Here is a 53,242-nt window from a genome sequence, read left to right as displayed (position 1 = left end):
TTCAATCCCACGACGCCGGGCCAGCGCCAGCTGGTCATGGTCGATCGTTCGGCCCTCTACAAGGGCAAGCCGGTCAAGGCGCTCACCGAAGGCAAGCACTCCTCGGGCGGTCGCAACAACACCGGCCGCATCACCGTGCGCTTCCGTGGCGGCGGTCACAAGAAGACCCTGCGTACCGTCGACTTCAAGCGCGACAAGGTCGATGCTCCCGCGACGGTCGAGCGTCTGGAATACGATCCGAACCGCACCGCGTTCATCGCGCTGGTCAAGTATGAGGACGGCACCCAGGCCTATATCCTGGCGCCGCAGCGCTTGGCCGTCGGCGATTCCGTGGTTGCCGGCAACTATGTCGACGTGAAGCCGGGCAACGTCATGCCGCTCGGCAACATGCCGGTCGGCACGATCATCCACAACATCGAGGTCAAGATCGGGAAGGGCGGCCAGCTCGCCCGTTCCGCCGGCACCTACGCTCAGCTCGTCGGCCGCGACCAGGACTACGTGATCATCCGCCTGAACTCGGGCGAGCAGCGCCTGGTGCACGGCCGTTGCCGCGGCACGATCGGCGCGGTGTCGAACCCGGATCACATGAACACCTCGATCGGCAAGGCCGGCCGCAACCGTTGGCTGGGCCGCAAGCCGCATAACCGCGGTGTTTCGATGAACCCGATCGACCATCCGCACGGCGGTGGTGAAGGTCGTACCTCGGGCGGCCGCCACCCGGTCACCCCGTGGGGCAAGCCGACCAAGGGCAAGAAGACCCGCACCAACAAGTCGACCAACAAATTCATTCTCCTAAGCCGCCACAAGCGGAAGAAGTAAGGAACGCCGGACATGGTTCGTTCAGTCTGGAAAGGCCCGTTCGTCGAGGGTTCTCTGCTCAAGAAGGCAGATGCCGCGCGCGCGTCCGGCCGTCACGACGTCATCAAGATCTGGAGCCGTCGCTCGACGATCCTGCCGCAGTTCGTCGGCCTGACCTTCGGCGTCTACAACGGTCAGAAGCACGTGCCGGTGGCCGTCAACGAGGAAATGGTCGGTCACAAGTTCGGCGAGTTCTCGCCGACCCGGACCTTCCATGGCCACTCCGGCGACAAGAAAGCCAAGAAGGCTTGAGGATTAAACGATGAGCAAACCTAAGCGCGAACGGAGCCTCGCCGAGAACGAGGCCAAGGCGGTCGCCCGGATGCTGCGGGTGAGCCCGCAGAAGCTCAACCTGGTCGCCCAGCTCATTCGCGGCCGGAAGGCAGCTGCTGCGCTCGCCGATCTGCAGTTTTCGCGCAAGCGGATCGCGGTCGACGTGAAGAAGTGCCTGGAATCGGCTATCGCCAATGCCGAGAACAACCACGACCTCGACGTCGACGATCTCGTCGTGGCGCAGGCCTTCGTCGGCAACGGCCTCGTGATGAAGCGCTTTGCCGCCCGCGGCCGTGGCCGCTCGGGCCGTGTCTATAAACCATTTTCGCAGCTGACGATCATCGTTCGTCAGGTCGAAGCCGAAGCAGCGGCTTAAGGGACGCAGGAGAAAACGATGGGTCAAAAGATCAATCCGATCGGTCTGCGTCTCGGCATCAACCGGACCTGGGATTCCCGCTGGTTCGCCGGCAAGCAGGAATACGGCAAGCTGCTGCACGAGGACGTCAAGATCCGTGAGATCCTGCACAAGGAGCTCAAGCAGGCGGCCGTCGCCCGCATCGTGATCGAGCGTCCGCACAAGAAGTGCCGCGTCACCATCCACTCGGCTCGTCCGGGCGTGGTGATCGGCAAGAAGGGCGCCGACATCGACAAGCTGCGTAAGCGGGTCGCGGACATCACCTCGTCCGACGTCGTCATCAACATCGTCGAGATCCGCAAGCCGGAGCTCGATGCGACGCTGGTGGCCGAGTCGATCGCGCAGCAGCTGGAGCGCCGCGTGGCGTTCCGCCGTGCCATGAAGCGCGCCGTGCAGTCGGCGATGCGTCTCGGCGCGGAAGGCATCCGCATCAACTGCTCGGGTCGTCTGGGCGGTGCGGAAATCGCGCGCATGGAGTGGTACCGCGAAGGTCGCGTGCCGCTGCACACGCTGCGCGCGGACATCGATTACGGCGTTGCGACCGCGTTCACGACCTTCGGCACCTGCGGCGTCAAGGTCTGGATCTTCAAGGGCGAGATCCTCGAGCACGATCCGATGGCCCAGGACAAGAGAATGGCCGAAGGCGAGACGGGCGGCAGTGGTGATCGTGGTGGCCGTCAGCGCCGCGATACGGCTGCAGCCTAAAGCCGCACAGGAATTTGAGGGCTTAAAGCCATGATGCAACCTAAGAAAACGAAGTTCCGGAAGGCGCATAAGGGCCGCATCCACGGCGTTGCGTCTTCGGGCGCGACGTTGGCGTTCGGCCAGTTCGGCCTGAAGGCGACCGAGCCTGAGCGCGTCACCGCGCGCCAGATCGAAGCCGCTCGTCGCGCGCTGACCCGTCACATGAAGCGCGCCGGCCGTGTCTGGATCCGCGTGTTCCCCGACGTTCCGGTGTCGAAGAAGCCGGCCGAAGTCCGAATGGGCTCCGGCAAGGGTTCGCCGGAATTGTGGGTCGCGCGCGTCAAGCCGGGCCGGGTGCTGTTCGAGATCGACGGCGTCAACACCCAGACGGCGCGCGAAGCGCTGACCCTGGCGGCCGCCAAGCTGCCGATCAAGACGCGCTTCGTCGAGCGCATTGCGGAGTAATGGCCATGGCACAGATGAAGATCGAAGACATCCGCGCGATGAGCCCCGACCAGCAGGATGACGCCATCCTGAACCTGAAGAAGGAGCGCTTCAACCTGCGCTTCCAGCGCGCCACCGGGCAGCTCGAGAACACCTCGCGCCTGCGCGAGGCTCGCCGTGACATCGCCCGGATCAAGACCGTCGCCGCGCAGACGCGCGCGAAGAAGAAGTAAGAGGCTTACGAAGATGCCGAAACGTACTTTGCAGGGCGTGGTCGTCAGCGACAAGCAAGCCAAGACCATCGTGGTGCGCGTCGATCGCCGCTTCACGCACCCGATCTACAAGAAGACGATCCGCCGTTCGAAGAACTATCACGCGCACGACGAGAGCAACGAGTTCAAGCCGGGCGACATGGTGTGGATCGAGGAATCGAAGCCGATTTCGAAGTTGAAGCGCTGGGTCGTGATCCGGGGCGAACACAAGAAAAGCGCCTGATCTGTTGGCTTTAGCCGACTAACTTCAGGGAAATGTTGAGCGCCGGCTGGGCTGGCGCAATTAGAAAGAGGACGAGGTGCATCAATGATTCAGATGCAGACCAACCTCGACGTGGCCGACAATTCTGGCGCACGCCGTGTCATGTGTATCAAGGTGCTCGGGGGCTCCAAGCGCCGCTACGCCACGATCGGCGACATCATCGTCGTCTCGATCAAGGAAGCGATTCCGCGTGGCAAGGTGAAGAAGGGCGACGTGATGAAGGCCGTCGTGGTGCGCGTCCGCAAGGACATCCGCCGCGCCGACGGTTCGGTCATCCGCTTCGACCGCAACGCCGCCGTCCTGATCAACAATCAGTCCGAGCCGGTCGGCACCCGTATCTTCGGGCCCGTGCCGCGCGAGCTGCGCGCCAAGAACCACATGAAGATCATCTCGCTCGCGCCGGAGGTGCTGTGATGGCTGCGAAGATCCGCAAGGGCGACAAGGTCGTCGTGCTGACCGGCCGCGACAAGGGCCGCACCGGCGAAGTGTTCGAAGTGCGTCCCGCCGCCGGCACGGCGCTGGTGCGCGGCATCAACATGGTCAAGCGTCACCAGAAGCAGACGCAGGCCCAGGAGGGCGGCATCATCTCGAAGGAGTCGCCGATCCAACTGTCCAACATCGCGTATGTCGGCAAGGACGGAAAGCCGACCCGCGTCGGATTCAAGATTCTGGCGGACGGCAAGAAGGTCCGCATCGCCAAGAGCTCGGGAGCTGAGATCGATGGCTGAGGCCGCTTACACGCCGCGCCTGCGCGCGGAATACGATGCGAAGATCCGCACGGCGATGACCGAGAAGTTCGGTTATGAGAACGTCATGCAGGTTCCGCGCCTGGACAAGGTCGTCCTGAACATGGGCGTTGGCGATTCCGTCAACGACCGCAAGAAGGCCGAGAACGCCGCTGCCGAGCTGACCCAGATCGCCGGCCAGAAGGCGATCGTGACCTACTCGCGTATCGCGATCGCGACCTTCAAGCTGCGTGAGAACCAGCCGATCGGCTGCAAGGTCACGCTGCGCAAGGCCCACATGTACGAGTTCATCGATCGCCTGGTGACGGTCGCGCTGCCGCGCGTTCGCGACTTCCGCGGCCTGAACCCGAAGAGCTTTGACGGCCGCGGCAACTACTCGCTCGGCATCAAGGAGCACATCATTTTCCCCGAGATCGACTTCGACAAGGTCACGGAAGCCCGCGGTATGGACATCACCGTCTGCACCACGGCCAAGACCGACGAAGAGGCGAGGGCCTTGTTGACCGCTTTCAATTTCCCGTTCCGGCAGTGAGACGCTGACCTAAAGCCTCTCAAACGCGGATACCCAGGAGCCAAGCATGGCAAAGAAGAGTTCAGTCGAGAAGAACAACCGGCGCAAGCGGATGGTGAAGAACGCCGCCCCCAAGCGCGAGCGGTTGAAGGCGATCATCGCCGACAAGACGCTGCCGATGGAGGAGCGGTTCGCCGCGACCCTGAAGCTTGCGGAAATGCCGCGCAATTCGTCGGCGACCCGCATCCGTCTGCGTTGCGAGCTGTCGGGCCGCCCGCGCTCGAACTACCGCAAGAACAAGCTGTCCCGTATCGCGCTGCGCGACCTTGGCTCCAAGGGCATGGTCCCGGGCCTCGTGAAGTCGAGCTGGTAAGGAGGGTCGTTTAGATGTCTACGCACGATCCAATCAGCGATCTGATCACCCGCATCCGCAACGCGCAGATGCGCTCGAAGACCAAGGTGTCCACGCCTGGTTCGAAGATGCGCGAGAACGTGTTGGAGGTCCTCAAGTCCGAGGGCTACATCCGCGGCTACGCCACGCTCGAGCACTCCTCGGGCCGCAGCGAGATCGAGATCGAGCTGAAGTATTTCGACGGCGAGCCCGTCATCCGCGAGATCGAACGTGTCTCCAAGCCCGGGCGCCGCGTTTACGCCTCGGTGAAGAACCTGCCGCGCGTCAACAACGGGCTCGGCATTTCGGTGTTGTCGACGCCGAAGGGGATCATGGCCGACCACAGCGCGCGCGACGCGAATGTGGGCGGTGAAGTCCTCTTCACGGTGTTCTGAGAAGGATTTTTGATCCATGTCACGTGTTGGCAAAAGGCCTGTGGCGGTTCCGTCGGGTGTTACCGCGACCGTCGATGGGCAGACCGTCAAGATGAAGGGGCCGAAGGGCCAGCTTCAGTTCGTCGTCCATGACGACGTCGAGGTGAAGCTCGAGAGCGGCCAGATCAAGGTCAAGCCGCGGCTCGAGACCAACCGCGCGCGGGCCCTGTACGGTACCGCTCGCGCCCAGGTCGCGAATCTGGTCGAAGGCGTCACCAAGGGCTTCGAGAAGAAGCTCGAAATCACCGGCGTCGGCTACCGCGCCGCGATGCAGGGCAAGAACCTGCAGCTCGCGCTCGGCTACAGCCACGACGTGGTCTACGCGATCCCGGAAGGGATCACGATCACGGTGCCGAAGCCGACCGAGATCACGGTGACCGGCAGCGACATCCAGCGCGTCGGCCAGGTCGCGGCCGAAATCCGCGCCTATCGCCCGCCGGAGCCCTACAAGGGCAAGGGCGTGAAGTATGTTGGCGAATTCATCTTCCGCAAGGAAGGCAAGAAGAAGTAACGGAGCCGGTCATGTCCAAAGCCAAGGTTACGAATGCCCGGCGCAAGCGGAGTGTGCGGCTGAAGCTGCGCCGCTCCGGTGGCGGCCGTCCGCGCCTGTCGGTGTTCCGCTCGTCCAAGCACATCTACGCCCAGGTCATCGACGACCTGAAGGGCGAGACGCTGGCCTCTGCCTCGTCGCTCGAGAAGTCGATGCGCGACGGCGGCAAGACCGGCGCCGACATCGATGCGGCGAAGGCGGTCGGCAAGCTGCTGGCCGAGCGCGCCGCCGAGAAGGGTGTCAAGGAAGTCGTGTTCGATCGCGGCAGCTACCTCTATCACGGGCGCGTCAAGGCTCTTGCCGACGCAGCGCGTGAGAGCGGGCTGAGCTTCTAACAGAATTTGAGGATTGAGGCGCAAGCCTCTGAAGGATTGGAAAAACCATGGCAGCTGAACGCGAACAACGTGGTGGACGCGATCAACGCGGCGGCGGACGTGAACGCAGGGAGCGCGAGGAGCGCGACAGCGAGTTCGTCGACAAGCTCGTCCACATCAACCGCGTGGCCAAGGTCGTCAAGGGCGGCAAGCGCTTCGGTTTCGCAGCGCTGGTCGTGATCGGCGACCAGAAGGGCCGCGCCGGCTTCGGTCACGGCAAGGCGCGCGAAGTGCCCGAGGCGATCCGCAAGGCAACCGAGTCCGCCAAGCGCAACCTGACCCGCGTCTCGCTGCGCGAGGGCCGCACGCTGCATCATGACATCGCCGGCCGTCACGGCGCGGGCCGCGTCTATTTGCGTGCAGCCCCGGCCGGTACCGGCATCATCGCCGGCGGCCCGATGCGCGCCGTGTTCGAGACGCTCGGCGTCCAGGACGTGGTGGCGAAGTCGATCGGCTCGTCGAACCCGTACAACATGGTTCGCGCCACCTTCGACGCGCTGAAGCATCAGGATTCGCCGCGCTCGGTCGCAGCCCGCCGCAACATCAAGGTGTCCACCCTCCAGTCCCGCCGTATCGGTGGTGACGCCGAGGCGGCTGCCGACTAACGGAAGCTTTTCGGAGTAGACTCCCATGGCCAAGGCCGCAAAGACGATCAAGCTCGAGCAGACCGGCAGCGCGATCCGCCGCCATCACTCGCAGCGTTCGACGCTGATCGGGCTCAAGCTCAACAAGATCGGCCGCACCAGCGAACTGCCGGACACCCCGGCAGTCCGCGGCATGATCGAGAAGGTTCACCATCTCGTCCGCATCGTCGACGAGAAGTAAGAAGCGGCGCACGGTCCCGAAGAGCGGTCATCGGTTTTCGGTGAAGATCGCGCGCAAGATACAAGGAGAAGGGCGATGAAGCTCAGCGATATCGCCGACAACGCCGGCTCGCGCAAAAAGCGTATGCGCGTCGGCCGCGGCATCGGTTCGGGTAAGGGCAAGCAGTCCGGCCGCGGCGGCAAGGGCCAGACCGCGCGTTCGGGCGTGCGCATCAAGGGTTTCGAAGGCGGCCAGATGCCGATGCATCGCCGTCTGCCCAAGCGCGGCTTCAACAACATCTTCCGCGTCGAGTTCGCCGAGATCAATCTCGACCGGCTCCAGGAAGCGGTCGATGCCAAGAAGATCGACGCCGGCAGCGTCGTGAACGTCGAGGCCCTGGTGAAGGGCGGCGTGCTGCGCCGCGCCAAGGCCGGCCTGCGGCTGCTCGGCCGTGGCGAGCTCAAGTCGAAGCTCAACATCGAAGTGCATGGTGCCACCAAGACCGCGATTGCCGCGGTCGAGAAGGCCGGCGGCTCGGTGAAGATCCTCGCCCCCGCCAAGGAAGAAGGCGAGGCGGCGTAACAACTGCGTCATTGGCCCGCGGCTCGCGGGCCTTTACGCATGCGGGACGTGGACTTATCGAAGCCGAGCCCCAGATAATGTCCGGCGTCCGCTAGAGTAGCCCGGCCGCGGGCATAACGGCGCAAAAGGCGGCGGGAGAAAGTCCAAGATGGCCTCTGCAGCGGAACAACTGGCAGCCAATCTCAATTTCGGTGCGTTTGCCAAGGCTGACGAACTGAAGAAGCGCATCTGGTTCACCCTGGGTGCGCTGCTCGTTTATCGGCTCGGGACCTACATCCCGCTGCCCGGCATCGATCCCAACATCTGGGAGCAGGTGTTCCGTTCCCAGGCGGGCGGCATTCTCGGCATGTTCAACATGTTCGCCGGCGGCGGCATCCACCGCATGGCGATCTTCGCGCTGAACATCATGCCGTATATCTCGGCCTCGATCATCATCCAGCTCCTCACCACCGTCTCGCCGCAGCTCGAGGCGCTGAAGAAGGAAGGTGAGTCCGGCCGCAAGCTGCTGAACCAGTACACCCGCTATCTCACGGTGATCCTGGCTGCGTTCCAGTCCTACGGCATCGCGGTGGGTCTCGAAGGCGCCGGCAACGTCGTCAGCGACCCCGGCATGTTCTTCCGCCTGTCCACGGCGATCACGCTGACCGGCGGCACCATGTTCCTGATGTGGCTGGGTGAGCAGATCACCTCGCGCGGCATCGGCAACGGCATCTCGCTGATCATTCTCGCCGGCATCGTCGCCGAGCTGCCCGCGGCGCTCGCCAACATGCTCGAGCTCGGCCGTCAGGGCGCGATGTCGACCGGTCTGATCCTGGTCGTCATCATCATGGCGGTCGCCGTGATCGCCTTCATCGTGTTCATGGAGCGCGCCCAGCGCCGGCTGCTGATCCAGTATCCGAAGCGCCAGGTCGGCAACAAGATGTTCGAGGGCCAGTCCTCGCATCTGCCACTCAAGCTCAACACCTCCGGCGTGATCCCGCCGATCTTCGCGTCCTCGCTGTTGTTGCTGCCGACCACGGTTGCGAACTTCAACGCGGGCAGCGGGCCGGAATGGTTCCAGTGGATCACGACCCAGCTCGGCCACGGCCGTCCGCTGTTCCTGATCATGTATCTCGCGCTGATCGTGTTCTTCGCGTTCTTCTACACCGCGATCGTGTTCAACCCGACCGAGACCGCGGACAATCTGAAGAAGCACGGCGGCTTCATCCCCGGCATCCGTCCGGGCGAGCGCACCGCCGAATATATCGACTACGTGCTGTCGCGCATCACCGTGCTCGGTGCGATCTACCTGGCGATCGTCTGCTTGATCCCGGAAATCCTGATCTCCTATGCCTCGGTGCCGTTCTACTTCGGCGGCACCTCGCTGCTGATCGTCGTCAGCGTTACCATGGACACGGTGGCGCAGGTGCAGGGCTATCTGCTGGCCCATCAGTATGAGGGCCTGATCCGGAAGTCGAAGCTGCGCGGTCGCCGTAGATGAGTTGTGAGCTTGCGCGCCGAATCGCTTTCACGATTGGCGCGCTGCTCCTTTTCAGACTCGGCACGCAGATCCCGTTTGTCGGGATGGGCCAGCCGAGCCTGTCGTTCTCGGCCAACGAGATGGTCCGCCTGTCGATCTTCGCGCTCGGCATCCTTCCTTATCTGAACGCAGCGATCGTCATTCGGCTGCTCACGCTGGTGTGGCGGCGCCTGAATGCGCTCGAAAGATCCGGCGAACGCGGCCGGCGCAGCATCGCGCGCTATACGCTGATCCTGACGCTGGTGTTTTCCACCTTCCAGGCCTACGGCTACGCCTCGGCCATCCAGACAATTCCGGCGCTGGTCCCTGATCCGGACGAATGGCCGGTCCTCGCCGCGACCACGTCGATCGTTGGCGGCGTCTTCGTCCTGGTTTGGCTCAGCGAGCAGATGACCCGCTACGGGATCGGCAACGGGCTAGCCCTGATCTTGAGTGCCAACTTTCTCGTCTCCATTCCGCGCAACATCGCCGGCATCATGGAACTTCTCCAGCAGGGGGCGATCTCGGGCAACCTCGTCCTCGGCCACGTCGTATTCTGGATCGTGACCGTCGTCGTGATCGTGCTCGTCGAAGGCGCGCGGCGAAATATTCGGGTCCAGTTCGGTGCACGCAGCGTCGGCACGCGGCAACTGCCGGTGCGCGATGCGATGCTGCCTATCAAGCTCAACAGCGCCGGGTTCTTGCTTCCGGTCACCGTGGCGCCGTGGATTTTCTTCCTGCCGCTTGCCTTCGCCGGCTTCGTTGTGGGTGGCGATCATCCCCTGGTCGCGGCGGCCTACCAGCACCTCCAGCTGGGGCAGCCGGTGCATATGATCCTCGTGTCGATCGCCGTATTCGTGCTCGCGTTCGTCTACACGGCCTATGTCGTCGATCCCGAATACACGGCCAAATCGCTGGCGCAGCGTGACGGCGCAATTCCCGGTGTCGCGCCTGGCGAGGCGACGGCCGACTATCTCGATCGCGTCGTGTCATTGACGACGGTCGTCGGAGCCGTCTACCTGACTGCGCTGCAGTTGATTCCGGAGGTCTTCGAGCTTTACGGGATGGCTCTGCCTTATAGTATGGTCGTCAGTGGTGGTGCGCTGCTCGTTGTGGTTTGCACCGCGCTTGATATCAAAACACAGGTGCGCGACGTATCGCTCACCAATCCGGGGGGCGTACGCCGATGAGAATTATACTGCTGGGACCGCCGGGGTCGGGCAAGGGGACCCAGGCGCAGCTGCTGGTGCAGCGCTATGGCATCGTCCAGCTATCGACCGGCGAGATGCTGCGCGCGGCCGTTGCGGCGGGAACGCCGGTCGGGCTGAAAGCCAAGGAGATCATGGCCAGCGGCAGCCTCGTGCCCGACGAAGTCGTGGTGGGAATCATCTCCGATCGGATCGACCAGCCGGACGCCAGGAACGGCTTCATCCTCGACGGCTTCCCGCGCACCGTGCCGCAGGCCGAAGCGCTGGATGAGCTGCTCAGGCACAAGCATCTCAAGCTCGACGCCGTGATCGAGCTCCGCGTCAACGAGAGCGCGCTCCTGAGCCGCGTCGAGACTCGCGTCGCCCAGATGCGGGAGCGTGGGGAGGAGGTCCGGGTCGATGACACCCCGGAGGTCCTGACCAAGCGGTTAGCCAACTACCGCAACCAGACGGAACCGCTGATTCACTACTATTCCGAGCGGCGGAAGCTCTCGACCATCGACGGCATGATGGCCATCGACGAGGTCACCCGCGCCATTCACCGCCAGCTCCTGGCGCTCGGGGCGGTCGAGCCCAAGACGCACGCCCGGAGCGCGGCCAAGGCGGCGCCGGCCAAGAAGGCCAGGGGAACCAAGACGTCAGCGAAGAAATCGGCCAAAAAGCCGGCAAAAGCGGCCAAAAAGGCTGCCAAATCGGCCAAAACTGCCAAAAAGGCCGCCAAGAAGGCCGTGAAGGGCGCCAAGAAGACAGCCAAGAAGACAGCCAAGAAAACGGCCAAAAAGGCGGTCAAAAAGACCGCCAAGAAGGCCGTCAAAAAAGGTTCGAAGAAGGGACCAAAAAAGGTCACGAAAAAGCGAGCCAAACGCTAGCAGCGGTTGACGAAAGCCCCCTGAATCCCCTAATAAGCCCCGCATCCAAGTCGGATAGTTTCAGACGATGCCGGGCCCCAGGAAGACCGGGGGTGGGCGTCGTGTTCGCGTTTGTGAACACCTGCCCGAGAACACAAGCACTTAAAGCCCGGCCCTGACGAGGACCGGCGACAGGAGAGAAGGCCGTGGCCCGTATTGCCGGCGTGAACATTCCCACCAACAAGCGCGTGCTGATCGCGCTTCAGTACATCCATGGCATCGGTCAGAAGATCGCCGGTGAGATCCTGGAGAAGGTCAAGATCCCCGAGGATCGTCGCGTCAATCAGCTCAGCGACGCCGAAGTGCTCCAGATCCGCGAAGTGATCGACCGCGACTATCTCGTCGAGGGCGACCTGCGTCGTGAGGTCGGCATCAACATCAAGCGTCTGATGGACCTCGGCTGCTATCGCGGCCTGCGTCATCGTCGCGGTCTGCCGGTGCGCGGCCAGCGTACCCACACCAATGCGCGCACGCGCAAGGGGCCGGCCAAGGCCATCGCCGGCAAGAAGAAGTAAGTTTTCGAATTCAGTCGCGGCGTGCGGCGAACAGGGGATAGCCCGTTCGCCGCGCGCCTTTCGTTCCACAGGTGTAGCCGCTGGCATTACGGCGGCGTTTGAGATCTTCAGGAAAGGTAGTCTATGGGCAAGGAAGCCACCCGCGTTCGTCGTCGTGAGCGCAAGAACATCGCCTCCGGCGTCGCGCACGTGAACTCGTCGTTCAACAACACGACCATCACCATCACCGACGCACAGGGCAACACGATTGCCTGGTCCTCCGCCGGCACGATGGGCTTCAAGGGTTCGCGCAAGTCGACCCCGTATGCCGCGCAGGTTGCCGCCGAGGACGTGTCCAAGAAGGCGCAGGAGCACGGCATGCGCACGCTGGAAGTCGAAGTCGCTGGTCCCGGTTCGGGCCGCGAGTCGGCGCTCCGCGCGCTCCAGGCCGCGGGCTTCACCGTTACCTCGATCCGCGACGTGACCACGATCCCGCACAACGGTTGCCGTCCCCGCAAGCGTCGGCGCGTTTGATACGGCATTGCGGGCGCATTGGCGCCCGCGATGACTTTTGCGAAGCCGCGGGAATGATCTGCGGCCTTTCTCCAACGCCAGTATTTGAACTGTCAAATTGACTGGCCTGTATGGGTGAAACAGTGACGATCCAGAAAAATTGGCAAGAACTGATTCGACCGAACAAGCTGCAGGTCACGCCCGGCAGCGATTCGAACCGTTTCGCGACCATCGTCGCCGAGCCGCTCGAGCGCGGCTTCGGCCAGACGCTCGGCAACGCGCTGCGCCGCATCCTGCTCTCCTCGCTCCAGGGCGCGGCGGTGCAGTCGGTGCACATCGACGGCGTGCTGCACGAGTTCTCCTCGATCGCGGGCGTCCGTGAGGACGTCACCGACATCGTGCTCAACATCAAGGACATCTCGATCAAGATGCAGGGCGAAGGCCCCAAGCGCATGGTCGTGAAGAAGCAGGGCCCGGGCGTCGTCACCGCCGGCGACATCCAGACCGTGGGTGACGTCGTCGTGCTCAACCCCGACCTCCAGATCTGCACGCTCGACGAGGGCGCCGAGATCCGCATGGAGTTCACGGTCGCCACCGGCAAGGGCTACGTGCCTGCCGAGCGCAACCGTCCCGAGGACGCGCCGATCGGCCTGATCCCGGTCGACAGCCTGTACTCGCCGGTCCGCAAGGTCTCCTACAAGGTCGAGAACACCCGCGAGGGCCAGATCCTCGACTACGACAAGCTGACCATGACGATCGAGACCAACGGCGCGATCTCGCCGGATGATTCCGTGGCTTACGCCGCGCGCATCCTGCAGGATCAGCTTAACGTGTTCGTCAACTTCGAAGAGCCGCGCAAGGAAGTCGCCCAGGAGATCATCCCGGACCTCGCCTTCAACCCGGCCTTCCTCAAGAAGGTGGACGAGCTCGAGCTCTCGGTGCGTTCGGCAAACTGCTTGAAGAACGACAACATCGTCTACATCGGCGACCTCGTGCAGAAGAGCGAAGCGGAAATGCTCCGCACTCCGAACTTCGGCCGCAAGTCGCTGAACGAGATCAAGGAAGTGCTGGCCCAGATGGGTCTGCACCTCGGCATGGAAGTGCCGGGCTGGCCGCCGGAGAACATCGACGAGCTCGCCAAGCGCTTCGAAGATCACTACTGATCCGCTTTTCACCGTCGCGGCCGGACATTCCGGCCGCGATTTTTATGGGCGAACGCAGGAAGCCCACCTGAGCAACTGGTCCGACGAACCGTCGCGGCAGTTCATACGTAAGGAATAGTCACATGCGTCACGGCAAGGTTCATCGGAAGCTCAACCGCACGGCCGAGCATCGCCGCGCGATGTTCGCCAACATGTGCGCCGCGCTGATCAAGCACGAGCAGATCGTCACCACGCTGCCCAAGGCCAAGGAGCTCCGTCCGATCGTCGAGAAGCTCGTCACCCTCGGCAAGAAGGGTGGGCTGGCCATGCGCCGCCAGGCGATCTCCGAGATGCGCGACAAGGACCAGGTCAAGAAGCTGTTCGATGTATTGGCGCCCCGCTACAAGGATCGCCAGGGTGGCTACACCCGCATCATCAAGGCCGGCTTCCGCTACGGCGACAACGCCGCGATGGCCGTGATCGAGTTCGTCGATCGCGACGTCGATGCCAAGGGGCAGGACTCCGGCCCGGTGCTGGAGAAGGAAGCCGAGGCGGCGTAAGCCGACCGGTACCGAGTTTTCAGAAAGCGGCGCCCCTGGGCGCCGCTTTTTTGTATGGCGCGGCGGCATCTCATGCTGCGCATCGTTTTGTTGAACGCGATTCCGGCCGGGGGGCTCTCGATGAGGATTGTGTCTGGGATTGCGCTGGCGCTGCTGATGTCGCCGGCCTCGGGCGAGACGCTGGTCGAGCGCGGCGCCTATCTCGTCAACAGCGTGATGGTCTGCCACAACTGCCATACGCCGCGCGGGCCGCAAGGGCTCGATCTCTCGCGTGCGCTGTCGGGCGGCAGCCAGGTTTTCGACGAGCCCGCGTTCAAGGTCTCCGGCTCCAACATCACGCCGGATCAGGACACCGGCATCGGCAAGTGGAGCGATGCCGAGCTGAAGCGTTTCCTCGTCAGCGGCATCAGGCCTGATGGCACCAAGGCCGCGCCGATCATGCCGACCGCGTTCTACACCGTGCTCACGGGCCGCGATCTCGACGCGCTCACAGCTTATTTGCGCTCGGTACCATCCGTGCGCCACGAGATGCCGGCGCCGGAATACAAGATTGCGCTGAAGCCGGAGATGCCGACCTATGCCGGCAGGCAGGCGAGCGAGCAGGAGCTGTCCGACAAGCTCGCGCGCGGCCGTTATCTGTTGACCATCGCCCATTGCCTGGAATGCCATACGCCGGAAGGCCCGTCCGCCGTGCACGATTTCGCCGCAGCGAGCGGCAAGGGCGGCCGGACGTTCAGGGGGCCGTGGGGCGAGTCCGTTTCTCCCAACATCAGCCCCGATCGAGCGGTCGGCCTGGGCCAATGGAGCGACGAAGAAATCAAACGTGCGATTACGCAAGGCATCGCGCGCGATGGTCACAAGCTCAAGCCGCCGATGGCTTATGCTGCCTATGCCAGCATGACGGCCCAGGATCTCGATGCGATCGTCGCCTTTCTCAGGACGCTGCCACCGCGCAGCTAAATCCTCACGCATCAGTGAGGGACGATTGAAGCTGCGAGTGCAGCGCACGATATCTCCGTCAACATCAATGGAGATAATTCATGAAGATCGACCTTTCCGGAAAGACCGCGCTCGTGACCGGCTCGACCGCCGGCATCGGCCACGCCATTGCAAAAGGCCTTGCCGGCTCGGGTGCGAGCGTCGTGATCAACGGTCGCGGCCAGGATAAGGTCGATGCCGCCGTGCGCAAGCTGGAAGGGACGGGCGCCAAGGTCCGCGGCATCGCCGCCGACGTTTCGACCGCGGCGGGCTGCAAGGCGCTCGTGGCGGCGCTGCCCGAGGTCGACATCCTCATCAACAATGCCGGCATCTTCGAGCCGAAGGATTTCTTCGACATCCCGGACGAGGACTGGAGCCGCTTCTTCGAGGTCAACGTCATGAGCGGCGTGCGGCTGTCGCGTGCCTATATGAAGGGCATGCTGAAGCGCAACTGGGGCCGCATCGTCTTCATCTCATCGGAGTCCGGGCTCAACATTCCCGTCGAGATGATCCACTACGGCATGAGCAAGACGGCGCAGCTCTCGGTCGCGCGGGGCCTCGCGCAGCTCACCCGTGGCACCGGCGTCACCGTCAATTCCGTGCTGCCGGGCCCGACCATGTCGGAAGGCGTCGAGACCTTTGTGAAGGATCTCGCGAAACAGAACGGCCAGTCGGTCGATGAGGCTGCGGCCAATTTCGTCAAGCAGCATCGCCCGAGCTCGCTGATCCAACGCTTCGCCAGCGTCGACGAGATCGCCAACATGGTGGTTTATGTCGCCTCGAAGGAAGCATCCGCCACCAACGGTGCGGCGCTTCGGGCCGAGGGCGGCATCGTCAATACGATTGCTTGAGACTGCGTTTATGCCGGCCTATGTGATCTCCGAGGTCGAGGCGCGCGATCAAGCCGCGATGGAGGCGTATCGCACGCTCGCCGCCCAAACCATCGCGCAATATGGCGGTCGCTATCTCGTGCGCGGCGGTGCTGCGGAAGTGGTGGAGGGCGGCCCGCCGCCGAAGACCATCGTCATCGTGGAATTTCCGTCGATGGCTCGCGCGCGGGAATGGTACGACTCGGCGGAATATGCCGAGGCGCTCAAGCTGCGGCAGACGGCGCTGGAGCGCCGGCTGCTGTTCGTCGAGGGCGTGTTACCGTCCTAGGCAAGCGTGCGGGGAGGGCTAATCCTCCTTGATCCCCGCGGTCTGCGCAATCTGCTTCATCTCCGCGGTCTCCTTGTTGACCGCCGAGGCCCAGTCGTTGTAGCGGGCGAAGCCCGGCTCGAAGCCGACCTTGGAGAAACGCTCGACCACGGAGGGATTGTTGATGGTGTCTTCCAACGTGGCTATCAGCTTGTCCCGCACGGCTGGCGGAAGCCCCTTCGGCGTGACGACAGCTCCCCAGGACGAGAAATCGATGCCGGAATAGCCGAGCTCGGCGAGGGTCGGCACGTCAGGCAGGAAGGGCGTGCGCTTGGCCGAGAACGCCGCGAGCACACGCACCGTGCCGGCGTCGAGTTGCGGCTTGACCGCAATCACGGTGTCGACGTGATACTGGATGTGCTTGCCGATCAGATCGTTCATCGCGGGCGCGCTGCCCTTGTATGGCAGATGCACCATCTTGATGCCTGCGCTCGACTTGAACAGCTCACCTGCGAAGTGCGACACCGTCGCGGCACCAAAGGACGCGAGCGACAGCTTGTCCGGATTGGCCTTGGCTTCCGCGACGAGCGCGGCCAGATCCTTGATCGGATTGTCCTTGTAGGTGACCAGCACCAGCGTGATCTTGCCGACTTGCCCCAGCGGCTCGAAATCCTTGGCCGCATCGTAAGGCACGCTTTCCTTGACGGCCGCCGGCAGGGTGAAGGTCGAGTTGGAGCTGAAGAACAGGGTGTAGCCGTCGGGGGCGGCGCGCGCGACCTCCTTGCCCGCGATCGTGGTGCCGCCGCCCGGACGGTTCATGACGATGACGGGCTTGCCGAGCCGGGCCTCGAACTCGCCGCCGATGATGCGCGCGACGACGTCGGAGGCGCCTCCAGGCGGAAACGGCACGACCAGTTGCAGCGGTCTGTCGGGATAGTCGTCGGCAAGAGCCGGCTTTGCTCCGTCGAGCATCGCGGCAGCAGCGAAGGCGGTCGCAAGAATCGTTCTTTTCGCCCAGAAGCTCATTCAGCTCGTCCCTCACAATCGTCGCCCGGCTCAGCGGGCGAGCGATCGTAACAGAGAGGGCCGGCCGCTTGGAAGCGGCCGGGTGCTGAAAACTACCACCCCTCCAGCACGATCTTCCCGCGCGACTTGCCGCTCTCGAGCAGCGCGTGCGCGCGCTTGAGGTTGGCGGCACTGATCGTGCCAAAGGTCTGGTCGAGCGTGGTGCGCAGCACGCCCTTGTCGATGAGATCGGCGACGTCGTTGAGCAGATAATGCTGCCCGATCATGTCTGATGTCTGGAACGAGGAGCGCGTGAACATCGATTCCCAGTGCACCGAGATCGCCTTGCCTTTGAACGTGCTCATGGCGAATTCCGGGGGATCGTCGATCAGGCCGAACCGGCCCTGCGGCGCCATGAACTCGGCGATCGCCTTGTAATGCTGATCGGTGAAGGTGAGGCTCGCCACCAGCGCGACCGGCGGCAGCTTCAGCTTCTCGATCTGCTCCTTCATCGGCTTGCCGTGGTCGATCACCGCATGCGCGCCGAGATCGAGGCACCACTTCTGCGATTCCGGCCGCGTCGCGGTCGCGAGCACCGTGAGCCCGGTGAGGCGGCGCGCAAGCTGGATCAGGATCGAGCCGACGCCGCCGGCGCCGCCGGTGATCAGGAGCGTGCGTGGATCGACACTCTTGCCCGGCACCGCGCCGAGACGATCGAACAGCAGCTCCCAGGCGGTGATGGAGGTGAGGGGGAGGGCTGCGGCCTGCGCGAACGACAGGCTCTTCGGCTTGTTGCCGACGATGCGTTCGTCGACGAGATGGAATTCGGCATTGGTGCCCTGGCGCAGGATCGAGCCGGCGTAAAACACCTCGTCGCCCGGCTTGAACAGCGTGACCTCGGGACCCACGGTATCGACGACGCCGGCTGCGTCATAGCCCAGGATCTTGGTCTCACCCTCGGGCGGGGCGGCGCGCTTGCGCACCTTGTAATCGACCGGGTTGGCCGAGATCGCCTTCACGGCGACGCGGATGTCGCGCCCTTTGGGCTCGGGTTTTGCGGTCTCGAAGTCGATCAGCGCGTCCTGATCCTCGATCGGAAGCGACTTTTTATAGCCGACGGCCTTCATGGCTTGTCTCCATCAGATGGCGTGCTCGCCTGCGGTCCTAACTGTCGCTCTAGCTCCGATTTGGCAAGTACTGTAAATTCGGGGATATAGTCCCTGTTTGGATACTATTGGGAAAACACGCATGAAACGGCGCGACTTTGCCCGTCGTCCCGGCTGCTCGGTCGAGGCGACGCTGGATCTGATCGACGGCAAGTGGAAGGGCGTGATCCTCTATCACCTCCAGGACGGCACCCAGCGCTTTGGCGAATTGCGCCGCCGGATGCCCGGCATCACCCAGCGCATGCTGACAAAACAGCTTCGCGCACTGGAGGAGGACAAGCTCGTCATCCGCAAGGTCTATGCCGAGGTGCCGCCGCGCGTGGAGTATTGCCTCTCCGAGCTGGGCGAGAGCCTCAAGCCGGTGATCGATATTTTGAAGGCCTGGGGCGAGAGCCATCAGCAGCGGCTCTCATGTGTGCCGGCACCGGAGGTCGCGAAGAAGCCGAAGCGCGCGGCGTGACTTTAGAGACGCTGTTGCCAACCTCTCCGTGTCGTCCCTGCGAACGCAGGGACCCATACCGCGTGATCTTGCGGTTGTGATTGGTCGCAGTACCAACGAAGAGTCTTCGCCAAACCGCTCCCTGTGGTTATGGGTCCCGGGTTCGCGCTTCGCGCGCCCCGGGACGACAGTTGTGTCTCAGAACGCGAACTGCGTGCGCATCGCGACCGCGTCGAAGTTCGAGCCGACATTGGCGGTCGAGACCGGCGAGGCCTGCCTCGACACCGTGCCATGCAGATAGTCGAGCATGAAGCGGACATTGCCGTTGACGTACCAGTTGAGCGCGAGCGTGTAGACCGTCTGCCGTCCGCCGGCGACGCCGTTGGCGGTTGCGAGCTGATCGTTGAGGTCGATCGTCGAGAATCGCCCCGCGATCTCCCAAGCGCCCCAGCCGCCGCCGTCGAGCGAGAACGGATGTGCCGGCTTGACGCCGTTATAAGCCGCATTCGCTGCGTTGTAGGTCCGGCCTTCGCCCGTCAGCACGTAGCCGGCCTGCGCATAGCCGCCCTGGAATTTCAGGCTCGGCAAGCCGGTCGGTAGCACCGATGTATTCGCACTGCGGTCGATATTGTACCAGAAGTACTCGCCCTGAACGATGAGCGGACCGTACGTCGCCGCCGCTTCGACGCTGTAGACCTGCGCGCCCGAGACGTTGGCCATCGCGCCGGTCGAGATCAGCGTCGTCGGATCGATGCGCAGCTCCGGACGATCGCTGAGCGTCAGCGTCTGTGTGTTCGCGATCAGATTGCGCGGCGGCTGGATCAGCCATTCCGCATCGACGCCGATATGCACCGAATAGTCCTTGCCGCTGATCGGATTGCCGGCAATGCGCGCCACGGCGCCATATTGCTCGCTGGTGCCCGCCGGTGCCGCGCTCGAGGCCGAGTGGATCGCACCGGTCGACGGTCCCGTGACATAGCCGCCGATCCAGAGCTGGTCGTTGTACCAGCGCGTGCCGGCCGCGGAGCGGAAGTCACCGGCGGCGATGTTCGTGGCGATGACGCCGGGCGAAGCACGCTCCATGAACATGATGTCGTTGGAGCTCGTGGCCTCGTCCAGAGTGTAGGGCAGGTCCATGATGCCGGCCTCGATCGCCATCCTGCCGCCGAACGGTTTCAGGCCGGTATAGCTCAGATAGGCATTCTCGACGCCGGAGACGCCGCCGCCCGGCAGCGAGCCCGGGGCCGCGCCGCCAAATCCGTCGGAGGAACCGCCGAAGTCGTAGACCAGCGCGAAATTCCAGTCGTTGAAGAACTTGCCGGCGACGCCGATGCGCGCGCGCCGGACGTTCTCGCCGCTGTCGAGCTTCTGCGGCACGGTGGCTGCTGTATTGGGACGATAGTCATAGCCGCCGACATCCCAATGCAGGCGTCCGGTGATGGCGACGCAGTTGGCCTGGTCGGCGGTGCAGATGGTCGGCCGGTTGTTCGGCATCGTGACGATGACGCCGGGTGCTGGCGGGGCGCCCTTGATCGGGAATGTCGCGTTCGCATTGGCCACGACCGCCTTGGCCTCCGAGCGCGCCTCGGCCTTCGCTTCGGCCTTTGCTTCGGCCCTGGCCTTCGCCGTGGCCGCCGTGTTCGCGGCGGTCTGGCTCTGAAGCTTGTCGAGCTTCTGCTCCAGCATCTTCAGCTGCTGCTTCAGCAGCGCGATCTCCTGGTCGCTGCTGCTTGCCGTTTGGGCCTGGGCTTGCGAGGCCGCCAGCGCGCCGGCGAGACCAATCGCCGTGGCTGCAATTCTTGTTCTACTCACGTTACGCCTCCATCGTTAGACGAACTTCCCCAAGTCGCTGGCGGAGAGCCTAGGTGTGATCGATGACTGCCCCGCGACGCTACGCCCAATTGCGCGGTTCCCACTGATGTAAATTCGCCGCAACCGAATCCGCTCGGCACCACCATGCAAGATGACGCGCATCATGCCAATTGGCCGCTCGGGCAAATTGCCGATTCGCACGCTGGGCTTGCATGCCGGTCACACGGGAAGGGGCCTGAAAATGCCGCCTGGCGCCCTTCTATTGGCGGGCGAACGCGCCTATATTCCGGCGTCTTTTCCGAGAGGTAGGAATGTTTCGATCGACCCGGACCGCCGTCGTCACGGCGTTGTGCATTGCGTTTTCAGCCCACTTCAATCCGGCCGCCGCGCAGGACCGCCGAGTTCCGTCCTCACCCGCCGAACTGCGGCTGTCCTATGCACCGATCGTGCAGCGGGTGCAGCCGGCCGTCGTCAACGTCTACGCGGCCAAGGTGGTGCAGAACCGCAACCCGCTGCTGGACGACCCGATCTTCCGCCGCTTCTTCGGCGTACCGGGCCAGCAGCCCGAGCAGATGCAGCGCTCGCTCGGCTCCGGCGTCATCGTCGATGCCTCGGGCCTCGTCGTTACCAATGTCCACGTCATCGAGGGCGCGGACCAGGTGAAAGTGTCGCTGTCGGACAAGCGCGAATTCGAGGCCGAGATCCTGCTGAAGGATACGCGCACCGATCTCGCCGTGCTGCGCCTGAAGGACACCAAGGAGAAGTTTCCGACGCTGGACTTCACCAATTCCGATGAGCTGCTGGTCGGCGACGTCGTGCTCGCGATCGGCAATCCCTTCGGCGTCGGCCAGACCGTGACCCACGGCATCATCTCGGCGCTCGCGCGCACCCAGGTCGGCATCACCGACTACCAGTTCTTCATCCAGACCGATGCGGCGATCAATCCCGGCAATTCCGGCGGCGCGCTGGTCGACATGGGCGGAAAGCTCGCCGGCATCAACACCGCGATCTATTCGCGCTCGGGCGGCTCGCAAGGCATCGGCTTTGCGATCCCCGCCAACATGGTGCGCGTCGTCGTTGCCTCCGCCAAGAGCGGCGGCAAGGCGGTGAAGCGTCCCTGGCTCGGCGCGAAACTCCAGGCGGTGACGCCCGAGATCGCCGAAAGCCTCGGCCTGCGTTCGCCGACCGGCGCGCTGGTCGCGAGCGTGGTCTCGAGCGGCCCCGCGGCCAAGGCCGGTCTGAAATCGTCCGATCTCATCACCGGGATCGACGGCCAGACCGTGGATGATCCCAACGCTTTTGATTATCGCTTCGCGACGCGTCCGCTCGGCGGCACCGCGCAGATCGACGTGCAGCGCGCCGGCAAGCCGCTCAAGGTCACGATCGCGCTCGAGACCGCGCCCGACACCGGCCGCAACGAGCTCGTGATCACCGCGCGTTCGCCGTTCCAGGGCGCGAAGATCTCAACCATCACGCCGGCGGTCGCCGACGAGCTGCATCTGGACGCCGACACCGAAGGCGTCGTGGTCACCGATCTCGGCGGCGACAGCGCGGCGGCGAATGTCGGCTTCCAGAAGGGCGACATCATCCTGGCCGTCAACAACCAGAAGATCAGCAGGACCGGCGACCTCGAAAAGGCGGCGGGCGAACGCCCGCGGATCTGGCGCATCACGCTGGTGCGCGGTGGCCAGCAGATCAACGTCACGCTGGGCGGATGAGCCCGAAGCGACCCCAGGAGACGCCAACTCTCTTCGCCGCGGCGGGGCTCGACCACGAGGCTCCGCATCCGCTGCCGGACCGGCTGCGCCCGCGCGCGTTGTCGGAGGTCGTAGGCCAGGACCACATCCTCGGCCCCGACGGTGCGCTGACGCGCATGCTGGAGACGCGCACGCTGGGATCGCTGGTGTTCTGGGGCCCGCCCGGCACCGGCAAGACCACGGTGGCGCGGCTGCTCGCGGATGCGACGGACCTGCATTTCGAGCAGATCTCCGCGGTGTTCTCCGGCGTTGCCGATCTGAAGAAGGCGTTCGATGCCGCACGCGCCCGCCGCGAGATGGGCAAGGGTACGCTCTTGTTCGTCGACGAGGTGCATCGCTTCAACCGCGCCCAGCAGGATTCGTTTCTGCCGGTGATGGAGGACGGTACGGTGGTCATGGTCGGCGCCACCACCGAAAACCCGTCCTTCGAGCTCAACGCGGCGCTTCTGTCCCGCGCGCGCGTGCTGGTGTTTCGCTCGCTCGACGCGGCCGCGATCGAAAAGCTGTTCGCGCATGCCGAGGAGGTCGAGGGCCGCAAGCTGCCGCTCGACGCGGAAGCGCGCGCGGTGCTGGTGCGCATGGCCGACGGCGATGGCCGCGCATCGCTGACGCTCGCCGAGGAGGTCTGGCGTTCGGCGCGGGCGGACGAGATTTTCAATGCCGCACAGCTGCAGGACATCCTGCAACGCCGCGCGCCGATCTACGACAAATCGGCCGATGGCCATTACAATTTGATCTCGGCGCTGCATAAGTCGGTGCGCGGCTCAGATCCCGATGCCGCGCTGTATTACCTCGCGCGCATGCTCGACGCCGGCGAGGATCCGCTGTTCCTGGCCCGCCGCGTGGTACGCATGGCGGTCGAGGACATCGGGCTCGCCGACCCGCAGGCGCTCGTCATCGCCAACGCCGCCAAGGACGCCTTCGATTTCCTCGGCCACCCCGAGGGCGAGCTCGCGATCGCCCAGGCCGTGGTCTATCTCGCCACCGCGCCGAAATCGAATGCGGTCTACACCGCCTTCGGCACGGCGATGCAGGTCGCAAAGCAAGCGGGCTCGCTGCTGCCGCCAAAGCACATTCTCAATTCCCCGACCAAGCTGATGAAGTCGGAAGGCTACGGCGCAGCCTACGAGTATGACCACGACGCCCCCGACGCCTTCTCCGGCCAGGACTACTTCCCGGAGGCCTTGGGCCGTCAGACCTTCTACGACCCGCCCGAACGTGGTTTCGAGCGCGAGATCAGGAAGCGGCTGGATTACTGGTCAAAGCTGCGGAAGGAGCGGGGCGGCTCGCGCTAGAAACGGCCATTTCGCCGTGACGGCAGCCGGCTTTTAGGGTAGGCAGGCAACCATGAGCCGCCGCATCAAAAGAACCGATCCTAAGCCCCGTTCGCGCGACGAGCGCAAGGAATCGCGCCCGTTCAAGGCGCGCAGCGCGAAGACGGCCGGGCCGCGACCGGGCGGCAAGCCCGGCAGCAAGCCGCCGCGCTTTGCGGGCGAGCGTGCCGAGCGGCGGCTGCCCAAAGCCGAGCCGGAACGGGCTGCGCCGGAAAAGCCCGTCGAAGCCTTGCTGCCGACCAAGGTGCAGACCGTCAAAGTGACGGCCGACGAGAACAACATGCGCGTCGATCGTTTTCTCGAAGCGCGCTTTCCCGGCCTCTCGTTCTCCCACATCCAGCGCGTCGTGCGCAAAGGCGAGCTGCGCGTCGACGGCAAGCGTGTCGACAGCAAGGACCGCCTGGAGGAGGGCCAGAGCGTCCGCATCCCGCCGCTGAAGCTCGACACGCCGAAGACGGCCGGCCCGCTGTCGGAAGCCGCGCAGAAGACGCTGGCCGCGCTCAAGGAGATGACGATCTGGGAGGACGACGACGTCCTCGTCCTGAACAAGCCCGCCGGTCTTGCCGTGCAGGGCGGCTCGGGCATGACGCGGCACATCGATCAGATGCTGGAGGTGATGCGCGATTCCAAGGGCCAGAAGCCGCGGCTCGTGCACCGTATCGACAGGGAGACCTCGGGCTGCCTCCTGATCGCCAAGACGCGCTTTGCCGCCTCGCATCTGACCGGCGCGTTCCGCTCGCGGTCCGCGCGAAAGACCTATTGGGCGCTGGTGCCGGGGCTGCCGAAGCCCAAGCAGGGCCGCATCTCGACTTTCCTTGCGAAGGAGGAGAGCGAGGACGACACCATCATGCGCATCGCGCAGCATGGCGACGACGGCGCCAGCCACGCGGTGACGTACTATGCGGTGGTCGAGACCGCCGGCAACAAGCTGACCTGGGTATCGCTCAAGCCCGTGACGGGCCGCACCCACCAGCTGCGCGCCCATATGGAACATATCGGCCACCCCATCGTCGGCGATCCCAAATATTTCAACATCGAGAACTGGCAGCTGCCGGGCGGCCTGCAAAACCGGCTCCATCTGCTCGCGCGTCGCATCGTCATTCCGCATCCGCGCGGCGGCGTAATCGACGCCAGCGCGCCATTGCCGCCGCACATGCAGCAATCGTGGAATCTGCTCGGGCTCGACGCAACCAGGTTCGATCCGATCGAGAACGCGCCCGAAGAATAGCCGGGTTGAACAGAGGCGGCCGAAGCACAACATCTGCTCCATGAAACGGATCTCGATCCTCTTCGTGGTTGCGACGGCGCTGCTCGCGGGGCAGGGCGCCCAGGCGCAGTATCTGCTGCCCGGCGCCTCGCGGTACAATCTTCCGCCATCTTCACCCCCACCGCCGCCGAAGATCGAGGTGCCGAAGATCCCGCAGTTCGACGCGCCGCCGAACTACAATTACCGGCCGCTCCCCCGCAATTCATTCAGCGACCGCGTCACGAGGTGTCTCGACGATGCCGCGGCCGCGGGGCTGGGTCCCGCCGATCGGGCCACCTATGCGCGCAGTTGCGCGAACTAGCAGGATCTGGGCCTGTTCGCGCGCCTCTATCCCCCGGCTCCGGGGTGTGGAAGATGCCGCAAGTTCCCTCATACCTGCCGCTCGCTTTATCGGCAGCCGGTCTTATCTTAGAACCCCGGCATTCAGCGGCGGAGCCCGAAGACTCAAGATGCGCGAATTGTTCGATGAAGCTGCGGGGCGATCCCCGCTCGATCCGCAGGAATCGGTCCGCCAGGCCGCGCGCGCGCCGCAGCGCAAGCGCTTCTACAAGGAGGCGGGCGTCGCTGATGCGGAGGGCGGCTTCGCCATCACGCTCGACGGCAAGCCGATCCGCACGCCGTCCGGCCGCCAGGTGGTGATCCCGTCGCGCGCGCTGGCCGATGCGGTCGCCTCGGAATGGGCGGCTCAGGGCGAGACGATCGATCCCGTGACCATGCCGCTGACGCGGATCGCCAACAGTGTCGTCGAGGGGGTCATCGATCGCGTCGAGCTCGTCAGCGACGACCTCGCAAAATACTTCGAGACCGACCTGCTGTTCTATCGCGCCGGGAATCCCGAAGGGCTGGTCGCCCGCGAGGCCGCGCATTGGGATCCCGTGCTGTTCTGGGCTGCGCAGACGCTGGGGGCGCATTTCATCCTGTCCGAGGGCATCATGCATGTGAAGCAGCCGGAGGAGGCGGTTCAGGCCGCCCGCGCGGCGCTGCCCGGGGATGCCTGGTCGGTGGCGGCGCTCCATGTGGTCACGACCCTGACCGGCTCGGCGCTGCTGGCGCTGGCGCTCGCCCATGGCGTCCGCGATGCCGGCCAGGTCTGGGCCGCAGCCCATGTCGACGAGGACTGGAACGCCGAGAAATGGGGCGTGGACGAGGAGGCAGCCAGCCGCCGGGCCGCGCGCTTCAGGGATTTCGAGGCCGCCGTGACGGTTTTGGCAGCGGCGAAGCCGCAAGCGGCCGAAGGTCCTTAACGAGAGGTTTACGAGGGGGGCCTTAGGGTGGGGCCAGCGTTCTCTGGGCCCCTTCAGATGCCGGCGCCGATAAGCTCGATCATTCCCGTCAGTGCTGCCAGCCCTGTTGCTGATGCGGCGACGCCCGATCTCGTGCTGCAGGCCGGCAGCGTCGTCGACGCCCGGGTCGTCAGCGTGCTCGCCGACAATCTGGTGCGGATCGCGATCGCCAATCTCACGATGGACGTGGCGTCGGAGGTGGCGCTGACATCAGGGCAAAATCTCCAGCTCGCGGTATCTCAGAACGACGGCACCATCCGGCTGGCCGTCATGAGCGGAGCAGGCGAGGCGACGGCCGATCAGATCATGCTGACACCGCGTGCGGCCGCGCTGGTGGAGAGCCCGTCGCTTGCGCCGTCAGCGAGCGCGGCACGCAATACGCTGACGCCATTGGAGCAGGTCGCTGTCACCGCGGCTTCGGCCGAGGCGGTCACAAAACAGGGCAGCCAGGCGCCGCTGTTCGCCAATCTGGCCGCCGTCGTCACCGGCAGCGATCTGCCGGCGGGACTGAAGCAGGCGGTCCTGGATGTGCTGGCGCAGCAGACGCCGCTCAACACCGGGCTCGATGGCGGCGACATCGAATCCGCCTTCCAGAAGTCGGGCCTGTTCCTCGAGGCTTCGCTGGCCGCAGGCACGACGCCGTCGGCCGGCACGATGCCTGACCTGAAGGCGGCACTGCTGGTGCTGCGCCAGACGCTGGCCACGCTCGAGACCGCCGGGCCGCAGGGCGCCGCGATCTCCGCTGGCGCCACGGCCGCGCCGCAGGTCGCCGCCGCGCCGGTTCGGACTGCAGGTGAGGCCGCGCAAGCCGCATTGCCGTCAAACGAACCTGAGATCGCCCAACAGCCGCAAATGCCGCGCAGCGCCAATCTCGCGGCCGCTGTGCTCGCCGACATCGCCGGCAACGCCCCGCAGGCCGCGATGCCGCGAACCATGTCCGCCGGCCTGGCGGCGAGTCTCTTGCAGGAGGTCACGCAAAACCTGCCGCGCATGACGGGCAATGTGCCCGGCTCGAACAAGGCCGTGCCCGACGGACATATCTTCGAGGCGGCCGCGCGCGCGACGCCACCGCCATTCCGCGGCGCATTGCCGGCGCCTCAGTCCATCGCCTCGCCATCGCTCGCGCCGGATACGCCGCTGACGACGACCGTGCATCGCCTGCTCGACGACACCGATGCCGCGATCGCGCGGCAGACCTTGCTTCAGGTCGCCTCGCTCCCGGACCGCGTCGACGCCAGTGGCCATCGCATCGACCCGGCCGTGCCGCAGTGGAATTTCGAGATTCCCTTCGCAACGCCGCAGGGCACCGCGATGGCGCAGTTCGAGATCTCGCGCGACGGCGGCAACGAATCCGGCGATCCCGCCAAGCGCGCCTGGCGCGCGCGCTTCACGCTCAATGTCGAGCCGGCCGGTCCCGTGCACGCCTTGATCACTCTGAACGGCGACAAGACTTTTGTGCGGATGTGGGCGGAGCGGCCGGCGACGGCGCAGCAGCTACGTGCCGGCATCGGCGAGCTCAACCAGGCCCTGACGCGAGCCGAGCTCAAGCCCGGTGACATCCTGGTCCGCGACGGCACGCCGCCGCAGCCTGCACCGGCTCGCGCCGGCCACTTCCTGGATCGCGCCACATGAGCGACCAGACCAAGCTCGCGATCGCGCTGCATTACGAGAAGGGCACCAATGCCCCCGTCGTCGTCGCCAAGGGCAAGGGCACGATCGGCGAAAAGATCGTCGAGATCGCGAAGGCCAACGACATCCCGATCGAGGAGAACGAGATTTTGGCCGGCGCGTTGTCCAAGGTCGAGCTCGGCGAGGAGATTCCGCCCGACCTCTACAAGGCCGTCGCCGAAGTGCTGGTGTTCGTGCTGCGGCTGTCGGGCCGGGGGCGCTAGAAACAAGCTGTCATCGTTTCACCACGATAGCGGCTGCATGGTCGCGCCGACTCCCATGGCTCAACGGACATCGCCCTTGCTCACCCGCCGTTCCACCCTTGGCCTTCTCGCCGCAACTGCGTTCCTGCCGCAGCGTGCGTTCGCCCATGTCGCGCCGCCGCGCAACGAGATCCGTGACAGCCTCGCAAAGCGCTTCACCGACCTCGGCACGTCAGGCACCTTCATCGGCTACAAGGTCGAGGACTATCTGATCGTCGCCAGCGACAAGGAGCGTTCGGGCGAGGCGAAGCTGCCGGCCTCGACCTTCAAGATCCCGAACTCGCTGATCGCGCTCGAGACCGGCGTGGTCACCGATCCCGACAAGGACGTGTTCCCGTGGGACGGTGTGAAGCGTCCGATCGAAGTCTGGAACAAGGATCACACGCTGCGCAGCGCGATCGCGGTCAGCGCCGTGCCGGTCTATCAGGAGATCGCGCGCCGGATCGGCCAGGAGCGCATGCAAAAGTATGTCGATCTGTTCGACTACGGCAATCGCGATATCGGCGGCGGCATCGACCAGTTCTGGCTCACCGGCAACTTGCGCATCGATCCGGTCGAGCAGGTCGATTTCGTCGACCGGCTGCGCCGCCGCGCGCTGCCGGTCAGTAAGCGCAGCCAGGATCTCGTCGCTGACATTCTGCCGGCGACCAAGGTTGGCGATAGCGTCATTCGCGCCAAGTCCGGGCTCTTGGGCGCCGAGCGCGGCGAGCCGTCGCTCGGCTGGATGGTGGGCTGGGCCGAAAAGGGCGAGGCCCACACCGTGTTCGCGCTCAACATGGATTGCAAGGAGCCGCGTCTCATCGGCGAGCGCATGCCGCTGACGCAAGCCTGCCTTGCCGAGATCGGCGCGATTTAGCGTGACCGCGCTGGTGCGCGCGAACCCGCTCGACTAGCATCGTCCCGACCAAGCAAGAAAAAAGGTCGGGAGGATAATAATGAACTCAACGCCGCTCTGGTTGTCGTCACTCACGCTGGCCGCAGCTGGCGGCTGGCTCGCCGCAACGATGTTTGCCGCGCCCGCCACCAGCAAGGAGCCGCGCTTTCCGCAGCTCACCATGGCTCAGTTGGATGCCAAGCAGAAGCCGCTCGGCGAGCAGATCATGAAGGTGTCGAGCGTCGGGATCGGCGGGCCCTACAATCCCATGATCCGCAGCCCCGTGCTCGGCCAGCGCCTGTTCGACCTGTTCTATTATCTGCGCTGGGAAACCTCGGTCCCGACCAAGCTCAACGAGTTTGCGATCCTGATCATCGGGCGGCAGTGGCGTTCGCAGGTGGAATGGTTCGCGCACGCGCCGCTTGCGGCCAAGGCGGGATTGTCATCCGACATCATCGCGGAGCTGAAGGCCAACAAGCGCCCGTCGAAGATGGCCGAGGACGAGACGGCGGTCTACGACTTCGTCACCGAGCTCACCACGACCAAGAAGGTTTCTGATGAGACCTACGCGCGTGCGAAGAAGCTGTTCAACGATCAGCAGATCGTCGACCTTACCGCGCTTGCCGGCAATTACGTGATGGTCGCGATGCTGCTGGCGATGGCGGAGGAGACCGTGCCGCCGGACAAGCAGGAGCCGTTCAAGCCGGGTGAGCCGTAGGAATTCGCGACAAACTTGCGAAGCCGTAGGGTGGGCAAAGGCGCGTAGCGCCGTGCCCACCATCTCTCCATGCCGGGATCTGCAATTTGGTGGGCACGCTTCCGCCTTCGCTCTTCGAGCTACGGCGGACAAGTCGCTTTGCCCACCCTACGGCATCTCGTCTCGGACCCACTATCCCAGCTTGAACAGCGCCTGCAAGAAATCCTCCACGGCCTTCCGCGACTCCGCCGCCGTCGCGGGATTGCCGCCGACATGCGGGTTCAGCTCGACGCAGGAATCCTTGTAGGTGAAGGGCGCGTTCGTATCGCCATTCATCAGCACACCGCCGTCGCCTTCCTTGATCCGGCAGTTGCGCACGGTTTGCGCATTGGCCGACACCGCAACGGTGCTGACGCCGAGCAGGCCGCTGTCAAAACCGTGGGCGCTGTCGGGATATTCGGTCAGCACCACGTCGCGGCCGGCTGTCTTGAGCCGTTCGACGAACGCCTTGCAGCTCTTCACGGGATTGTAGTCATCCGGCGTGCCGTGGAAGATGCGGATCGGGCGCGCGGCGACCTCGGCGTCGCTCTGATACGTTGTCGAGCAATCCGGATAGAACGGGATGTAGGCGGCGAACTGGATGCCGGACTTGTTCCAAAGCTTGTTGAAGCGTTCCAGGCTCGCATAAAGCGTCGCCTGACCACCGCGCGAAAACCCCATCAGCACGATGCGGTCAGGATCGACGCGCGGATGTTTTGCGAGGATCTCCAGCGAACGGTAGATGTCGACGATCAGGTTGAGCCGGCCGAGCAGCGCCTGGTTCGGCCCGACCACCGTCAGCCCGCGGCCGGTGAAGCCGTCGATCACGAAGGTGGATATGCCCATGGCGTTGAACGCGTGCACCCAGGCCTCGGTGGTCGCGCCGACGCCGCTCGAGCCGTGCATCAGCACCACGACGGGGAGTTTTCCGGTGCCCTGCGCAACACGGAATTCACCTGCGACCGTCACCGGCTTGCCGGCCGCCGCGTCGCCGCTGAGAAACTGCTGGTCGGAGAGGGTGAGCGAGGGGATCGGGTAGATCTCGGCGCGGGTGGCGACTTCCTTGGGGAGGGATTGTGCATTGGCGCCAGTGAACAAGGCCGAACCGTAAAGCGTGATGAGCGTCGCAACGACGCGGAATGCCGTCGGCATCGGATCCTCCCTTATGATTATTGTTGAGTAGAACGACGGGCTTGCGCGGTGTCAATTTCGCACCGTCAGCTTCCACAGCCTCAGGCGGTATCTGTCTTCTTCGCCGTCAGCGCCTGGTCGATCGCAAAGCCGCCGATCTCGCTCATCGCCTGTGAGATCACGTCGCCCTTGCGGGCAAAACCGGCGGAGAGGAAATCGAACTGGGTGCGTGCCAGACGCAGCATCTCGGTCGGCACGGGGACCACGGTCTCGTTGAAACTGTCGACGGAGGCGCGCAGCGTCTCGAGCTCGGTCGTGAGCTTGCCGATATGGCTCTCGGCATGTTGCATCAGGCCGAGCAGCTTGTCGCGCTCGGCGTCGAACGCCGTGCGCTCGGCCGCGGCTGCCGCGGTGACCTCGGCAAGCTGGCCGCGCAGCGCATCGAGTTGCTTGACCATGGCATCGGAGGCCATCTCACCGGCCTCGCGCAGCTCGCTGTTGCGTGTGTTCTCTTCGTGCTCCTCGTGATAGAGGCGTTCCGCCGACATCGCCCGATGCGCCAGCGACTCGATCAGGCTCGCAGCGCGCAGCAACATCTCGCCGTTCCGTCCCGACACCATGCTGGCCATGCGTCGCAGGAAGTCGGTCGTTTCGGACGATGAGCTCGGCGGCAGTGGGACGACCGTCGCGGACATGGGGTGATGCTTGCAGCCGGAAATGATGACCGCCGCCGTACCGACTGAGCCCACGCAACATTCGGCGCCTGATCGCTGGGCTTGAAGCAAGCCTGAATCGGCCGGCCCGGTCAACGGGCGAGGGCCGACAAAATGGCGGTCTCCCGCCGCACGAGCGCCGGGATCACGCGTCCTTCTGCCGCCCGATCCGGCCGAGATGGGTGAAGCCGAACCCGGCCGAATATTTCAGGCCATAGCCGAGCGCCCGGTCGAGGCCGATATGGGCGAGCCAGATCAGGGCGATGGACAGGGTGAGGGGGGAGGCGAAGCCGAAGCCCAGCGTCAGCAGCGTCACCGGCGCCATGTAGCTGTGGGCGGCATTGTAGACCAGCGCCCCGAATTTGGCGTCGGCAAGGTAGGCCAGGAAGCTCAGATCGGGGACGAAGAAGAGCAGGGCGAACACCAGCCACGAGCCGTCCCAGGACGCGTAGAGCATCACCATCCCCGCGAACAGGGTCAGGCCCTCCAGCCGCAGCAGGATCTTGACGCCGCCGGTCGCCGCGCCCGTCTCGGCCGTTGCCTCATCCATCGTCGTCTCCCAGGCAAAACTTTGTAATTCCTTGCGCTTTCACGCTGCGGCAGGGCAGCCCTGCGACACCGAAAGCCGCTTCCCGGTCCGCAAAATGCCGTGTTAGAACCCCCGGCAATCGCATTTAGGCTAAGAACTGGCGGGAGCAAATGAAGAATATCCTGGACGCCCTTGAAGATCGTCGGGCCGGCGCAAAGCTCGGCGGCGGGGAGAAGCGCATCGAGGCGCAGCACGCCCGCGGCAAGCTGACCGCGCGCGAGCGCATCGAGCTCTTGCTCGACAAGGGATCGTTCGAGGAATTCGACATGTTCGTCGAGCACCGCTCCACCGAGTTCGGCATGGAGAAGAGCAAGGTGCCCGGCGACGGCGTCGTCACCGGCTGGGGCACCGTCAACGGCCGCAAGACCTTTGTGTTCGCCAAGGACTTTACCGTATTCGGCGGGTCGCTCTCGGAAACGCACGCGCTTAAAATCACAAAACTCCAGGACATGGCGATGAAGGCGCGGGCGCCCATCATCGGCCTCTATGACGCGGGCGGCGCCCGCATCCAGGAAGGCGTCGCCGCGCTCGCCGGCTATTCCTACGTGTTCCGCCGCAACGTGCTGGCCTCGGGCGTGATCCCGCAGATCTCCGTCATCATGGGCCCCTGCGCCGGTGGCGACGTCTATTCGCCGGCGATGACCGACTTCATCTTCATGGTGAAGAACACCAGCTACATGTTCGTCACCGGCCCCGACGTGGTGAAGACCGTCACCAACGAGGTCGTCACGGCGGAAGAGCTCGGCGGCGCCTCGGTGCACGCGACGCGCTCCTCGATCGCCGACGGCGCCTTCGAGAACGACGTCGAGACGCTTCTGCAGATGCGGCGCCTGATCGATTTCCTGCCGTCCAACAACACCGACGGCGTGCCGGAATGGCCGAGCTTTGACGACATCGGCCGGGTCGACATGTCGCTCGACACGCTGATCCCCGACAACCCGAACAAGCCCTACGACATGAAGGAGCTGATCCTGAAGGTCGTGGACGAGGGCGATTTCTTCGAGATCGCCGACATGTTCGCCAAGAACATCGTCACCGGCTTCGGCCGCATCGCCGGCCGCACCGTCGGCTTCGTCGCCAACCAGCCGATGGTGCTGGCGGGCGTGCTCGACAGCGATGCCTCCCGCAAGGCCGCGCGCTTCGTTCGCTTTTGCGATGCCTTCAACATCCCGATCGTCACCTTCGTCGACGTGCCGGGCTTCCTGCCGGGCACCGCGCAGGAATATGGCGGCCTGATCAAGCACGGTGCAAAGCTGCTGTTCGCCTATTCGCAGTCTACGGTGCCGCTGGTCACCATCATCACCCGCAAGGCCTATGGCGGCGCCTTCGACGTCATGGCCTCCAAGGAGATCGGCGCGGACATGAACTACGCCTGGCCGACCGCCCAGATCGCGGTGATGGGCGCCAAGGGCGCGGTCGAGATCATCTTCCGCTCAGACATCGGCGACCCCGACAAGATCGCCGCGCGCACCAAGGAATACGAAGACCGCTTCCTGTCCCCCTTCATCGCCGCCGAACGCGGCTACATCGACGACGTCATCATGCCGCACTCGACGCGCAAGCGCATCGCGCGGGCGCTGGCGATGCTGAAGGACAAGAAGGTGGAGACGCCGGCGAAGAAGCACGACAATTTGCCGTTGTGAGGGACGCGTAGCCCGGATGAGCGCAGCGACATCCGGGTTCTCTCAAGTCCCGCATGTCGCTTTGCTCATGCGGGCTACTGGTTTCTTCTGATTTGGCATCGATCCAATGACCGAAGACGATCCGACCGACGAAATCTCCGACATCGAAGATCGGATCGAGCGGCTCGCCGAGATCGCCGAGCGATGCAGGAAATACATTCTGGCGTCCAAGATCGCGATCGGCAGCGGGGCCGCACTGCTGTTGATCACGATTTTCGGTCTGCTGGGGACAGGTCAGACTGCCGCGCTCGGGTCGATCGCGCTGGTGCTGGGCGGGATCGTCTCGCTCGGCTCGAACATCAGCACGTTGCGGCAGACGGTCGATGCGATCGGTGCTGCGGAGGCGCGGCGCTCGGCGCTGATCGGAACGTTCGACCTGCGCGTGGTCGCCGATACGCCGATGAAGCTGGTGTGACGCGCCGCCTTACGCGGCGGTCCTGAGCGCCAGCACCGGCAAATCCGTGCGGCACTCGGCTGCGAATGCCTGGAGGCGTTCCGCGGTCTGCTGGTCGAGGATCGCCTTTACGAGACGCTCGGCGCGGGCAAGCTGGTCCTTGAGATAGTCGATGCGGGCCATGTGTCACCTTCCGCCCTGAAAATTTGAGGCCATCTGCTTCGTTTTAATGGCTGTGAGCGTATGGCCGATGCCGGGTTAGTTATGTGCGGCAGGTCACGCAGATCGTGCCTTATCCGCCGCCTCGAAATGCGCCATCTGGTCGGCGCGGGCTTTTGCGAATGCCGGGCGAGCCGTAGCGCGCGCGGCGTAGGCGCGGCAGGCGGGACTGTCCGTGAGCCCGTCGAACTTATCGACGACGCGCAGCACGTCCGCCATCAGGATGTCGGCGACGGAGAAAGAGCCCGCCAGCCATTCCCGTCCTGCCAGCACCGTCTCCATGTGCTTGAGGCGGAGCTTGAGGAAGTCGTCGACGAATTTCCACGCCGCCGTGTCGCTCGGATGGCCCATGAACTTCGACATCGTCCAGGGCAGGCTTGCCATCTCCACCGAATTGAGCGCGGCGAACACCCACTCCGTCGCCTCAACGCGACCGCGCGGATCTGATGGCATCAGCTTCGGGCTGAGTTCGCCCAGATGCAGCAGGATCGCGCCGCCCTCGAAGATCGAGAGGTCGCCATCGGTCAGCCACGGCACCTGGCCGAAGGGCTGGTGCGCGAAATGCGCGGGGCTTCGATCGGCGAACGGCACGCTTGCGACGCGATAGGGCAGGGCGGCTTCTTCCAGGGCCCAGCGCACGCGGAGGTCGCGCACCAAGCCGCGCGGGGGCGGAGGAACCCAGTCGAAGGTGGTCAGGGTGAGGTCGGCCATGCGGTGTCTCCGTGCTGTCCGGCATAGGACGGATGAAGGGCGGGCGATCCGACAGGGGGCGGACGTTTTTTCTCCGCGGGCAGAACCGTAGGGTGGGCAAAGGCGCACTTGCGCCGTGCCCACGACCTTTTGCCCGGCGGCGGAAGTCGTGGGCACGCTTCGCTTTGCCCACCCTACGGACTACGGACCGGTGTTTACTGCCCAAGCTTCGCCAGCCGGCCTTGCTTGGCCGCCTCGACCGCGCGCTCCGCATCCTCCGGCAGCAGCAACCGTTCCGCCATCTGCCGCGTGGCCTCGCGCTTCACCGCCGCGACATACGCGCCGTCATCCGCATATCGCTCCGCGATCGACGGCCTGGGATCATGCACTTCCTTGCGCGCGGCTTCCGTCGGCGCGAACGGCACCACCGCGCCTTGCAATGGATAAAGCGCGGTCGGGCCGAACCCTTGCGCGCGCGGATTCCAGGCGGTGTAGGTCGCGCGCGGCACCGCGAGCGCAAGCTGGCGGATGCCTGCGATGGCCATGCCGTCATTGTCCGCCTTGGGCACGAACACGGGATAGCGGCCGATCTCCTTCGGCGGCAGTACGCTTTGGTCGGAGAAAACGGCGAGCGTGTGGATGGCGGCATAAGGCAGGCCGGGGATGTCGGTCGGCACGGCGCCCTGCGCTGTGACCAGCGTGCCGTGGGCGCGCATGGGGATGCGGCTTGCGGGCGGCTTTACGCCGTCGCTGATCCAGGCGTTGAGGTCGGTGAGCAGCGCGCGCATCGGCATGCCCGCATGCATCGGGTTCTGCGGCAGCGACATCGCGGGCACGCCCTTCTTCATCACGTCGGCGGCTTCCGCGAAATGCGGTGTGCCTGTGATCATGTAGGCGCGGACGTTGTCGGGGAGGTCGAGGTGGTTGCCTGAGAGATCGGTGACCAGCAGCGAGGCATGCGAGGCCCACCATTCGTGCTCGCTGTCGGTCTGCATCACCTTCGGGCATGTCGCCGAGAGCGAGCAGCGGCGAAGCAAACCATCAGTCTTGCCGGAATAGGGATCGCTCAGGCTGGCATAGGTGAAGGGGAAGAGATCGGCCTGCCACGCCGGATCCTGCGGATGGCGCGGGTTGCGGCCGGGCTGGCCGAAGCGGACGTTTGTCGCCATCCGCCGCGTGCCCGCGACATGCGGCATCAATCCGTCGAACACCATGCGGCCCGAGAGGTCCTCGTTGAAGCCGAGATAGAGGAAGTCGCGCAGGAAGCGGCCGGATTGCGAGACGCCGAAGCCGATGGCCCGGCTCACCGACGGGTGCAGGCCGTTGAGCAGCGGATTCGCCGGCGTCTCGTCGTGGCGGAGGAAGCTGACGACGTCGCGCACGGCGGCATAGCCCATGCCGAGTGGCACTGGATCGCGCGCGGTGTAGGTGATCTCGTAGAGCGCGCCGGCATCAAAGCCGTCGGGCCGGGTGATCTCAACCGTATTGGCATCGACGAGTTTTGCGGAGAGGCCGGAAGGCGTCTGCCGCGCATCGGCCCAGGCCGCGCGCACGGAGACCTTGAGGTCGGTGGCGGCGTCGGCCGCCGGCCAGGTCAGCGTCGCGCGCGCGGGATTGGTCGTGTTGTCGAAGACGATCTCTTCGCGCGCCGGACCGGCGATGTTCTTGATCACCGGTGCCGTCAGCGCGAGTTGTCCGGGCTTGGAGGGGATATCACCCTGCCAGCCGACCCAGACCATCGTAAAACCCTGGCGATGCAGGAAGCCGATGCCGGCGTCCTCGGCCTTGTCCGCAATGTTGGCGCCGGGCTGTGCGGAATCGTCGAACAATTGCGGCGCCAGCTTGCGGCCGCGATTGGGCACCTCCAGCAGCAGCGTGCCGTTGCCGTGCGTGGGATCGGTGGGCCTCAGGATCACGACGTCTGCGGTAGCCTCGACCTTGCCGTCAGGGCGACGCGGCGCGAGCGCGAGATCGGTGATGACGGCGTTGCGGTCGTCGGACGGGTTGAGCGCGAGGGTCGCGCGCGCCGTGATCCGCTCATAGGTGCCGACATCGCCGAAGCTGCGGCTGGCAAAGGCGGGCACGCGTTCCAGAATGTCGAAGCGGACGATTTCGGCGATTGAGGCGGCCGGCCACAGGCATGCGATCGCGACGAGGCCGGTGATGATCCTGCGCATGGCCATTCCTTCCCTTATCGGCGCGACGGCATTGTCCGTCGCGCGGGCTTTTTGTTGCCGCGACTATAACCGTCTATGCTGCGGCCAAACAACAGGAGGAAACACATGCCCGCTGCCTACTTCGTCGTTCGTGCCATCGTCACTGACGCCAGCAAGCGCGCCGCCTTCGACACATGGTACGAGACGGAACATGTGCCCGACGCGGTGAAGGTGTTTGGCGTCAGCAAGGCCTGGCGGTTCTGGAGTTTGGACGATCCCTCGCTGCACCAGGCCATGTATCAGTTCGATGACGAGGCCAAGCTCGCTGCGATGCTGAAGGGCGATGCGCTCAAGCAGCTCGTTGCCGATTTCAACCGCGACTGGCCCGACGTGAAGCGCACGCGCGAGACGCTGGTGCTGGCGCAGGAGTTTGCGAGCTAGGACGCCGAAGCCTAACCCGGACCGAGTTCCGTAGCCCGGATGGAGCGAAGCGCAATCTAGGCCTTCGCCTCACGGCATGACCTTCCCGGATTATGCTGCGCTTCATCCGGGCTACGGCTCCTCCCTGACACCACGCATGAATCTGAAGGGGCGATTCAGCTTTGGTTCATGTCGAGACCGCGACACTCCCTCTGCATCACTTGCTCGATAGCCTAGAGGACATGTCATGGAGCGTCGGAACTTTTTGAAACTCGCATTTGGCGTCGCGGCCGGAGCCGCAACGTTGACTGCGACCGCACAAGCTGCGCCGTTGGCGCCGCAGCCGCTCGGTGACCCCGCGCGCATGCCGCAAGGCAATCCCGACGCCCATCCCGCCGTCACCACCAGTGAGGAAGCTTCCAAGCTGACTCCCGAACAGGTGCACTGGCATGGCCGCCACCGGGGCTGGGGCCACCGTCATTGGGGCTGGCATCGCCGGCGTTGGCACCGCCGCCATCACTGGTAAGCGCGCATCGGCCGAGTCTGGACGGGGACCGCAATTGCGGTCCCCGTTTTGATTCGGCGCGGTCCCTCCACGATGAGACGCCAGGCGTTCAAAAGAAATGGCCGCGCAGGCTGATCCTGCGCGGCCACTTTGTAACGCGAAAAGGCGAGATCAGATCGGGCGGCAGCGGCCGGCGTACCAGCGGAAGCCGTAGGGGCAGACGCGGGCGCGCGGCACGACGACGACCGGCGCCGGGGCGACCACGATGGGGGCGGGACGCACAACGACGGGGCCGCGGATCGGGCGGCAGCCGCCATAGGGACCACGAGCCCAGCCAGGGCCGCACCCCTGCATGGCGCTGGCTGCGTCGCTGAAACCGACGGCCGCGCTGGCGAGCATGACGGCGGCGAACAGATATTTCATTTGATCTTCCTTCTCGTCCTTGGGGGCAAGTCTTTGGGGGCTCGGCGCTTGCGGCGCACAATCAATCAAAACACACGATTCGACATGTTAAATTTGCAACATGCCGACACGGCGCGATCCAAACCTGCCAATCATGACCTGAATACGGCATGAACGTTCCCCGCATGCGGCTTCAGGCGACGCCAATGGCGCTGGAGCCCCGTTCCGATGGAATCGGAAAGGGGGTTCCAGATTCCCTATTTTGACGCGTTGTCTTGGCGCGAACCGGTATCCGCTTCGCTCGAAAACGCGCTAGCGGCCGAGGAAGCCCAGCACCAGCTCCCTGTACTTCTCCGGCGCTTCCAGGAACACGAGGTGGCCGGTGTCCGGGACCACCTCGGCCCGCGCATTCGGCATCTTCGCGGCAAGCGCCTTGGCGAGTTCGGCGTTCTGGCCCATCTTCGCGCGCAGCGCCTCCGGTGCGTTCGGCCGGCCCGGCGCGTTGTGGTCGTCAGCGCCCATGATGAACAGCGTCGGCTCGGTGATCAGCGCGACCTCGTGCGCCACCGGCTCGCGGTAGATCATCTGGCCGGAGCTGACGAAGGCGCGCAGCCAGCGCGGATAGTCGGGGCTGCCCTTGATGTTGAAGCGGGCGTCGATGAACGGGGTGATCGCGTCCGGCGGCAGCTTGATCGCGTAGTTGGTCTGGAGCTGCTTGCGATAGCCCTCGGCGGTGAGCTTGTCCTCGCTTTCGATGATCTTCTCGGTCGGCGTCGGCGGCACGTAGAGGCGGTAGTCTTCCAGCCCGATTGGGGCCGTCAGAACAAGGTGGGCGACGCGATCCGGATAGGCGCGGGCGATGCGCACCCCCAGCATGCCGCCGAGCGAATGGGCGACGATCTCGGCCTTGTCGATCTTGAGATGATCGAGTAGCGCGATGGTGTTGCGCGCCAGATTGTCGAAATGCAGCTCGCCCGTCGGTTTGGAGGATTTGCCGAAGCCGATCTGGTCCGGCACTACGACGCGATAACCCGCCTCGTTCAGCATCTTGATGACCGGCGCCCAATAGCTCGACGGGAAATTGCGCCCGTGCAGCAGCACCACGGTGCGGCCGTTCGGCTGCACGGGCGCGACGTCCATGTAGGCCATGCTGAGCTGCTCGCCGTCATTGACAACCGGCAGCAGATGCACGGGATAAGGATAGGCAAAGCCTTCGAGCGCGATGCCGTAGGGCTCGCGCGAAGCGGTGTCGGCAGCGTGGGTGGATGTCAGCGGGGAAGCGAGGAGGGCGGCGGCGAGCGCGGCCGGGAGGAGGCGGTGCATAGGGAAGGGCTCTGGTTAGGATTGGCGCTGCGAGACAAAGTCTCCGTCATGCCCGGGCAAAAGCGCGAAGCGCGTCTTCGCGCAGACATCCCGGGCATCCACGTGCCAGCCGCAATAAAGACGTGGATGGCCGGGTCAAGCCCGGCCATGACGACAACAGGAGTTCACACGCAAATGTGCGATCTCATGCGGCGGGCGTGATCAATCTTTCCCGAACAGCGTCGCAAATTGCTTCTCGCCGGTGCGGGTGAAGTTCACCACGCGGCTGCCGGGCGTGGCGTCGCGCGCGGCCCATTTCAGCTCATTGAAGCGCTGCATCATGGCCGCGCCCAGCGTGCCGGCGAGATGGTGGCGGCGCTCGCTCCAGTCGAGGCAGGCCTTGCACACCGGGCGGCGAGGATGGGTCAGCATCTCGGACGAGATCTGCAAATGCTTTGCGAGGAAGCGCTCGCCTTCAGCCGTCAGCTCGATGTCCTGCTTCTTCTGCCGCACCAGGTTTCGCGCGCGCAGGCTGTCCAGCATCTGCACGCCGAGATCGCCGGCGAGATGGTCGTAGCAGATCCGGGCGCGCCGCAGCGCCGGATCCTTTGGCCCGGTGCGCACGCGCATGTGGCCGGTTCGCGCGGCAAGCCCCGCAAGTCCTTCGAGCACGCCAGCGACATCGTCATCGGTGAGGCGATAGTAGCGGTGGCGGCCCTGCTTCTCAGGCTCGACCAGCCCGCCGGCCTCGAGCTTGGCCAGATGCGAGCTCGCGGTCTGCGGCGTGATGCCGGCCTCCTGCGCCAGCTCGCTCGCGGTCAGCGCGCGGCCGTTCATCAGCGCGGTGAGCATGTTCGCGCGTGCGGGATCACCCACGAGAGAGGCGACCATGGCGATGTCAGGGCCTGATTTCATGCTTCGATGGTAGCCGAAGCATTGTGGTGGAGCAAGGGCGTAGCTTGTCTCTGCGAACACGTCATTGCGAGCGAAGCGAAGCAATCCAGACTGCTTCAGCGGCGACGGTTTCGTTTTGCCCGTTGCACATACAAATCAGGAGCCCATCATGTCCGTCACCGTCTTCATCCGCTACCAGCTCGATCCCTTCAAACGTGCGCAGTTCGAGGAGTACTCGAAGCGCTGGCTCACCATCATCCCGAAATGCGGCGGCGACCTGATCGGCTATTTCATGCCGCATGAGGGCACCAACAACATCGCGTTCGCGCTGATCACCTTCGAGAATCTGGCCGCCTACGAGGCCTATCGCGCCCGGCTGCGGCAGGACGCGGAGGGGATGGCCAACTTCCATTTTGCCGAGGAGCACAAATTCATCCTTGCGGAAGAGCGCACGTTCCTGCGCCAAGTGGCCTTGTAAGTGGTATTGTGGGCCATCAACGACAGGAGACGCCCATGATCGCCGTGATCTTCGAGGTCTGGCCCAAGCCCGAACACCGCCAGGATTATTTCGACCTCGCGGCCGATTTGAAACCGATCCTCCAAACCATCGACGGCTTCATCTCGGTCGAGCGTTTCGAGAGCCTGACCGAGAAGGGCAAGATCCTGTCGGTGTCGTTCTGGCGCGACGAGGCGGCGGTTCAGGTGTGGCGCAACACGATGGAGCACCGGCGCACGCAGGCGAAGGGCAGGGCAAAAATCTTCGCCGATTACCATCTGCGCATCGCCAGCGTCATCCGCGACTACGGCATGAATGATCGGGACGAGGCGCCGAAGGACAGCCGCGCCGTGCACGACGCGCACTAGCGCCTCGCGTGGAGCATCCCCATCTCTGCGCGGCCAACAAGGGAGAGAAACATGCACGTGACGACCGCCGACAAGCGCGCGACGTTCAAGAAGATGCACGAGAGCGGCTGCTTCATCCTGCCCAATCCGGTCGATGTCGGCAGCGCCAAGGCGTTGCAGCATCTCGGTTTCAAGGCGCTTGCCTCGTCCAGCGCGGGCTTTGCCTGGACCATCGGCAAGGCCGACAACCACGTCACCGTCGAGGACGTCTGTCAGCATCTGGCAGCATTGTGCTCGGCCGTCGACATCCCCATCAACGCGGATTTCAAGGGCGGCTTTGCCGTCGAGCCGGACAAGGTCGCGGACAATGTCGAGCGCGGTGTGCGCACCGGCGTCGCCGGCCTGTCGATCGAGGATTCCACTGGTGACAAGGACAGGCCGCTCTACGAGCGCGCACTCGCGGTCGAGCGCATCAAGGCCTCACGCAAGGCGATCGGCGACAGCGGCACGCTGCTGGTCGGCCGCTGCGAGGCGTATTTGTGGGGCGTGACCGACCTCAAGCTCGTCATCGACCGGCTCACCGCTTACGCCGACGCCGGCGCGGACTGTCTCTACGCGCCGGGCCTGAAGACGCGCGAGGACATCGCCGCGGTGGTGAAGGCTGTCGCACCAAAGCCGTTCAACCTGCTGATCGGCGCCTCTGGCCTGTCCTTGCAGGAGGCGGAAGATCTCGGCGTGCGCCGGATCAGCGTCGGCGGCTCGCTTGCCCGCGCCGCCTGGGGCGGCTTCATGCGCGCCGCAAAGGAGATGGCGGAGAAGGGGACCTTTACCGAGCTCGGCAGTGGCTATCCCGGCGGCGAGCTCAACAAGATGTTCAGCTAGCGGCAAAACGAAAGCGGCGGGATGTGAGGTCCCGCCGCAGTCGCACGTCGTTACAAATCTTTACTTCGCGCCGTCAGACGGCGTCTGCGTATCCGGAGCCGGCTTGCTCGGCGCGGCGCCGGTGGTCACGCCGGGTCCCGTGTTGTTGCGCGGCGTCACGTCACGCATGCCGGGAGGGGCGGCCGGGTTAGCTGGTGGAGCCTGCTGGGCGGTCTGTGTCGCAGGCGTATTGCTCGCCTGGTTGCCGGTGCCCGTGTTGTTCAGGCCGTAGAACACGGCACCAAGAACCACCGCAATGGCAACAGCGAACAGCGCTACCTTGCCACTGGAGGCGGGGCCTTCGCCAAGCTCGGGATCGGCCTGAAGCTCGGCATCCCGTCGCGCCGCACGGACATACTCATCATCGGCGAGATTCGGGCGATACGGATCGTTGGGAAAACGGTCGTCAGCCATCGATTGGGTCTCCTCGACTATTGCAGCTGGACAACCCTTAGATGCGAGATTCTGTTCCGCCCTCTTTAGTGCTTTCGTCGCATGTTGCCCTCACGCGAGGAATCGGGAACCTGTTCAGCTTGGAACCGTGCGCCGGTTCCATCGAGGGAAAAGGGAACAAAGCGATGTGGAGCTTGCCGCCGAGCGATAGCGTGCTGCATCTGTTGTCGCTGATCGCGGTCGCAGCGCAAGGCATGACCGCCGCGCTCGCGGCCGGCCGCCGCAGCATGGACTGGTTAGGGGTCTGCTTCCTCGGCTGCATCACCGCGCTCGGCGGCGGCACCTTGCGCGATCTCTTCCTCGGGCACTATCCGCTGGCCTGGGTCGCAAATCCGATCTACCTCGCGCTGGCGGGCGGCGCTGCCTTCCTCACCATTTTGATCGCGCGACTCGTGCACCGGCTGAAGGTCGCCTTCATCGTCCTCGACGCCATCGGCCTCGTCGTCTTCACCATGGCCGGCTGCGACATCGCCTGGCAGATGGGTGCCACGCTGCCCATCGTCATTGTCTCCGGTATGGTCACGGGCTGCGCGGGCGGCGTGTTGCGCGACGTACTCTGCAACGACGTGCCGCTGCTGTTCCGCTCCGAACTCTACGCCAGCGTCTCGGTCGTCACCGGCCTGTTCTACGCCACCGCCTTCGGCCTCAAGCTCAATGCCGAGCTCTGGACCATCTTGACCTTCGTCCTCGGCATCAGCTTCCGCTTGCTGGCCGTGCGCTACAAATGGGAGATGCCGAAGTTCGTGTTCACGGGCGAGGAGGAGAGGTAGCGGTTCTGTCATCCACGTCGTCATTGCGAGCGCAGCGAAGCAATCCAGAAATCATCCGCGGAGTGATTCTGGATTGCTTCGTCGCTGCGCTCCTCGCAATGACGGAGAGGAGGCCGATTACGGCTCCTCTTTCCTTGCCTTCGCCACCTGCGCCGGTGTCACCAGCGGCGCGGCGTTGCCCCAGGAATTGCGGATGTAGTTCGTCACGGCGGCGATCTCATCGTCGGACAATTGCTTGGCATAGGGCGGCATCTCGCCGGTGTTGGGCGCGCGAGGCGTCGTCACGGTGTGGGCGCCGTCGAGCATGATGCGCAGGGCGGAGGACGGATTGACCGATTGCAGCAGCGCGTTGCCGGGCAGCGGCGGATAGATGCGCGGGCTACCTGTGCCATCGGCTTCATGGCAGGCGATGCAGAGTTTTGCGTAGACGGCCTGGCCCGCCTTCATCTCGGCATCATCGGGCGGCGTCACGATCGTTTCGCGCCGCGACGACGGGAGGCTCTTCAGATAGATCGCGATCGCTCGCACATCGGCATCGCTCATCTTCGAGGTCGAGTTGACGACCACCTCCGCCATCAGCCCGCCGGCATGGCTCTTGGCGTTGCGACCGCTCTGCAGATACTCGGTGATGTCCTCGACGCTCCACGACTTCAGCCCGGTCCGCGCGGCGCCGTCGAGCCGCGGCGCGAACCAGCCGCCGACCGCGTTGCCCGAGAGCGCCTGCGCCTGTTTGTCCGCGCCAAAATAGTTCTTCGGCGTGTGGCAGGCGCCGCAATGTCCGAGCCCGGTGACGAGATAGCCGCCTCTGTTCCACGCCGCGCTCTGGCTCTGGTCCGGCTCGAACAGGGCGGGCTTGAAATACATGGCGTTCCAGATCCGCATCAGGCCGCGATAGCCGAACGGCCAGCGCAGTTCCGGCGGCTTGTTGCGGCTCGCCACCGGCGCCAGCGATCCGAGATAGGCCCGGATCGCCAGCGTGTCGTCCTTCGTCATCCGCGTGAAATAGGGATAGGGGAAGGCCGGGTAATAGTTCGAGCCGTCAGGTGCGATGCCGGTGCGCACCGCGCGGGTGAAATCGGCGTCGGTCCAGGCGCCGATCCCGGTGTCGCGGTCCGGCGTCAGATTCGGCGCGTAGATCGCGCCGAAGGGCGTATCGATGCGCTTGCCGCCCGCGAACGGTTTTGCCGGATCGGCGGTGTGGCAGCCCGCACAGTCGCCGGCTTCGACCAGCGTCTTGCCGTAGGCGATCAGCTCGGGCGATGGCTCGGCGGCACGGGCCGCGCTCGCAACTGCACTGCACAACGCGACAACAGCCAGAATCATCCGCATCGAAAGCCTCTCCTGCGACCAATCGCCCGGATAGGAGCCTCACGTCGTTTCGCGACGGCGGGGGTATGGTGACACAAATTGAAAATGCGTGATGCCTTTGCAGCCACGAAATTGCGATTTTTACCCGGCGCTTCCTTTGGTCCAGATTTGTGATGCGGAGCGTTAAATATCCGACATAGAGTGGCGCAGGTGGTCGGCGCGCCCTAGCTAAAAACAATGGGCTGGCAACGGCTTAAGTGGCAAGACCTGAACAGGGCGTTGAAAAGAGGACAACATGGGCATCAACCAGGGTCCGATCAGTCTCGATCAAAAATACACCCAGGAAACCGGACACGTCTTCACCACGGGCATCCAGGCCCTGGTTCGGTTGCCGATGGCCCAGATCCGGCGCGACCGCGCCAATGGCCTCAACACCGCGGGCTTCATCTCCGGTTATCGCGGCTCGCCGCTCGGCGGCTACGACCAGCAGCTCTTCGCCGCCCGCAAGCATCTCGAGCAGTACAACATCAAGTTCCAGCCCGGCGTGAACGAGGATCTGGCGGCGACCGCGGTGTGGGGCTCGCAGCAGCTCAACCTCTCGCCCGGCGCCAAATACGACGGCGTCGTCGGCATCTGGTACGGCAAGGGCCCCGGCGTCGACCGCTGCGGCGACGTGTTCCGTCACGGCAATGCCGCCGGCTCCGCCAAGAACGGCGGCGTGCTGTGCCTCGCCGGCGACGACCACGGCGCGAAATCCTCGACCGTCCCGCATCAGTCCGACCACGCCTTCATGTCGGCGCTGATGCCGTATCTTTATCCCTCCAGCATCCACGAGATGATCGAGATGGGTCTGCTCGGCATCGCGATGTCGCGCTACTCCGGCTGCTGGGTCGGCATGAAGGTGATCACCGAGACGGTGGAGACCACCGCCGAGATCGACCTTACCGACGAGATGAAGCCCTTCATCATCCCCCCGGATTTCGAGCTGCCACCCGGCGGCCTCAATCTCCGCTGGCCCGACGACCGCTTCGAGCAGGACCGTCGCCTCCAGGACTACAAGGGCTTTGCCGCGATCGCCTTTGCGCGCGCCAACAAGGTCAACCGCGTCACGATGGACTCGCCGAACGCCCGCTTCGGCATCATGGCGTCGGGCAAGAGCTACGAGGACGTGCGGCAGGCGCTGCGCGAGCTCGGCATCACCGAAGAAGTCGCCGCCAAGATCGGCTTGCGTCTCTACAAGATCGGCATGCCCTGGCCGCTGGAGCCGGAAGGCGTGCGCCAGTTCGCGGTCGGCCTCGAGGAAATCTTCATCATCGAGGAGCGCCGCGAGATCGTCGAGAACCAGGTCAAGCAGGAGCTGTTCAACTGGCGCGACGACGTCCGCCCGCGCATCGTCGGCAAGATGGACGAGCACGACAAGCGCTTCCTGACCTTCTCCGCCGAGCTCAGCGTTGCCTCGCTTGCGACCTCACTCACCGAGCGTCTGCTTCGACTTAATCTCAACCCCGAGATCGCGGAGATGCTCCGCGCCAAGGCCGACTGGTTCAACGGCCGCCAGGCCAGTCAGATGCAGGCGACAGCGCCTGTTTCCCGCACTCCGTATTTCTGCTCCGGTTGCCCCCACAACACCTCGACCAAGGTCCCCGAAGGAAGCCGTGCGCTCGCCGGCATCGGCTGCCACTTCATGGCGCTGTGGATGGACCGCTCGACCGAGACGTTTACGCATATGGGCGGCGAGGGCGTGCCGTGGGTCGGCATCGCGCCGTTCACCAACGAGAACCACATTTTCGCGAACCTCGGCGACGGCACCTATTTCCATTCGGGCCTTCTCGCGATCCGGCAGGCGGTCGCGTCCAAGACCAACATCACCTACAAGATCCTCTACAACGACGCGGTCGCCATGACCGGCGGCCAGCGCCACGACGGCGATCTCTCGCCGCAGCAGATCACCTTCCAGCTCCACGCCGAAGGCATCCGCGAGATCTACCTGGTCTCCGAAGCACCGGATGCCTATCCGGCCGACACCATCGCGCCCGGCGTGAAGCTGTACCATCGCGACGAGCTGCAGGACGTGATGAAGATGTGCCGCGACTACAAGGGCACCTCGGCCATCGTCTTCGTGCAGACCTGTGCGGCCGAGAAGCGCCGCCGCCGCAAGCGCGGCCTGATGGAAGATCCGGCACGGCGTGTGATGATCAACCCGGCGGTCTGCGAAGGCTGCGGCGACTGCTCGGTGCAGTCGAACTGCATCTCGGTCGAGCCGCTGGAGACCGAGTTCGGCCGCAAGCGCGCCATCAACCAGTCTTCCTGCAACAAGGACTATTCCTGCGTGAAGGGTTTCTGCCCGTCCTTCGTCACCGTGGACGGCGGCAAGCCGCGCCACCGCGCGCCGGCCGATCTCTCTGATATCGGCGCGATTGCGGAGCCGGCTTCGCGTCCCGCGCTAGACAAACCCTACAACATCGCCGTCGGCGGCGTCGGCGGCACCGGCGTGCTCACTATTGGTGCGCTGCTCGGCATGGCCGCCCATATCGAGGGCAAGGCCTCGATGATCCTCGACATGTCCGGTCTTGCGCAAAAGGGCGGCGCGGTGCTCAGCCACGTGCGGCTATCCGATCATCCCGCCGAGGTGACGTGCTCGCGCATCGTCACGGGCACGGCCGACGTGGTGCTCGCCGCCGACGAGGTCGTCGCGGTCGCCAAGGACACGATCTCGCTGTGCGACACCAGCCGCACCCGCGGCATCATCAACAGCCACGTCATTCCGACCGCCGACTTCGTCCTCAACCGCGATTTCAACTTCCAGACCCGCAAGCTGAACGGGCTGCTGGAAACGGCGCTGCACAAGGACTCCGTCTTCTTCGACTTCACCAAGCCGGCCGAGCAGCTGCTCGGCGACAGCATCGCCACCAACATGATGATGATGGGTTATGCCTATCAGAAGGGGCTCTTGCCGCTCTCCGCGGAGTCGATCGAGCAGGCGATCGAAGTCAACGGCGTCTCGATCAAGATGAACAAGGAAGCCTTCCGCCTCGGCCGCCTCGCGGTCGCCGATCCTGCCCGCCTCGCCGAGATGCTGAAGGGGACGGGCGAGGTGGTCGCGCCGAAGACGCTGGACGCCATGACGCTCGACGAGGTCATCGAGCATCGCGCCAAGCATCTCACCGCCTACCAGAATGGCCGCCTCGCAAAACGCTATCGCAAGCTGATCGACCAGGTTCGCGATGCCGCGAAGCAGGGCGGCTATGACGATGCGCTACCGCGCGCGGTCGCGGTGAACTACGCCAAGCTGCTGGCCTACAAAGATGAATACGAGGTCGCGCGCCTGTTCACCGACGGCGCCTTCGAGCAGCAGCTCCGCGACCAGTTCGAGGGTGACTTCAAGTTCAACTTCAACCTCGCCCCGCCGATCCTCGGCGGTGGCCTCGACGCGCTGGGACGCCCGAAGAAGCGCGCCTTCGGCTCGTGGATGCTGAAGGCCTTCCGCGTGCTGGCGAAATTCAAGTTCCTGCGCGGCACGCCGCTCGACATCTTCGGTCGCAGCGCCGACCGCAAGCTCGAGCGCGATCTGATCGTCGGTTACGAGAAGGACGTCGCCACCGTGCTCGGCCTGCTGTCGCCGGTCACGATCGACACCGCGGTAGAATTGCTGTCGCTGCCCGACCGCATCCGCGGCTACGGCCCGGTGAAGGAGAAGGCGGTGGCCGATGCGAAGACTCGCTATGCCCAACTCGCCGCCGACCTCGCAAGTCCGCCGCCGGCACCACGGCAGATCGCGGCGGAGTAGGGCAGCTTCGTAGCCCGGGTGAGCGAAGCGACACCCGGGACAGTATTAGCGAAGTCCCCGATGTCGCTTCGCTCATCCGGGCTGCAGCCACTTCTCCGTCCGTGGAAACCAAAGAGGTGGGTTACGCCAGCGGACTGCGCTCTGCGCAGCCGCTCGCTAACCCACCCTACGATTTTCCCTTGAAAATCAACCACCGTTCTACGGTGCATGGGGTTGTTTTCGTCAAAAAAGAAATCCGCTTGTTCCGTCGGGCAAAACACCTTTAGGGTATTGTTCGTCGCGGCCACCGGCGTCAGCGTCTAGACTCCGTCATTGTGAACGCAGCGAAGCAATCCAGTCTATTGCCGCGGCGGGATTCTGGATCGCTGCGCTCGCGATGACGGTGAGGGAGCGGAGCAAGCTCCACTTGTGCCAACCCGCTGCCCTCTCGCCCGACGGAATATTTCCGCGCTTGCCAACAAGGCCACCGCGGTTCAGAAAAAAGAGCCAAGAAGAAACGCGAGCGGAGACCTCTGTTTTGACCATCAAGGGCAAGGCCTACATTGCCGGGATCTACGAACACCCGACCCGGCATGCGCCGGACAAATCCACCGCCCAGCTTCACGCCGAGGTCGCCAAGGGCGCGATCGAGGATGCCGGGCTCAGCAAGGACGATGTTGACGGCTATTTCTGCGCGGGCGATGCGCCCGGCGGCGCCTGGCCGATGGTCGATTATCTCGGGCTGAACACCAAAAAACTCCGCCACGTCGATTCCACCGAGACCGGCGGCTGTTCCTACATCATCCATCTTGGCCATGCGGCTGAGGCCATCGCGGCGGGCAAGTGCTCGATCGCGTTGATCACGCTGGCCGGCAAGCCGCGCACCGGCGCGATGCCGCCGCGCGCAGCGGGCGCCGAGGTCGATTTCGAGTCCGCTTACGGCGCGACCACGCACAATGCCTATGGCATGTGTGCCATGCGCCATATGCACGACTATGGCACCACGAGCGAGCAGCTCGCCTGGATCAAGGTCGCGGCCTCGCATCACGCGCAATACAATCCACATGCGATGCTCAAGGACGTCGTCACCGTCGAGGACGTCCTGAACTCGCCGATGATCTCCGATCCGCTGCATCGCATGGATTGCTGCGTCGTCTCCGACGGCGGCGGCGCGCTGATCGTGACGACGCCCGAGATTGCCAAGAGCCTGAAGAAGCCGCTGGTCAAGCTGATCGGCCATGGCGAGGCGATGAAGGGCCCGCGCGGCGGCAAGGATCTCGATCTCACTTACTCCGCCGGAATCTGGTCCGGCCCGCGCGCGTTCGAGGAAGCCGGCATCACGCCGAAGGATATCAAATACGCCTCGATCTATGACAGCTTCACCATCACCGTCTTGATGCAGCTCGAGGACCTCGGCTTCTGCAAGAAGGGCGAGGGTGGCAAGTTCGTCGCCGACGGCAATCTGATCTCCGGTGTCGGCAAGCTGCCGTTCAACACCGACGGCGGCGGTCTCTGCAGCAACCATCCCGTCAACCGCGGCGGCATGACCAAGATCATCGAGGCTGTCAGGCAGCTGCGCGGCGAGGCGCATCCGAAGGTGCAGGTCAAGAATTGCGATCTCGCCATCGCTCACGGCACCGGCGGCCTTTTGGGTGTTCGCCACGCCGCCTCGACGGCCATTCTGGAGCGCGTGTGATGAGTGAAGCGAAGAAGTATCCCGCCCCGGTGACCAATCCGGAAACCGCGGCGTTCTGGGACGCGGCCAAGCAGGGCAAGTTCATGATCAAGCGCTGCACGGCGTGCGGCGAAGCGCACTACTTCCCGCGTTCGATCTGCCCGTTCTGCTATTCGGACAAGACGGTGTGGGAAGAGGCGTCAGGCGAGGGCACGATCTACACGTATAGCCTGATGCGGAAGTCGCCGACCGGTCCCTATGCGATCGGCTACGTCACGCTGAAGGAAGGCCCGTCGGTGCAGACCAATTTCGTCGACTGCGATCTCGAGAAGCTGAAGATCGGCCAGAAGGTGAAGGTGGTGTTCAAGCCGACCGATGGCGCCCCGCTGCCGTTCTTCACGGTGGCCTGATTGCTTTCTTCCTTCTCCCCTTGTGGGAGAAGGTGGCGCGAAGCGCCGGATGAGGGGTGTCTCTCCACAGCGAGATTGCTCGACGCGGAGCTAACCCCTCACCCAAACGAGTTTGCCGCACGGCTCTCGCAGCCCTCTCCCGCAAGGGGAGAGGGCACTTCGACTGGCAGCGGCGCATAAGAATCCGGGGAGGAAACCAGAAAAATGTCCGCCAGATACGAAGAACTCAAGGGCCTGAAAAACATCGGCCAGAAATACGCCTATGGCGATCGCGAGGTGATGCTCTATGCCTATGGCATCGGGCTCGGCGCCGATCCCATGGACGAGAAGGAGCTCGCCTTCGTCAACGAGGGAACGCTGACGCCGCGTCCGCTCAAGGTGGTGCCGACGTTTGCGTCGGTTGCGGCGTGGGGCTCGGGCCCCGGCGAGATGAACCTCAACCGCGTGATGGTGGTCGACGGCGAGCGCGACATCACCTTCCATCAGCCGCTGCCGGTCGCGGCCAACATCACCGCGGACTCCTCCGTTGTCGAGGTCTACGACAAGGGCAAGGACAAGGGCGTCGTCATTGCGCACCAGACCGTACTGAAGAACGAGAAGGGCGAGAAGCTGGCAACGCTGGTGGCCTCGCGCTTCGCCCGCGGCGACGGTGGTTTCGGCGGGCCGAACCTGAGCCAGCCCGATCCGCACAAGATCCCCTCGCGCGCGCCCGACAAGACCATCGACATCGTCACGCGTCCCGACCAGGCGTTGGTCTATCGCCTTTGCGGCGACCGCAACCCGCTGCACTCCGATCCCGAGTTCGCCAAGAAGGCCGGCTTCCCGCGTCCGATCCTGCACGGCATGTGCACCTACGGCATCACCTGCCGCGGCGTGCTGCAGACCTATGCCGACTACGACGCGAGCGCGTTCCGCCAGCACGTCGCGCGGTTCTCCTCGCCAGTCTATCCCGGCGAGACCGTGACCATGGACCTCTGGAAGGACGGCAACACGATCTCGTTCGAGGCCAAGGTGAAGGCGAGGGGCGTCACCGTGATCAAGAACGGCAAGTCGGTGCTGGGTTAGCCCCCGCTGTCATTCCGGGGCGCGCGAAGCGCGAACTATGGTGCGCAATTGCGCACCTGAGAATCTCGCGCCACAACCTCTGGATTCCGGGTTCAGCGCTGCGCGCTGCCCCGGAATGACAATAATAAAACAGGGAGAAGCCACCATGGGACTACTCGACGGCAAGGTTGCGCTGATCACCGGCGCGGGCGGGGGGCTCGGTGAGGCCTACGCAAAGCTGTTCGCGCGGGAAGGGGCGTCGGTCGTCGTCAACGACCTCGGCGGGCCTCGCGACGGCTCCGGCGCCGACAAGTCGATGGCGCAGCTTGTGGTGGACGCGATCAAGGCCGAGGGCGGCAAGGCGGTCGCCAACGGCGCCGACATCTCCACCATGGAGGGCGGCCAGTCGGTGTTCGACGACGCCATCAAGCACTTTGGCCGCGCCGATATCTTGGTGAACAACGCCGGCATCCTCCGTGACCAGACCTTCGCAAAAGCCTCGGAGTCGGACTGGGACAAGGTGATCAAGGTGCACCTGAAGGGTACCTTTTGTTGCACCATGCCGGTGTTTCGCTGGATGCGGGAAAACGGCGGCGGCGTCATCGTCAACACCTCCTCGACATCAGGGCTGATCGGCAATTTCGGCCAGACCAATTACGGCGCCGCCAAGGGCGGCATCTGGGGCCTGTCCAACGTGCTGGCGATCGAAGGCCGGAAGTACAACATCCGGATCTGGACGCTGGCCCCGGGCGCCCTGACCCGCATGACCGCAGACCTGCCCCGCTATAAGGAGAACCCCGGCGCGGCGCTGGGGCCGGACGGCATCGCGCCGGCCGTGCTATACATGGTCAGCGACTTGTCGGGCGACCAGACCGGCAAGGTGCTGGGCGTGTCCGGGCCCCGCGGCGTGCGCGAAATGCGGATGATGGAAATGGAAGGCTGGAAACCGCCGCACTCGGGCTGGAAGGCCCAGGACGTCGTTGAGCATGCCAAGGAGATCTTCTTCTCCGAGGAGCAGATCAAGATGGGGGCGCGGCGGTTTTAGGCCATGGTCGTTCCGGGGACGGCTCTGCGAGCCGCCCCGGAATGACGAAACAGAGGATACAAGGACTGATGAAACTTACCGCCGACGCCAAGGGCACCTTCGCAATCGCGCCGACGCCGTTCCACGACGATGGCCGGATCGACGAGCGCTCGATCGACCGCCTGACCGATTTCTACGAGGAGGTCGGCTGCGACGGCGTCACGGTGCTGGGTATCCTCGGTGAGGCGCCGAAGCTCGATGCCGCCGAAGCCGAGCAGGTCGCGGTGCG

The 53,242-nt window shown here is 64.7% G+C and carries 65 protein-coding genes (2 of these 65 cut by a window edge); 51 read left to right on the top strand and 14 right to left on the bottom strand.

Annotation, left to right across the window (positions count from 1 at the left end; genetic code table 11):
* The 27 genes from rplB to NLM25_RS27370 all read left to right on the top strand — a co-directional run.
* A protein-coding gene (gene rplB / locus NLM25_RS27500; RefSeq protein WP_130212056.1) for a 50S ribosomal protein L2 crosses the window boundary here: on the top strand, positions 1–819 show its 3' portion. Its footprint begins 15 nt before the window's first position; 819 of the gene's 834 nt are visible here — the last part of the coding sequence; its start codon lies off the left edge, out of view; its stop codon occupies positions 817–819.
* A gap of 12 nt (positions 820–831) precedes the next feature.
* Positions 832–1,110: a 30S ribosomal protein S19 gene (gene rpsS, locus NLM25_RS27495; RefSeq protein ID WP_008136357.1), complete on the top strand. Its 279-nt coding sequence runs from the start codon at positions 832–834 to the stop codon at positions 1,108–1,110.
* 10 nt (positions 1,111–1,120) lie between these two features.
* Entirely contained in the window at positions 1,121–1,507 is a 387-nt protein-coding gene (gene rplV / locus NLM25_RS27490; RefSeq protein WP_008136353.1) for a 50S ribosomal protein L22, read from the top strand.
* 18 nt (positions 1,508–1,525) lie between these two features.
* Positions 1,526–2,251 carry a 30S ribosomal protein S3 gene (gene rpsC / locus NLM25_RS27485; protein ID WP_018647246.1) on the top strand — a complete coding sequence of 242 codons (726 nt, stop codon included), beginning with the start codon at positions 1,526–1,528 and terminating at the stop codon, positions 2,249–2,251.
* A gap of 30 nt (positions 2,252–2,281) precedes the next feature.
* Entirely contained in the window at positions 2,282–2,695 is a 414-nt protein-coding gene (gene rplP / locus NLM25_RS27480; protein ID WP_008136349.1) for a 50S ribosomal protein L16, read from the top strand.
* Between the two features lie 5 nt (positions 2,696–2,700).
* Positions 2,701–2,907: a 50S ribosomal protein L29 gene (rpmC, locus tag NLM25_RS27475; protein ID WP_011088144.1), complete on the top strand. Its 207-nt coding sequence runs from the start codon at positions 2,701–2,703 to the stop codon at positions 2,905–2,907.
* 13 nt (positions 2,908–2,920) lie between these two features.
* Positions 2,921–3,169, top strand: coding sequence for a 30S ribosomal protein S17 (gene rpsQ, locus NLM25_RS27470; protein ID WP_007603028.1), 249 nt, complete (start codon positions 2,921–2,923; stop codon positions 3,167–3,169).
* 84 nt (positions 3,170–3,253) lie between these two features.
* Complete coding sequence (gene rplN / locus NLM25_RS27465) at positions 3,254–3,622, top strand: 50S ribosomal protein L14 (protein ID WP_007603030.1); 369 nt, start codon at positions 3,254–3,256, stop codon at positions 3,620–3,622.
* A complete protein-coding gene (gene rplX, locus NLM25_RS27460; RefSeq protein ID WP_014494502.1) occupies positions 3,622–3,936 on the top strand; it encodes a 50S ribosomal protein L24 in 315 nt (104 codons plus the stop codon). Before rplN ends, rplX begins: the two co-directional genes overlap by 1 nt.
* Entirely contained in the window at positions 3,929–4,486 is a 558-nt protein-coding gene (rplE, locus tag NLM25_RS27455; protein ID WP_254120461.1) for a 50S ribosomal protein L5, read from the top strand. The genes rplX and rplE overlap by 8 nt, the downstream gene beginning before the upstream one ends.
* Before the next feature lie 46 nt (positions 4,487–4,532).
* The gene (rpsN, locus tag NLM25_RS27450; protein ID WP_057745473.1) at positions 4,533–4,838 is read left to right on the top strand and encodes a 30S ribosomal protein S14; all 306 of its coding nucleotides are present in this window, start codon (positions 4,533–4,535) and stop codon (positions 4,836–4,838) included.
* 14 nt (positions 4,839–4,852) lie between these two features.
* Positions 4,853–5,251 (top strand): 30S ribosomal protein S8, encoded by a 399-nt coding sequence (gene rpsH, locus NLM25_RS27445; protein WP_018322269.1) that lies wholly within the window; start codon positions 4,853–4,855, stop codon positions 5,249–5,251.
* A 16-nt stretch (positions 5,252–5,267) separates the two neighbouring features.
* The gene (gene rplF, locus NLM25_RS27440; protein ID WP_254120459.1) at positions 5,268–5,801 is read left to right on the top strand and encodes a 50S ribosomal protein L6; all 534 of its coding nucleotides are present in this window, start codon (positions 5,268–5,270) and stop codon (positions 5,799–5,801) included.
* Positions 5,802–5,812: 11 nt separating this feature from the next.
* Positions 5,813–6,175, top strand: coding sequence for a 50S ribosomal protein L18 (gene rplR / locus NLM25_RS27435; protein WP_007603036.1), 363 nt, complete (start codon positions 5,813–5,815; stop codon positions 6,173–6,175).
* A gap of 47 nt (positions 6,176–6,222) precedes the next feature.
* A complete protein-coding gene (rpsE, locus tag NLM25_RS27430; protein ID WP_014494507.1) occupies positions 6,223–6,819 on the top strand; it encodes a 30S ribosomal protein S5 in 597 nt (198 codons plus the stop codon).
* 25 nt (positions 6,820–6,844) lie between these two features.
* A complete protein-coding gene (rpmD, locus tag NLM25_RS27425; RefSeq protein ID WP_011088137.1) occupies positions 6,845–7,039 on the top strand; it encodes a 50S ribosomal protein L30 in 195 nt (64 codons plus the stop codon).
* A gap of 75 nt (positions 7,040–7,114) precedes the next feature.
* Positions 7,115–7,600 (top strand): 50S ribosomal protein L15, encoded by a 486-nt coding sequence (rplO, locus tag NLM25_RS27420; protein WP_018322273.1) that lies wholly within the window; start codon positions 7,115–7,117, stop codon positions 7,598–7,600.
* A gap of 148 nt (positions 7,601–7,748) precedes the next feature.
* Positions 7,749–9,080: a preprotein translocase subunit SecY gene (gene secY / locus NLM25_RS27415; RefSeq protein WP_028152980.1), complete on the top strand. Its 1,332-nt coding sequence runs from the start codon at positions 7,749–7,751 to the stop codon at positions 9,078–9,080.
* Positions 9,081–9,199: 119 nt separating this feature from the next.
* A complete protein-coding gene (locus NLM25_RS27410) occupies positions 9,200–10,288 on the top strand; it encodes a preprotein translocase subunit SecY (protein ID WP_254139071.1) in 1,089 nt (362 codons plus the stop codon).
* The gene (locus NLM25_RS27405) at positions 10,285–11,175 is read left to right on the top strand and encodes an adenylate kinase (RefSeq protein WP_254139070.1); all 891 of its coding nucleotides are present in this window, start codon (positions 10,285–10,287) and stop codon (positions 11,173–11,175) included. Before NLM25_RS27410 ends, NLM25_RS27405 begins: the two co-directional genes overlap by 4 nt.
* A gap of 185 nt (positions 11,176–11,360) precedes the next feature.
* Positions 11,361–11,729, top strand: coding sequence for a 30S ribosomal protein S13 (gene rpsM / locus NLM25_RS27400; protein ID WP_014494511.1), 369 nt, complete (start codon positions 11,361–11,363; stop codon positions 11,727–11,729).
* A gap of 123 nt (positions 11,730–11,852) precedes the next feature.
* Positions 11,853–12,242, top strand: coding sequence for a 30S ribosomal protein S11 (gene rpsK, locus NLM25_RS27395; RefSeq protein ID WP_007603045.1), 390 nt, complete (start codon positions 11,853–11,855; stop codon positions 12,240–12,242).
* Positions 12,243–12,352: 110 nt separating this feature from the next.
* Positions 12,353–13,384 carry a DNA-directed RNA polymerase subunit alpha gene (locus NLM25_RS27390; protein WP_008136316.1) on the top strand — a complete coding sequence of 344 codons (1,032 nt, stop codon included), beginning with the start codon at positions 12,353–12,355 and terminating at the stop codon, positions 13,382–13,384.
* 122 nt (positions 13,385–13,506) lie between these two features.
* On the top strand, positions 13,507–13,923 hold the full coding sequence (rplQ, locus tag NLM25_RS27385) for a 50S ribosomal protein L17 (RefSeq protein WP_254120454.1): 417 nt from the start codon (positions 13,507–13,509) through the stop codon (positions 13,921–13,923).
* A gap of 120 nt (positions 13,924–14,043) precedes the next feature.
* The gene (locus tag NLM25_RS27380) at positions 14,044–14,883 is read left to right on the top strand and encodes a cytochrome c (RefSeq protein ID WP_254139069.1); all 840 of its coding nucleotides are present in this window, start codon (positions 14,044–14,046) and stop codon (positions 14,881–14,883) included.
* Positions 14,884–14,963: 80 nt separating this feature from the next.
* The gene (locus tag NLM25_RS27375; RefSeq protein WP_254139068.1) at positions 14,964–15,752 is read left to right on the top strand and encodes an SDR family NAD(P)-dependent oxidoreductase; all 789 of its coding nucleotides are present in this window, start codon (positions 14,964–14,966) and stop codon (positions 15,750–15,752) included.
* Between the two features lie 10 nt (positions 15,753–15,762).
* Complete coding sequence (locus NLM25_RS27370; RefSeq protein ID WP_254120448.1) at positions 15,763–16,059, top strand: DUF1330 domain-containing protein; 297 nt, start codon at positions 15,763–15,765, stop codon at positions 16,057–16,059.
* 18 nt (positions 16,060–16,077) lie between these two features.
* On the opposite strand, the gene NLM25_RS27365 is transcribed toward NLM25_RS27370, so the two are convergent.
* Together NLM25_RS27365 and NLM25_RS27360 are read right to left on the bottom strand one after the other, a co-directional pair.
* Positions 16,078–17,064: a tripartite tricarboxylate transporter substrate binding protein gene (locus NLM25_RS27365; RefSeq protein WP_254139067.1), complete on the bottom strand. Its 987-nt coding sequence runs from the start codon at positions 17,062–17,064 to the stop codon at positions 16,078–16,080.
* A gap of 92 nt (positions 17,065–17,156) precedes the next feature.
* On the bottom strand, positions 17,157–18,170 hold the full coding sequence (locus NLM25_RS27360; RefSeq protein WP_254139066.1) for a zinc-binding alcohol dehydrogenase family protein: 1,014 nt from the start codon (positions 18,168–18,170) through the stop codon (positions 17,157–17,159).
* Positions 18,171–18,291: 121 nt separating this feature from the next.
* Here NLM25_RS27360 and NLM25_RS27355 point away from each other — a divergent pair, with 121 nt between their 5' ends.
* Positions 18,292–18,669, top strand: a complete 378-nt coding sequence (locus NLM25_RS27355; RefSeq protein WP_254139065.1) for a helix-turn-helix domain-containing protein — start codon at positions 18,292–18,294, stop codon at positions 18,667–18,669.
* 177 nt (positions 18,670–18,846) lie between these two features.
* On the opposite strand, the gene NLM25_RS27350 is transcribed toward NLM25_RS27355, so the two are convergent.
* The gene (locus NLM25_RS27350; protein ID WP_254120440.1) at positions 18,847–20,460 is read right to left on the bottom strand and encodes an OprO/OprP family phosphate-selective porin; all 1,614 of its coding nucleotides are present in this window, start codon (positions 20,458–20,460) and stop codon (positions 18,847–18,849) included.
* A gap of 311 nt (positions 20,461–20,771) precedes the next feature.
* Here NLM25_RS27350 and NLM25_RS27345 point away from each other — a divergent pair, with 311 nt between their 5' ends.
* From NLM25_RS27345 to NLM25_RS27305, 9 genes are all read left to right on the top strand, one after another.
* On the top strand, positions 20,772–22,178 hold the full coding sequence (locus tag NLM25_RS27345) for a DegQ family serine endoprotease (protein ID WP_254139064.1): 1,407 nt from the start codon (positions 20,772–20,774) through the stop codon (positions 22,176–22,178).
* Positions 22,175–23,512, top strand: a complete 1,338-nt coding sequence (locus NLM25_RS27340) for a replication-associated recombination protein A (protein ID WP_254139063.1) — start codon at positions 22,175–22,177, stop codon at positions 23,510–23,512. Before NLM25_RS27345 ends, NLM25_RS27340 begins: the two co-directional genes overlap by 4 nt.
* A gap of 52 nt (positions 23,513–23,564) precedes the next feature.
* Complete coding sequence (locus NLM25_RS27335) at positions 23,565–24,779, top strand: RluA family pseudouridine synthase (RefSeq protein ID WP_254120434.1); 1,215 nt, start codon at positions 23,565–23,567, stop codon at positions 24,777–24,779.
* A gap of 40 nt (positions 24,780–24,819) precedes the next feature.
* Positions 24,820–25,119, top strand: a complete 300-nt coding sequence (locus tag NLM25_RS27330; RefSeq protein WP_254139062.1) for a hypothetical protein — start codon at positions 24,820–24,822, stop codon at positions 25,117–25,119.
* A gap of 148 nt (positions 25,120–25,267) precedes the next feature.
* The gene (locus NLM25_RS27325) at positions 25,268–26,062 is read left to right on the top strand and encodes an ATP12 family chaperone protein (protein ID WP_254139061.1); all 795 of its coding nucleotides are present in this window, start codon (positions 25,268–25,270) and stop codon (positions 26,060–26,062) included.
* 57 nt (positions 26,063–26,119) lie between these two features.
* Positions 26,120–27,733 carry a flagellar hook-length control protein FliK gene (locus tag NLM25_RS27320; protein ID WP_254139060.1) on the top strand — a complete coding sequence of 538 codons (1,614 nt, stop codon included), beginning with the start codon at positions 26,120–26,122 and terminating at the stop codon, positions 27,731–27,733.
* Entirely contained in the window at positions 27,730–27,993 is a 264-nt protein-coding gene (locus NLM25_RS27315; RefSeq protein ID WP_254139059.1) for an EscU/YscU/HrcU family type III secretion system export apparatus switch protein, read from the top strand. The genes NLM25_RS27320 and NLM25_RS27315 overlap by 4 nt, the downstream gene beginning before the upstream one ends.
* Positions 27,994–28,048: 55 nt before the next feature.
* Positions 28,049–28,888: a class D beta-lactamase gene (gene blaOXA / locus NLM25_RS27310; protein ID WP_375167845.1), complete on the top strand. Its 840-nt coding sequence runs from the start codon at positions 28,049–28,051 to the stop codon at positions 28,886–28,888.
* 79 nt (positions 28,889–28,967) lie between these two features.
* Entirely contained in the window at positions 28,968–29,624 is a 657-nt protein-coding gene (locus tag NLM25_RS27305) for a carboxymuconolactone decarboxylase family protein (RefSeq protein WP_254139057.1), read from the top strand.
* A 171-nt stretch (positions 29,625–29,795) separates the two neighbouring features.
* Here the strand turns inward: NLM25_RS27305 and NLM25_RS27300 are convergent, their stop codons facing one another.
* From NLM25_RS27300 to NLM25_RS27290, 3 genes are all read right to left on the bottom strand, one after another.
* A complete protein-coding gene (locus NLM25_RS27300; protein WP_254139056.1) occupies positions 29,796–30,794 on the bottom strand; it encodes a dienelactone hydrolase family protein in 999 nt (332 codons plus the stop codon).
* Between the two features lie 80 nt (positions 30,795–30,874).
* Positions 30,875–31,468 carry a hypothetical protein gene (locus NLM25_RS27295; RefSeq protein ID WP_254139055.1) on the bottom strand — a complete coding sequence of 198 codons (594 nt, stop codon included), beginning with the start codon at positions 31,466–31,468 and terminating at the stop codon, positions 30,875–30,877.
* Positions 31,469–31,631: 163 nt separating this feature from the next.
* Entirely contained in the window at positions 31,632–32,036 is a 405-nt protein-coding gene (locus tag NLM25_RS27290) for a DUF4260 domain-containing protein (protein ID WP_254120421.1), read from the bottom strand.
* Between the two features lie 149 nt (positions 32,037–32,185).
* Between NLM25_RS27290 and NLM25_RS27285 the strand changes: the two genes are divergently transcribed.
* Complete coding sequence (locus NLM25_RS27285; RefSeq protein ID WP_254139054.1) at positions 32,186–33,718, top strand: acyl-CoA carboxylase subunit beta; 1,533 nt, start codon at positions 32,186–32,188, stop codon at positions 33,716–33,718.
* A 106-nt stretch (positions 33,719–33,824) separates the two neighbouring features.
* A complete protein-coding gene (locus NLM25_RS27280) occupies positions 33,825–34,172 on the top strand; it encodes a hypothetical protein (RefSeq protein WP_254139053.1) in 348 nt (115 codons plus the stop codon).
* 9 nt (positions 34,173–34,181) lie between these two features.
* On the opposite strand, the gene NLM25_RS27275 is transcribed toward NLM25_RS27280, so the two are convergent.
* The 3 genes from NLM25_RS27275 to NLM25_RS27265 all read right to left on the bottom strand — a co-directional run bounded on the left by NLM25_RS27275 (position 34,182) and on the right by NLM25_RS27265 (position 37,237).
* Entirely contained in the window at positions 34,182–34,334 is a 153-nt protein-coding gene (locus NLM25_RS27275; protein ID WP_254139052.1) for a hypothetical protein, read from the bottom strand.
* Between the two features lie 93 nt (positions 34,335–34,427).
* Positions 34,428–35,081 (bottom strand): glutathione S-transferase family protein, encoded by a 654-nt coding sequence (locus tag NLM25_RS27270; RefSeq protein ID WP_254139051.1) that lies wholly within the window; start codon positions 35,079–35,081, stop codon positions 34,428–34,430.
* Between the two features lie 194 nt (positions 35,082–35,275).
* Positions 35,276–37,237: an alpha/beta hydrolase domain-containing protein gene (locus NLM25_RS27265; protein ID WP_254139050.1), complete on the bottom strand. Its 1,962-nt coding sequence runs from the start codon at positions 37,235–37,237 to the stop codon at positions 35,276–35,278.
* Between the two features lie 105 nt (positions 37,238–37,342).
* Here NLM25_RS27265 and NLM25_RS27260 point away from each other — a divergent pair, with 105 nt between their 5' ends.
* On the top strand, positions 37,343–37,657 hold the full coding sequence (locus tag NLM25_RS27260; RefSeq protein ID WP_254139049.1) for a hypothetical protein: 315 nt from the start codon (positions 37,343–37,345) through the stop codon (positions 37,655–37,657).
* Between the two features lie 226 nt (positions 37,658–37,883).
* Positions 37,884–38,162, top strand: coding sequence for a twin-arginine translocation signal domain-containing protein (locus tag NLM25_RS27255; RefSeq protein ID WP_254120413.1), 279 nt, complete (start codon positions 37,884–37,886; stop codon positions 38,160–38,162).
* A gap of 150 nt (positions 38,163–38,312) precedes the next feature.
* On the opposite strand, the gene NLM25_RS27250 is transcribed toward NLM25_RS27255, so the two are convergent.
* From NLM25_RS27250 to NLM25_RS27240, 3 genes are all read right to left on the bottom strand, one after another.
* On the bottom strand, positions 38,313–38,564 hold the full coding sequence (locus tag NLM25_RS27250; RefSeq protein ID WP_254120412.1) for a GCG_CRPN prefix-to-repeats domain-containing protein: 252 nt from the start codon (positions 38,562–38,564) through the stop codon (positions 38,313–38,315).
* A gap of 291 nt (positions 38,565–38,855) precedes the next feature.
* Positions 38,856–39,866 (bottom strand): alpha/beta fold hydrolase, encoded by a 1,011-nt coding sequence (locus NLM25_RS27245; RefSeq protein ID WP_254139048.1) that lies wholly within the window; start codon positions 39,864–39,866, stop codon positions 38,856–38,858.
* 201 nt (positions 39,867–40,067) lie between these two features.
* A complete protein-coding gene (locus NLM25_RS27240) occupies positions 40,068–40,760 on the bottom strand; it encodes a helix-turn-helix transcriptional regulator (RefSeq protein WP_254120410.1) in 693 nt (230 codons plus the stop codon).
* Between the two features lie 148 nt (positions 40,761–40,908).
* On the opposite strand from NLM25_RS27240, the gene NLM25_RS27235 reads away from it, so the two are divergent.
* Genes NLM25_RS27235 through NLM25_RS27225 form a run of 3 tightly spaced genes read left to right on the top strand, consistent with a single transcriptional unit; the run spans position 40,909 to position 42,464 of the window.
* Positions 40,909–41,217 carry an NIPSNAP family protein gene (locus NLM25_RS27235; protein ID WP_254139047.1) on the top strand — a complete coding sequence of 103 codons (309 nt, stop codon included), beginning with the start codon at positions 40,909–40,911 and terminating at the stop codon, positions 41,215–41,217.
* Between the two features lie 35 nt (positions 41,218–41,252).
* Positions 41,253–41,603, top strand: coding sequence for an antibiotic biosynthesis monooxygenase (locus NLM25_RS27230; RefSeq protein ID WP_254139046.1), 351 nt, complete (start codon positions 41,253–41,255; stop codon positions 41,601–41,603).
* A 51-nt stretch (positions 41,604–41,654) separates the two neighbouring features.
* Positions 41,655–42,464, top strand: coding sequence for an oxaloacetate decarboxylase (locus NLM25_RS27225; RefSeq protein WP_254139045.1), 810 nt, complete (start codon positions 41,655–41,657; stop codon positions 42,462–42,464).
* A gap of 60 nt (positions 42,465–42,524) precedes the next feature.
* Here the strand turns inward: NLM25_RS27225 and NLM25_RS27220 are convergent, their stop codons facing one another.
* Positions 42,525–42,917: a hypothetical protein gene (locus NLM25_RS27220; protein ID WP_254120406.1), complete on the bottom strand. Its 393-nt coding sequence runs from the start codon at positions 42,915–42,917 to the stop codon at positions 42,525–42,527.
* A gap of 164 nt (positions 42,918–43,081) precedes the next feature.
* Here NLM25_RS27220 and NLM25_RS27215 point away from each other — a divergent pair, with 164 nt between their 5' ends.
* Entirely contained in the window at positions 43,082–43,726 is a 645-nt protein-coding gene (locus tag NLM25_RS27215) for a trimeric intracellular cation channel family protein (protein WP_254120405.1), read from the top strand.
* A gap of 117 nt (positions 43,727–43,843) precedes the next feature.
* Here the strand turns inward: NLM25_RS27215 and NLM25_RS27210 are convergent, their stop codons facing one another.
* A complete protein-coding gene (locus NLM25_RS27210; RefSeq protein ID WP_254139044.1) occupies positions 43,844–45,055 on the bottom strand; it encodes a cytochrome c in 1,212 nt (403 codons plus the stop codon).
* A gap of 274 nt (positions 45,056–45,329) precedes the next feature.
* On the opposite strand from NLM25_RS27210, the gene NLM25_RS27205 reads away from it, so the two are divergent.
* The 6 genes from NLM25_RS27205 to NLM25_RS27180 all read left to right on the top strand — a co-directional run.
* Complete coding sequence (locus NLM25_RS27205; protein ID WP_254139043.1) at positions 45,330–48,821, top strand: indolepyruvate ferredoxin oxidoreductase family protein; 3,492 nt, start codon at positions 45,330–45,332, stop codon at positions 48,819–48,821.
* 517 nt (positions 48,822–49,338) lie between these two features.
* Positions 49,339–50,496 carry a thiolase domain-containing protein gene (locus NLM25_RS27200; RefSeq protein ID WP_254139042.1) on the top strand — a complete coding sequence of 386 codons (1,158 nt, stop codon included), beginning with the start codon at positions 49,339–49,341 and terminating at the stop codon, positions 50,494–50,496.
* Positions 50,496–50,885, top strand: coding sequence for a Zn-ribbon domain-containing OB-fold protein (locus NLM25_RS27195; protein WP_254139041.1), 390 nt, complete (start codon positions 50,496–50,498; stop codon positions 50,883–50,885). Before NLM25_RS27200 ends, NLM25_RS27195 begins: the two co-directional genes overlap by 1 nt.
* Before the next feature lie 204 nt (positions 50,886–51,089).
* Entirely contained in the window at positions 51,090–51,950 is an 861-nt protein-coding gene (locus NLM25_RS27190; protein WP_254139040.1) for a MaoC family dehydratase, read from the top strand.
* A gap of 145 nt (positions 51,951–52,095) precedes the next feature.
* Complete coding sequence (locus NLM25_RS27185) at positions 52,096–52,974, top strand: SDR family oxidoreductase (RefSeq protein WP_254120400.1); 879 nt, start codon at positions 52,096–52,098, stop codon at positions 52,972–52,974.
* A gap of 68 nt (positions 52,975–53,042) precedes the next feature.
* Positions 53,043–53,242, top strand: the 5' end (the start) of a protein-coding gene (locus NLM25_RS27180; protein ID WP_254139039.1) for a dihydrodipicolinate synthase family protein. 754 nt of this gene lie beyond the right edge of the window; only the first 200 of its 954 coding nucleotides appear in the window; it begins with the start codon at positions 53,043–53,045; its stop codon lies off the right edge, out of view.

This window comes from Bradyrhizobium sp. CCGB01 (assembly GCF_024199795.1).
Classification (GTDB): Bacteria; Pseudomonadota; Alphaproteobacteria; order Rhizobiales; family Xanthobacteraceae; genus Bradyrhizobium.
The sequence above is the reverse complement of the archived record's forward strand: the minus strand, read 5'-3'. Positions and strand labels throughout refer to the sequence as shown.

Bases quoted from the DNA above. Each gene is read 5' to 3' on its own strand.
- rpmD (WP_011088137.1), top strand. From the start codon at position 6,845: ATGGCCAAGGCCGCAAAGACGATCAAGCTCGAGCAGACCGGCAGCGCG.
- rpsQ (WP_007603028.1), top strand. From the start codon at position 2,921: ATGCCGAAACGTACTTTGCAGGGCGTGGTCGTCAGCGACAAGCAAGCC.
- NLM25_RS27295 (WP_254139055.1), bottom strand. From the start codon at position 31,468: ATGTCCGCGACGGTCGTCCCACTGCCGCCGAGCTCATCGTCCGAAACG.
- NLM25_RS27230 (WP_254139046.1), top strand. From the start codon at position 41,253: ATGATCGCCGTGATCTTCGAGGTCTGGCCCAAGCCCGAACACCGCCAG.
- blaOXA (WP_375167845.1), top strand. From the start codon at position 28,049: ATGGCTCAACGGACATCGCCCTTGCTCACCCGCCGTTCCACCCTTGGC.
- rplV (WP_008136353.1), top strand. From the start codon at position 1,121: ATGAGCAAACCTAAGCGCGAACGGAGCCTCGCCGAGAACGAGGCCAAG.
- NLM25_RS27325 (WP_254139061.1), top strand. From the start codon at position 25,268: ATGCGCGAATTGTTCGATGAAGCTGCGGGGCGATCCCCGCTCGATCCG.
- NLM25_RS27185 (WP_254120400.1), top strand. From the start codon at position 52,096: ATGGGACTACTCGACGGCAAGGTTGCGCTGATCACCGGCGCGGGCGGG.
- NLM25_RS27285 (WP_254139054.1), top strand. From the start codon at position 32,186: ATGAAGAATATCCTGGACGCCCTTGAAGATCGTCGGGCCGGCGCAAAG.
- rplO (WP_018322273.1), top strand. From the start codon at position 7,115: ATGAAGCTCAGCGATATCGCCGACAACGCCGGCTCGCGCAAAAAGCGT.
- NLM25_RS27260 (WP_254139049.1), top strand. From the start codon at position 37,343: ATGCCCGCTGCCTACTTCGTCGTTCGTGCCATCGTCACTGACGCCAGC.
- NLM25_RS27365 (WP_254139067.1), bottom strand. From the start codon at position 17,064: ATGAGCTTCTGGGCGAAAAGAACGATTCTTGCGACCGCCTTCGCTGCT.
- NLM25_RS27190 (WP_254139040.1), top strand. From the start codon at position 51,090: ATGTCCGCCAGATACGAAGAACTCAAGGGCCTGAAAAACATCGGCCAG.
- rplN (WP_007603030.1), top strand. From the start codon at position 3,254: ATGATTCAGATGCAGACCAACCTCGACGTGGCCGACAATTCTGGCGCA.
- rplF (WP_254120459.1), top strand. From the start codon at position 5,268: ATGTCACGTGTTGGCAAAAGGCCTGTGGCGGTTCCGTCGGGTGTTACC.
- NLM25_RS27380 (WP_254139069.1), top strand. From the start codon at position 14,044: ATGAGGATTGTGTCTGGGATTGCGCTGGCGCTGCTGATGTCGCCGGCC.
- NLM25_RS27320 (WP_254139060.1), top strand. From the start codon at position 26,120: ATGCCGGCGCCGATAAGCTCGATCATTCCCGTCAGTGCTGCCAGCCCT.
- NLM25_RS27250 (WP_254120412.1), bottom strand. From the start codon at position 38,564: ATGAAATATCTGTTCGCCGCCGTCATGCTCGCCAGCGCGGCCGTCGGT.
- NLM25_RS27405 (WP_254139070.1), top strand. From the start codon at position 10,285: ATGAGAATTATACTGCTGGGACCGCCGGGGTCGGGCAAGGGGACCCAG.
- rplQ (WP_254120454.1), top strand. From the start codon at position 13,507: ATGCGTCACGGCAAGGTTCATCGGAAGCTCAACCGCACGGCCGAGCAT.
- NLM25_RS27235 (WP_254139047.1), top strand. From the start codon at position 40,909: ATGTCCGTCACCGTCTTCATCCGCTACCAGCTCGATCCCTTCAAACGT.
- NLM25_RS27370 (WP_254120448.1), top strand. From the start codon at position 15,763: ATGCCGGCCTATGTGATCTCCGAGGTCGAGGCGCGCGATCAAGCCGCG.
- NLM25_RS27265 (WP_254139050.1), bottom strand. From the start codon at position 37,237: ATGCGCAGGATCATCACCGGCCTCGTCGCGATCGCATGCCTGTGGCCG.
- NLM25_RS27360 (WP_254139066.1), bottom strand. From the start codon at position 18,170: ATGAAGGCCGTCGGCTATAAAAAGTCGCTTCCGATCGAGGATCAGGAC.
- NLM25_RS27220 (WP_254120406.1), bottom strand. From the start codon at position 42,917: ATGGCTGACGACCGTTTTCCCAACGATCCGTATCGCCCGAATCTCGCC.
- rplX (WP_014494502.1), top strand. From the start codon at position 3,622: ATGGCTGCGAAGATCCGCAAGGGCGACAAGGTCGTCGTGCTGACCGGC.
- rpmC (WP_011088144.1), top strand. From the start codon at position 2,701: ATGGCACAGATGAAGATCGAAGACATCCGCGCGATGAGCCCCGACCAG.
- NLM25_RS27210 (WP_254139044.1), bottom strand. From the start codon at position 45,055: ATGCGGATGATTCTGGCTGTTGTCGCGTTGTGCAGTGCAGTTGCGAGC.
- rplR (WP_007603036.1), top strand. From the start codon at position 5,813: ATGTCCAAAGCCAAGGTTACGAATGCCCGGCGCAAGCGGAGTGTGCGG.
- NLM25_RS27275 (WP_254139052.1), bottom strand. From the start codon at position 34,334: ATGGCCCGCATCGACTATCTCAAGGACCAGCTTGCCCGCGCCGAGCGT.
- NLM25_RS27270 (WP_254139051.1), bottom strand. From the start codon at position 35,081: ATGGCCGACCTCACCCTGACCACCTTCGACTGGGTTCCTCCGCCCCCG.
- NLM25_RS27345 (WP_254139064.1), top strand. From the start codon at position 20,772: ATGTTTCGATCGACCCGGACCGCCGTCGTCACGGCGTTGTGCATTGCG.
- NLM25_RS27335 (WP_254120434.1), top strand. From the start codon at position 23,565: ATGAGCCGCCGCATCAAAAGAACCGATCCTAAGCCCCGTTCGCGCGAC.
- NLM25_RS27225 (WP_254139045.1), top strand. From the start codon at position 41,655: ATGCACGTGACGACCGCCGACAAGCGCGCGACGTTCAAGAAGATGCAC.
- NLM25_RS27215 (WP_254120405.1), top strand. From the start codon at position 43,082: ATGTGGAGCTTGCCGCCGAGCGATAGCGTGCTGCATCTGTTGTCGCTG.
- rplE (WP_254120461.1), top strand. From the start codon at position 3,929: ATGGCTGAGGCCGCTTACACGCCGCGCCTGCGCGCGGAATACGATGCG.
- NLM25_RS27315 (WP_254139059.1), top strand. From the start codon at position 27,730: ATGAGCGACCAGACCAAGCTCGCGATCGCGCTGCATTACGAGAAGGGC.
- NLM25_RS27330 (WP_254139062.1), top strand. From the start codon at position 24,820: ATGAAACGGATCTCGATCCTCTTCGTGGTTGCGACGGCGCTGCTCGCG.
- NLM25_RS27205 (WP_254139043.1), top strand. From the start codon at position 45,330: ATGGGCATCAACCAGGGTCCGATCAGTCTCGATCAAAAATACACCCAG.
- rpsH (WP_018322269.1), top strand. From the start codon at position 4,853: ATGTCTACGCACGATCCAATCAGCGATCTGATCACCCGCATCCGCAAC.
- NLM25_RS27280 (WP_254139053.1), top strand. From the start codon at position 33,825: ATGACCGAAGACGATCCGACCGACGAAATCTCCGACATCGAAGATCGG.
- rpsK (WP_007603045.1), top strand. From the start codon at position 11,853: ATGGGCAAGGAAGCCACCCGCGTTCGTCGTCGTGAGCGCAAGAACATC.
- rpsS (WP_008136357.1), top strand. From the start codon at position 832: ATGGTTCGTTCAGTCTGGAAAGGCCCGTTCGTCGAGGGTTCTCTGCTC.
- NLM25_RS27390 (WP_008136316.1), top strand. From the start codon at position 12,353: ATGGGTGAAACAGTGACGATCCAGAAAAATTGGCAAGAACTGATTCGA.
- NLM25_RS27410 (WP_254139071.1), top strand. From the start codon at position 9,200: ATGGTCCGCCTGTCGATCTTCGCGCTCGGCATCCTTCCTTATCTGAAC.
- NLM25_RS27375 (WP_254139068.1), top strand. From the start codon at position 14,964: ATGAAGATCGACCTTTCCGGAAAGACCGCGCTCGTGACCGGCTCGACC.
- NLM25_RS27240 (WP_254120410.1), bottom strand. From the start codon at position 40,760: ATGAAATCAGGCCCTGACATCGCCATGGTCGCCTCTCTCGTGGGTGAT.
- NLM25_RS27245 (WP_254139048.1), bottom strand. From the start codon at position 39,866: ATGCACCGCCTCCTCCCGGCCGCGCTCGCCGCCGCCCTCCTCGCTTCC.
- rpsC (WP_018647246.1), top strand. From the start codon at position 1,526: ATGGGTCAAAAGATCAATCCGATCGGTCTGCGTCTCGGCATCAACCGG.
- rpsE (WP_014494507.1), top strand. From the start codon at position 6,223: ATGGCAGCTGAACGCGAACAACGTGGTGGACGCGATCAACGCGGCGGC.
- NLM25_RS27305 (WP_254139057.1), top strand. From the start codon at position 28,968: ATGAACTCAACGCCGCTCTGGTTGTCGTCACTCACGCTGGCCGCAGCT.
- NLM25_RS27195 (WP_254139041.1), top strand. From the start codon at position 50,496: ATGAGTGAAGCGAAGAAGTATCCCGCCCCGGTGACCAATCCGGAAACC.
- NLM25_RS27355 (WP_254139065.1), top strand. From the start codon at position 18,292: ATGAAACGGCGCGACTTTGCCCGTCGTCCCGGCTGCTCGGTCGAGGCG.
- rpsN (WP_057745473.1), top strand. From the start codon at position 4,533: ATGGCAAAGAAGAGTTCAGTCGAGAAGAACAACCGGCGCAAGCGGATG.
- secY (WP_028152980.1), top strand. From the start codon at position 7,749: ATGGCCTCTGCAGCGGAACAACTGGCAGCCAATCTCAATTTCGGTGCG.
- NLM25_RS27340 (WP_254139063.1), top strand. From the start codon at position 22,175: ATGAGCCCGAAGCGACCCCAGGAGACGCCAACTCTCTTCGCCGCGGCG.
- NLM25_RS27290 (WP_254120421.1), bottom strand. From the start codon at position 32,036: ATGGATGAGGCAACGGCCGAGACGGGCGCGGCGACCGGCGGCGTCAAG.
- rplP (WP_008136349.1), top strand. From the start codon at position 2,282: ATGATGCAACCTAAGAAAACGAAGTTCCGGAAGGCGCATAAGGGCCGC.
- NLM25_RS27300 (WP_254139056.1), bottom strand. From the start codon at position 30,794: ATGCCGACGGCATTCCGCGTCGTTGCGACGCTCATCACGCTTTACGGT.
- NLM25_RS27255 (WP_254120413.1), top strand. From the start codon at position 37,884: ATGGAGCGTCGGAACTTTTTGAAACTCGCATTTGGCGTCGCGGCCGGA.